The organism is Psychroserpens ponticola (assembly GCF_023556315.2).
Classification (GTDB): Bacteria; Bacteroidota; Bacteroidia; order Flavobacteriales; family Flavobacteriaceae; genus Psychroserpens; species Psychroserpens ponticola.
In genome coordinates this window covers 2,737,471-2,795,141 of record NZ_CP116221.1, presented here as the reverse complement: position 1 = coordinate 2,795,141, position 57,671 = coordinate 2,737,471, and the positions used below count along the sequence as shown (strand labels likewise).

General features: G+C 30.9%; 53 protein-coding genes and 1 other RNA gene (1 of these 54 running past the window's edge). 33 read left to right on the top strand and 21 right to left on the bottom strand.

Annotated elements, in window-relative coordinates; translation table 11 throughout:
• The first annotated feature begins 112 nt into the window (after positions 1 to 112).
• The 11 genes from MUN68_RS12440 (at position 113) to MUN68_RS12390 (ending at position 12,311) form a co-directional block, all read left to right on the top strand.
• Entirely contained in the window at positions 113 to 922 is an 810-nt protein-coding gene (locus MUN68_RS12440) for an SDR family NAD(P)-dependent oxidoreductase (protein WP_249995865.1), read from the top strand.
• Between the two features lie 236 nt (positions 923 to 1,158).
• Positions 1,159 to 1,659 carry a GbsR/MarR family transcriptional regulator gene (locus MUN68_RS12435; protein WP_249995864.1) on the top strand — a complete coding sequence of 167 codons (501 nt, stop codon included), beginning with the start codon at positions 1,159 to 1,161 and terminating at the stop codon, positions 1,657 to 1,659.
• 11 nt (positions 1,660 to 1,670) lie between these two features.
• A complete protein-coding gene (locus tag MUN68_RS12430; RefSeq protein ID WP_249995863.1) occupies positions 1,671 to 2,801 on the top strand; it encodes an efflux RND transporter periplasmic adaptor subunit in 1,131 nt (376 codons plus the stop codon).
• 22 nt (positions 2,802 to 2,823) lie between these two features.
• A complete protein-coding gene (locus MUN68_RS12425; RefSeq protein WP_249995862.1) occupies positions 2,824 to 5,961 on the top strand; it encodes an efflux RND transporter permease subunit in 3,138 nt (1,045 codons plus the stop codon).
• Positions 5,962 to 5,965: 4 nt separating this feature from the next.
• A complete protein-coding gene (locus tag MUN68_RS12420) occupies positions 5,966 to 7,384 on the top strand; it encodes an efflux transporter outer membrane subunit (RefSeq protein WP_249995861.1) in 1,419 nt (472 codons plus the stop codon).
• A gap of 11 nt (positions 7,385 to 7,395) precedes the next feature.
• On the top strand, positions 7,396 to 8,001 hold the full coding sequence (locus MUN68_RS12415; RefSeq protein ID WP_249995860.1) for a TetR/AcrR family transcriptional regulator: 606 nt from the start codon (positions 7,396 to 7,398) through the stop codon (positions 7,999 to 8,001).
• 14 nt (positions 8,002 to 8,015) lie between these two features.
• Positions 8,016 to 8,636, top strand: coding sequence for a MarC family protein (locus tag MUN68_RS12410; protein ID WP_249995859.1), 621 nt, complete (start codon positions 8,016 to 8,018; stop codon positions 8,634 to 8,636).
• A gap of 30 nt (positions 8,637 to 8,666) precedes the next feature.
• Entirely contained in the window at positions 8,667 to 9,263 is a 597-nt protein-coding gene (gene kefF, locus MUN68_RS12405; RefSeq protein ID WP_249995858.1) for a glutathione-regulated potassium-efflux system oxidoreductase KefF, read from the top strand.
• 3 nt (positions 9,264 to 9,266) lie between these two features.
• Positions 9,267 to 11,159: a monovalent cation:proton antiporter-2 (CPA2) family protein gene (locus tag MUN68_RS12400; RefSeq protein ID WP_249995857.1), complete on the top strand. Its 1,893-nt coding sequence runs from the start codon at positions 9,267 to 9,269 to the stop codon at positions 11,157 to 11,159.
• Positions 11,159 to 11,815 carry a hypothetical protein gene (locus MUN68_RS12395; RefSeq protein WP_249995856.1) on the top strand — a complete coding sequence of 219 codons (657 nt, stop codon included), beginning with the start codon at positions 11,159 to 11,161 and terminating at the stop codon, positions 11,813 to 11,815. The genes MUN68_RS12400 and MUN68_RS12395 overlap by 1 nt, the downstream gene beginning before the upstream one ends.
• A complete protein-coding gene (locus tag MUN68_RS12390; protein ID WP_249995855.1) occupies positions 11,808 to 12,311 on the top strand; it encodes a hypothetical protein in 504 nt (167 codons plus the stop codon). Before MUN68_RS12395 ends, MUN68_RS12390 begins: the two co-directional genes overlap by 8 nt.
• A 110-nt stretch (positions 12,312 to 12,421) precedes the next feature.
• Here the strand turns inward: MUN68_RS12390 and ssrA are convergent.
• Positions 12,422 to 12,817, bottom strand: a transfer-messenger RNA (tmRNA) gene (gene ssrA / locus MUN68_RS12385).
• Positions 12,818 to 13,067: 250 nt separating this feature from the next.
• On the opposite strand from ssrA, the gene MUN68_RS12380 reads away from it, so the two are divergent.
• Positions 13,068 to 14,273, top strand: coding sequence for an NAD(P)-dependent oxidoreductase (locus tag MUN68_RS12380; protein ID WP_249995854.1), 1,206 nt, complete (start codon positions 13,068 to 13,070; stop codon positions 14,271 to 14,273).
• 132 nt (positions 14,274 to 14,405) lie between these two features.
• Complete coding sequence (locus MUN68_RS12375) at positions 14,406 to 16,823, top strand: thrombospondin type 3 repeat-containing protein (protein WP_249995853.1); 2,418 nt, start codon at positions 14,406 to 14,408, stop codon at positions 16,821 to 16,823.
• Positions 16,824 to 16,889: 66 nt separating this feature from the next.
• Here MUN68_RS12375 and MUN68_RS12370 read toward each other — a convergent pair whose 3' ends face one another.
• The 9 genes from MUN68_RS12370 to MUN68_RS12330 form a co-directional block, all read right to left on the bottom strand.
• Positions 16,890 to 17,594 carry a hypothetical protein gene (locus MUN68_RS12370; protein WP_249995852.1) on the bottom strand — a complete coding sequence of 235 codons (705 nt, stop codon included), beginning with the start codon at positions 17,592 to 17,594 and terminating at the stop codon, positions 16,890 to 16,892.
• 6 nt (positions 17,595 to 17,600) lie between these two features.
• Entirely contained in the window at positions 17,601 to 18,257 is a 657-nt protein-coding gene (locus MUN68_RS12365; RefSeq protein ID WP_249995851.1) for a DUF1361 domain-containing protein, read from the bottom strand.
• The gene (locus MUN68_RS12360; RefSeq protein ID WP_249995850.1) at positions 18,245 to 18,583 is read right to left on the bottom strand and encodes a ribosomal maturation YjgA family protein; all 339 of its coding nucleotides are present in this window, start codon (positions 18,581 to 18,583) and stop codon (positions 18,245 to 18,247) included. Before MUN68_RS12360 ends, MUN68_RS12365 begins: the two co-directional genes overlap by 13 nt.
• 38 nt (positions 18,584 to 18,621) lie before the next feature.
• Positions 18,622 to 19,251 carry a SanA/YdcF family protein gene (locus tag MUN68_RS12355; protein WP_249995849.1) on the bottom strand — a complete coding sequence of 210 codons (630 nt, stop codon included), beginning with the start codon at positions 19,249 to 19,251 and terminating at the stop codon, positions 18,622 to 18,624.
• Positions 19,248 to 19,742 (bottom strand): ubiquinone biosynthesis protein COQ4, encoded by a 495-nt coding sequence (locus MUN68_RS12350; protein WP_249995848.1) that lies wholly within the window; start codon positions 19,740 to 19,742, stop codon positions 19,248 to 19,250. The genes MUN68_RS12355 and MUN68_RS12350 overlap by 4 nt, the downstream gene beginning before the upstream one ends.
• Positions 19,739 to 20,122: a hypothetical protein gene (locus MUN68_RS12345; RefSeq protein WP_249995847.1), complete on the bottom strand. Its 384-nt coding sequence runs from the start codon at positions 20,120 to 20,122 to the stop codon at positions 19,739 to 19,741. The genes MUN68_RS12350 and MUN68_RS12345 overlap by 4 nt, the downstream gene beginning before the upstream one ends.
• Before the next feature lie 4 nt (positions 20,123 to 20,126).
• Positions 20,127 to 21,524: a DUF4153 domain-containing protein gene (locus tag MUN68_RS12340; protein ID WP_249995846.1), complete on the bottom strand. Its 1,398-nt coding sequence runs from the start codon at positions 21,522 to 21,524 to the stop codon at positions 20,127 to 20,129.
• A 53-nt stretch (positions 21,525 to 21,577) separates the two neighbouring features.
• Positions 21,578 to 21,871 carry a winged helix-turn-helix domain-containing protein gene (locus tag MUN68_RS12335; protein ID WP_249995845.1) on the bottom strand — a complete coding sequence of 98 codons (294 nt, stop codon included), beginning with the start codon at positions 21,869 to 21,871 and terminating at the stop codon, positions 21,578 to 21,580.
• Between the two features lie 66 nt (positions 21,872 to 21,937).
• Positions 21,938 to 22,546, bottom strand: coding sequence for a hypothetical protein (locus MUN68_RS12330; RefSeq protein ID WP_249995844.1), 609 nt, complete (start codon positions 22,544 to 22,546; stop codon positions 21,938 to 21,940).
• A gap of 94 nt (positions 22,547 to 22,640) precedes the next feature.
• Here MUN68_RS12330 and MUN68_RS12325 point away from each other — a divergent pair, with 94 nt between their 5' ends.
• Positions 22,641 to 23,000: a DUF1801 domain-containing protein gene (locus MUN68_RS12325; protein WP_249995843.1), complete on the top strand. Its 360-nt coding sequence runs from the start codon at positions 22,641 to 22,643 to the stop codon at positions 22,998 to 23,000.
• A 2-nt stretch (positions 23,001 to 23,002) separates the two neighbouring features.
• Here MUN68_RS12325 and MUN68_RS12320 read toward each other — a convergent pair whose 3' ends face one another.
• The 4 genes from MUN68_RS12320 to MUN68_RS12305 form a co-directional block, all read right to left on the bottom strand.
• On the bottom strand, positions 23,003 to 23,476 hold the full coding sequence (locus tag MUN68_RS12320) for a GNAT family N-acetyltransferase (RefSeq protein WP_249995842.1): 474 nt from the start codon (positions 23,474 to 23,476) through the stop codon (positions 23,003 to 23,005).
• 3 nt (positions 23,477 to 23,479) lie between these two features.
• The gene (gene kdsA, locus MUN68_RS12315) at positions 23,480 to 24,298 is read right to left on the bottom strand and encodes a 3-deoxy-8-phosphooctulonate synthase (protein ID WP_249995841.1); all 819 of its coding nucleotides are present in this window, start codon (positions 24,296 to 24,298) and stop codon (positions 23,480 to 23,482) included.
• A gap of 89 nt (positions 24,299 to 24,387) precedes the next feature.
• Complete coding sequence (locus MUN68_RS12310; protein ID WP_249995840.1) at positions 24,388 to 24,747, bottom strand: hypothetical protein; 360 nt, start codon at positions 24,745 to 24,747, stop codon at positions 24,388 to 24,390.
• Between the two features lie 190 nt (positions 24,748 to 24,937).
• A complete protein-coding gene (locus MUN68_RS12305; protein WP_249995839.1) occupies positions 24,938 to 25,957 on the bottom strand; it encodes a hypothetical protein in 1,020 nt (339 codons plus the stop codon).
• Positions 25,958 to 26,131: 174 nt separating this feature from the next.
• Between MUN68_RS12305 and typA the strand changes: the two genes are divergently transcribed.
• The 7 genes from typA (at position 26,132) to MUN68_RS12270 (ending at position 34,717) form a co-directional block, all read left to right on the top strand.
• Positions 26,132 to 27,931 (top strand): translational GTPase TypA, encoded by a 1,800-nt coding sequence (typA, locus tag MUN68_RS12300; protein ID WP_249995838.1) that lies wholly within the window; start codon positions 26,132 to 26,134, stop codon positions 27,929 to 27,931.
• 118 nt (positions 27,932 to 28,049) lie between these two features.
• Positions 28,050 to 28,259, top strand: coding sequence for a hypothetical protein (locus tag MUN68_RS12295; RefSeq protein WP_249995837.1), 210 nt, complete (start codon positions 28,050 to 28,052; stop codon positions 28,257 to 28,259).
• A complete protein-coding gene (locus MUN68_RS12290; RefSeq protein WP_249995836.1) occupies positions 28,249 to 29,646 on the top strand; it encodes a spermine/spermidine synthase domain-containing protein in 1,398 nt (465 codons plus the stop codon). Before MUN68_RS12295 ends, MUN68_RS12290 begins: the two co-directional genes overlap by 11 nt.
• Positions 29,630 to 31,099: an alkaline phosphatase family protein gene (locus MUN68_RS12285; protein ID WP_249995835.1), complete on the top strand. Its 1,470-nt coding sequence runs from the start codon at positions 29,630 to 29,632 to the stop codon at positions 31,097 to 31,099. Before MUN68_RS12290 ends, MUN68_RS12285 begins: the two co-directional genes overlap by 17 nt.
• Positions 31,100 to 31,150: 51 nt before the next feature.
• On the top strand, positions 31,151 to 32,608 hold the full coding sequence (locus tag MUN68_RS12280; protein ID WP_249995834.1) for a hypothetical protein: 1,458 nt from the start codon (positions 31,151 to 31,153) through the stop codon (positions 32,606 to 32,608).
• 16 nt (positions 32,609 to 32,624) lie between these two features.
• On the top strand, positions 32,625 to 34,112 hold the full coding sequence (locus tag MUN68_RS12275; RefSeq protein ID WP_249995833.1) for a hypothetical protein: 1,488 nt from the start codon (positions 32,625 to 32,627) through the stop codon (positions 34,110 to 34,112).
• Positions 34,113 to 34,162: 50 nt separating this feature from the next.
• A complete protein-coding gene (locus MUN68_RS12270) occupies positions 34,163 to 34,717 on the top strand; it encodes a class I SAM-dependent methyltransferase (RefSeq protein ID WP_249995832.1) in 555 nt (184 codons plus the stop codon).
• Positions 34,718 to 34,719: 2 nt separating this feature from the next.
• Here the strand turns inward: MUN68_RS12270 and MUN68_RS12265 are convergent, their stop codons facing one another.
• Entirely contained in the window at positions 34,720 to 35,883 is a 1,164-nt protein-coding gene (locus tag MUN68_RS12265) for a glycosyltransferase family 2 protein (protein WP_249995831.1), read from the bottom strand.
• Complete coding sequence (locus MUN68_RS12260; protein WP_249995830.1) at positions 35,867 to 37,174, bottom strand: hypothetical protein; 1,308 nt, start codon at positions 37,172 to 37,174, stop codon at positions 35,867 to 35,869. Before MUN68_RS12260 ends, MUN68_RS12265 begins: the two co-directional genes overlap by 17 nt.
• A gap of 121 nt (positions 37,175 to 37,295) precedes the next feature.
• On the opposite strand from MUN68_RS12260, the gene MUN68_RS12255 reads away from it, so the two are divergent.
• The 5 genes from MUN68_RS12255 to MUN68_RS12235 are packed head-to-tail and all read left to right on the top strand — an operon-like array spanning position 37,296 to position 42,564.
• Positions 37,296 to 38,252 (top strand): FemAB family protein, encoded by a 957-nt coding sequence (locus tag MUN68_RS12255; protein WP_249995829.1) that lies wholly within the window; start codon positions 37,296 to 37,298, stop codon positions 38,250 to 38,252.
• On the top strand, positions 38,245 to 39,348 hold the full coding sequence (locus MUN68_RS12250; RefSeq protein WP_249995828.1) for a DegT/DnrJ/EryC1/StrS family aminotransferase: 1,104 nt from the start codon (positions 38,245 to 38,247) through the stop codon (positions 39,346 to 39,348). The genes MUN68_RS12255 and MUN68_RS12250 overlap by 8 nt, the downstream gene beginning before the upstream one ends.
• The gene (locus tag MUN68_RS12245; protein ID WP_249995827.1) at positions 39,349 to 40,650 is read left to right on the top strand and encodes an O-antigen translocase; all 1,302 of its coding nucleotides are present in this window, start codon (positions 39,349 to 39,351) and stop codon (positions 40,648 to 40,650) included.
• A 41-nt stretch (positions 40,651 to 40,691) separates the two neighbouring features.
• A complete protein-coding gene (locus MUN68_RS12240; RefSeq protein WP_249995826.1) occupies positions 40,692 to 42,005 on the top strand; it encodes an O-antigen translocase in 1,314 nt (437 codons plus the stop codon).
• Complete coding sequence (locus tag MUN68_RS12235) at positions 41,995 to 42,564, top strand: acyltransferase (protein ID WP_249995825.1); 570 nt, start codon at positions 41,995 to 41,997, stop codon at positions 42,562 to 42,564. Before MUN68_RS12240 ends, MUN68_RS12235 begins: the two co-directional genes overlap by 11 nt.
• Here the strand turns inward: MUN68_RS12235 and MUN68_RS12230 are convergent.
• Complete coding sequence (locus MUN68_RS12230; protein ID WP_249995824.1) at positions 42,561 to 43,697, bottom strand: glycosyltransferase; 1,137 nt, start codon at positions 43,695 to 43,697, stop codon at positions 42,561 to 42,563. The two genes, MUN68_RS12235 and MUN68_RS12230, sit on opposite strands and share 4 nt — an antisense overlap.
• 135 nt (positions 43,698 to 43,832) lie before the next feature.
• Between MUN68_RS12230 and MUN68_RS12225 the strand changes: the two genes are divergently transcribed.
• Both MUN68_RS12225 and MUN68_RS12220 read left to right on the top strand, forming a co-directional pair.
• The gene (locus tag MUN68_RS12225) at positions 43,833 to 44,912 is read left to right on the top strand and encodes a glycosyltransferase (RefSeq protein WP_249995823.1); all 1,080 of its coding nucleotides are present in this window, start codon (positions 43,833 to 43,835) and stop codon (positions 44,910 to 44,912) included.
• On the top strand, positions 44,912 to 45,307 hold the full coding sequence (locus MUN68_RS12220) for a sugar 3,4-ketoisomerase (protein ID WP_249995822.1): 396 nt from the start codon (positions 44,912 to 44,914) through the stop codon (positions 45,305 to 45,307). Before MUN68_RS12225 ends, MUN68_RS12220 begins: the two co-directional genes overlap by 1 nt.
• Here MUN68_RS12220 and MUN68_RS12215 read toward each other — a convergent pair.
• Both MUN68_RS12215 and MUN68_RS12210 read right to left on the bottom strand, forming a co-directional pair.
• Positions 45,290 to 46,231 carry a glycosyltransferase family 2 protein gene (locus tag MUN68_RS12215; protein ID WP_249995821.1) on the bottom strand — a complete coding sequence of 314 codons (942 nt, stop codon included), beginning with the start codon at positions 46,229 to 46,231 and terminating at the stop codon, positions 45,290 to 45,292. The genes MUN68_RS12220 and MUN68_RS12215 overlap by 18 nt on opposite strands.
• Positions 46,231 to 47,121 carry a glycosyltransferase family 2 protein gene (locus tag MUN68_RS12210; protein WP_272792372.1) on the bottom strand — a complete coding sequence of 297 codons (891 nt, stop codon included), beginning with the start codon at positions 47,119 to 47,121 and terminating at the stop codon, positions 46,231 to 46,233. Before MUN68_RS12210 ends, MUN68_RS12215 begins: the two co-directional genes overlap by 1 nt.
• A 55-nt stretch (positions 47,122 to 47,176) precedes the next feature.
• Here MUN68_RS12210 and MUN68_RS12205 point away from each other — a divergent pair, with 55 nt between their 5' ends.
• Positions 47,177 to 48,004 carry a 2OG-Fe(II) oxygenase gene (locus MUN68_RS12205; RefSeq protein WP_249995819.1) on the top strand — a complete coding sequence of 276 codons (828 nt, stop codon included), beginning with the start codon at positions 47,177 to 47,179 and terminating at the stop codon, positions 48,002 to 48,004.
• 57 nt (positions 48,005 to 48,061) lie between these two features.
• A complete protein-coding gene (locus MUN68_RS12200; RefSeq protein WP_249995818.1) occupies positions 48,062 to 49,684 on the top strand; it encodes a right-handed parallel beta-helix repeat-containing protein in 1,623 nt (540 codons plus the stop codon).
• Here MUN68_RS12200 and MUN68_RS12195 read toward each other — a convergent pair.
• Positions 49,681 to 50,364: a cell division ATP-binding protein FtsE gene (locus tag MUN68_RS12195; protein ID WP_249995817.1), complete on the bottom strand. Its 684-nt coding sequence runs from the start codon at positions 50,362 to 50,364 to the stop codon at positions 49,681 to 49,683. The genes MUN68_RS12200 and MUN68_RS12195 overlap by 4 nt on opposite strands.
• 243 nt (positions 50,365 to 50,607) lie before the next feature.
• Between MUN68_RS12195 and MUN68_RS12190 the strand changes: the two genes are divergently transcribed.
• From MUN68_RS12190 to MUN68_RS12180, 3 genes are all read left to right on the top strand, one after another.
• A complete protein-coding gene (locus MUN68_RS12190) occupies positions 50,608 to 53,634 on the top strand; it encodes a tetratricopeptide repeat protein (RefSeq protein ID WP_249995816.1) in 3,027 nt (1,008 codons plus the stop codon).
• 4 nt (positions 53,635 to 53,638) lie between these two features.
• Positions 53,639 to 55,357, top strand: coding sequence for a porin family protein (locus tag MUN68_RS12185; RefSeq protein ID WP_249995815.1), 1,719 nt, complete (start codon positions 53,639 to 53,641; stop codon positions 55,355 to 55,357).
• A gap of 157 nt (positions 55,358 to 55,514) precedes the next feature.
• Positions 55,515 to 57,137 carry an amidohydrolase gene (locus MUN68_RS12180; RefSeq protein ID WP_249995814.1) on the top strand — a complete coding sequence of 541 codons (1,623 nt, stop codon included), beginning with the start codon at positions 55,515 to 55,517 and terminating at the stop codon, positions 57,135 to 57,137.
• Between the two features lie 69 nt (positions 57,138 to 57,206).
• Here the strand turns inward: MUN68_RS12180 and MUN68_RS12175 are convergent, their stop codons facing one another.
• A protein-coding gene (locus MUN68_RS12175; RefSeq protein ID WP_249995813.1) for a class I SAM-dependent methyltransferase crosses the window boundary here: on the bottom strand, positions 57,207 to 57,671 show its 3' portion. Its footprint extends 234 nt past the window's final position; only the last 465 of its 699 coding nucleotides appear in the window; the start codon falls outside the window, past its right edge; its stop codon occupies positions 57,207 to 57,209.

Sequence of the window (57,671 nt, the reverse complement as noted above, 5' to 3'; positions counted from 1 at the left end):
TTTCATAAAGAAAATAGTATCGAGAACATGTTAAGAAATACTTTTCGATACAATCCCGAAAAAGTTGGGATCACTCGAAGTGACACTACTAATAATACTAAATACAACAAAAATGAAAACCATATTAATAACTGGAAGCACAGACGGCATAGGAAAATTAACCGCTTTAAAACTAGCCAAAGAAGGCAATACAGTCTTTATTCACGGTAGAAGTGAAGTAAAAGTAAACAATGTTATTGCTGAAATTAAACAGGCTTCAAGTAATGAGAATATAAAAGGGTTTGTAGCTGATTTTTCAGATTTAAACGCTGTAAAACGATTTGCTGAGCACATAAAAAATGAAGTACCTAGGTTAGATATTTTAATCAATAATGCAGGGATTTTCAAAACACCTTCAAATAAAACAAAAGATGGCTTAGATATTCGAATGACTGTAAATTATTTGGCACCTTTTGTTTTGACTGAAAACATTTTACCAGTTTTAGAAAAAGGTAGCAATCCAAGAGTTGTGAATTTAAGTTCGGCAGCACAATCTACGGTTAGAAAAGGTGTGTTAACTGGAGATGCTACGGTAAACGCAAGTGAAAGTTATGCGCAAAGTAAATTAGCATTAACGATGTGGAGTTTCAATTTTGCTAAACAACATCCAAATATTACAACTATTGCTGTAAATCCAGGGTCTTTATTAAACACAAAAATGGCTAAAGAAGCATATGGGCAACATTGGTCACCAGCTGAAAAAGGTGTAAATATTTTATGCGATTTAGCAACTTTTGATACGTATAAAGACGCTACAGGACAATATTTTGATAACGATAAAGGAGAAACAATAGGTCATTTTGCTTCAGCACATCCAGATGCTTATGATGGAATTAAAATATCGAATTTATTAGAATTAACTATAGAATTAGTAAATCAGTAATTTATTTTCATCATCATTTAAAAGTTAAATAAGTCTTCAATTTTTATTGAGGGCTTTTTTTATAGTCTTCATAAAGTTAATGCGGTTAAAATCATGTTGTTAAAATTGTGTTTATTTGTTTAACAACATTTTAACTTCGATTAGTTCGGTTTGTTCCGAACTAGAATGTATATTTGTGTAGGATTTTAGTTTAGCTGTGTTTAGACTTGTGAAATTGATAGTAAATAATAAACGTCATGGATAATATTTGTAAAGAAAAAATGCGATTAGTTGAAAAATTAGGTGTGCATTTAGAAAATAGAGAAAAGTTAGCGCCAGTTGCAGCTCGTATAATGGCTTATATAATTCTAACAGGAAAAAAAGGAACCACTTTTGAAGAAATGGTAACTATTCTTTGTGCTAGTAAAAGTACAATTTCAACGCATCTTAATCATTTACAAGATTTAAATAAAATTGAATATTTCACTAAAACAGGTGATCGTAAAAAGTATTTTATAATCAATAAAGATTCAGTGATTCTTCATATTGATAATATTATTCATGAATGGCAGGAAGTTAGAGAACTTCATATAGAAATTAAAAACTATAAAGACGCTATTAACAAAGAAAAAATTGAAAATAAGGATGAGAAATTTGATTTAAATTTTCACAACGATTACATAAAATTTATTGATGGAGCTACAGCTTCAATAGAAGAACTAAGAATAAAACTAACAGATAACCATTTCGATATTTAAAATTAATAAAGATGAAAATAAATAAATTATATTCCATTATAGCACTAAGTGTATTCTTAGTTATTGTAAGTTGTGGAAACAGCGAACAAAAACAAACCATTGCTGAAGCTCCACCAGCACCTTTCCCAATAACTAAAATTCAAAGCAAAACGGTTACTGGTTATACTGAATATCCAGTAACTATAGAAGGAATAGTCAATAGTGATGTCAGAGCTAAAACATCTGGATATGTTGAAAAAGTATATGTTGACGAAGGACAAAAAGTAAGTAAAGGTCAACTATTATTTAAATTAGAAACTCAATCTTTAAGTCAAGATGCAGATGCAGCAAAAGCACTTGTAAATGTTGCACAAGTAGAAGTTAATAAGTTGATACCATTAGTTGAAAAAAATATTATTAGTGCAGTTCAACTAGAAACAGCAAAAGCAAATTTAGAACAAGCTAAAGCGAATTATAGTGGTGTGACAGCAAATATCGGTTATGCAACAATTAAAAGTCCTATAGATGGTTACGTTGGCTCAATTAATTTTAGAGAAGGCGCTTTAATCAGTCCAAGTGATGTAACTCCACTTACGACAGTAAGCGAGATTAGTCAGGTGTATGCTTTTTTCAGTTTTAATGAAGCACAATATATTGATCACTTGCAAAGATCTGAAGGAAAAACTAAAGCAGAGCGTATCAAAAATTCGCCAGATTTAAGTTTAGTTTTGGCTAATGGTAAATTGTATTCTGAAAAAGGGCGAATTCAAACAAGTACTGGTCAAATAAACCAAAGTACTGGAACTATTAAAATTAGAGCTGCTTTTGATAATCCAAATGAAATATTAACTAATGGAAATAGTGGTAAAATAAGATTTCCTATAGAATATAAAGACGCAATAGTTGTACCTCAATCTGCAACCTTTGAGCAACAAGGTAATATCATGTTATTTAAACTTGGTGAGAACAACAAAGTTGAAACTTCAATAGTAAAAGTAAAAGGTACTGTAGATAATCTCTACGTTATTGAATCTGGATTAAATCCTAACGATAAAATTATAGTATCTGGAATTGGAAAACTTAGAAACGGAATGGCAATTTCACCTCAAGACACCTCTTTTGATGACGCTATAAAACCTGTAGCCACTTTATTCAGAAACTAGATAAACTAACAAAATTTTAATCATGTTAAAAACATTTATTGAAAGACCAGTGCTTTCGACAGTAATCTCTATTATCATAGTTTTGCTAGGTGTTATCAGTATAAGTAGCTTACCTATAGAGGAATATCCAGATATTGCACCACCAACAATTAAGGTGACAGCAAATTATACTGGAGCAAATGCAGAGACCGTTTTAGAAAGTGTAATCATTCCTATTGAGGAACAAATTAATGGTGTCGAAGGAATGACATACATCACTTCTACAGCATCAAACAATGGTACAGCAGAAATCACAGTATATTTTGATCAAGAAATTGATGCAGATATTGCTGCTGTAAATGTGCAAAACCGTGTCGCTAGAGCAAACCCATTATTACCTCAAGAGGTGATTCAAACTGGTGTAACAACACAAAAGCAAGAAACTAGTGCGCTAATGTTTATATCTATGTATTCTGATAGCGAAGATTACGATGCTACGTTTATTCAGAATTACTTAAAAATTAACGTTATTCCTGCAATGCAACGTATTAGTGGTGTTGGAGATGTTAGTGTATTCTCACAACAAGATTATGCGATGCGTATCTGGTTAAATCCTGAAAAATTAGCAGCTTATAATTTAATTCCTTCAGATATTTCGGCAGCTTTAGCGGAGCAAAATTTAGAAGCAGCAGCTGGATCTTTAGGTGAAAATAACGGAGAATCCTTTTCATATACCTTAACTTATAGTGGTCGTTTTAAAGACGAAGCACAATACAGTGACATTGTTATTAAAGCCTTAGGAAACGGAGAATTTTTACGTTTGAAAGATGTTTCTACGATTGAATTAGATGCACAATCCTATTCCTCTAATGCAATGAGTTTAGGTCATCCAGCTGTATTTATGGGAATCTTTCAAACCAAAGGTTCTAATGCTCAGGAAATTATTGAAAACATCAAAACCACATTAGCGTCTGTAGAAAAAGAACTTCCTGACGGATTAAACATTTTTGTACCTTATGATACGAGTTTGTTTTTAAATGCCTCTATCGACAAAGTAATTACAACTTTATTGGAAGCTTTTCTACTTGTATTCTTAGTGGTATTTCTATTCTTACAAGATTTTAGATCTACATTAATACCTGCAATTGCTGTGCCTGTATCCATTATTGGAACTTTCTTTTTTCTGAATGTTTTTGGTTATTCAATTAACCTCTTAACACTATTTGCATTAGTATTAGCTATTGGTATTGTAGTAGATGATGCTATTGTTGTTGTGGAAGCGGTTCATGCTAAAATGGATGATGGCGAAAAGAATCCTAAAAAAGCAACATTAACAGCCATGAATGAAATTTCTGGAGCTATTATTTCAATTACGTTGGTAATGGCTGCTGTGTTTATTCCTGTAACATTCGTAACTGGTCCAACTGGTGTATTTTATGAACAATTTGGTGTCACGTTAATTATTGCGATTCTTATTTCTGCAGTAAATGCCTTGACTTTAAGTCCAGCATTATGTGCTCTACTTTTAAAAGAGCATAAAGAGGATGAAGAGCTAAAAGGAAAGAGCCCATTGAAGCGTTTCTATATCGTATTCAATCGTGGATTTAATGCTACTGTAGAGCGTTACGGGAAATCACTTCAGTTTTTATACAAAAGAAAATTTGTATCGGTTGTTTTGTTATTGATTGCTATTGTCGGTATTTACTGGGCTTCAACAACAACACCAACAGGTTTTGTGCCTAATGAAGATCGAGGAATTATTTTCGCTAATATCGAATTACCACCTGGAGCATCTTTAGATAGAACAGATGCTGTAGCAAGAAAACTTTACGATAAAGTTGAAGGGATGGAAGGTATTGTTGGCGTTAACTTTATCAAAGGCCGAAGCTTAATTAGTGGTGCTGGTAGTAACTTTGGTTTTGGAATCATAAAGCTTGAAGATTGGAGTGAGCGTGAAGATCCTTCTGTTTCTGCACAAGCCATAACAGGAAAATTATTTGGTATCGCAGCGACTATTCCTGAGGCTAATATTATTTTCTTTTCACCTCCTAGTATTCGAGGATTTGGTAATTCATCTGGATTTGAGATTAACTTGTTAGATAAATTTGGAGGCGAGTTTACCGATTTAGATCAGGCAAATAAGGATTTCTCAATGGCTTTAATGAGTCACCCAGAAATTAAGTATGCAACCTCTGCTTTTAACACTAATTATCCGCAATATGAAATGGAAGTTAATGTGCCTTTAGCGAAAGAAAAAGGCGTTTCGATAAGCAGTATTTTTTCAACATTACAAGGGTATATAGGAGGTGTTTATGCTTCTGATTTTTCTAGATTCGGAAAACAGTTTAGAGTTTATATACAAGCTTTACCTGAAGATAGAGCTGATGAAAATGCACTAAATAGCATGTATGTAAGAACTGAAACAGGAGAAATGACTCCAATCACGCAGTTTGTGAATTTAAAACGTGTGTATGGTCCACAATCTGTAACGCGTTTCAACTTATTTAATTCAACATCAATAACTGGAGCAACAAATGACGGATTTAGTACTGGTGATGCAATTAGAGTTATTGAAGAGGAAGTTGCAAAATTACCTAGTAACTATACAGTAGCATATTCTGGTTTAACTCGTGAAGAGGTGAATGCAGGAAACCAAACGACATTTATATTTATATTAAGTATTCTGTTTGTATACTTCCTATTAAGTGCACAGTATGAGAGTTATTTATTACCATTTGCAGTCGTATTATCATTACCATTTGGTGTGTTTGGAGCGTATATAAGTACAAAATTCTTAGGCTTAGAAAATAACATTTATTTCCAAATTGCCTTAATAATGCTTATTGGTTTACTCGCTAAAAATGCCATTCTTATTGTAGAATTTGCATTGCAAAGACGGAAAAATGGTGAAAGTATTGTTGACGCAGCAATCCATGGAGCGAAAGCACGTTTACGTCCGATTTTAATGACATCATTCGCCTTTATTTTAGGATTAATGCCTTTAGTATTAGCAAAAGGCGTAGGATCTGAAGGTAACAATTCCATTGGAACAGGTGCAGCAGGAGGAATGCTTATTGGTACGCTTTTAGGAGTATTCGTAATACCAATCCTATTTATATTATTTCAGTGGTTACAAGAAAAAGTTTCTAGTAAACCAACAGTACAAACTATTGAAAAATAAGAAGATGAAATCAATTATAAAACATAGAAATTTTAGCAAAGGTGTATTGATGTTGGTTGTTGCATTAACACTTCAAAGTTGTTTTGTAGCAAAAGATTATGCTCGACCAGATTTAGAAACTGAAACAGAAGCACTTTACAGAACAGATAATTTACCAACAGATAGCGTTTCTATCGCAGATGTATCTTGGAAAAATTTATTTTCAGATCAGTATCTTCAACAGTATATAGAAGAAGGTCTGCAAAATAATATGGACGTTCGTATCGCAATTCAGCAAATGATAGCTGCTGAAGCTTATGCAAAACAAGGTAAAGCAGGTTTCATGCCAACATTAAGTGTAGGTCCTAATTATACGCGTCAAGAATTTTCAAAAAATAGTCAGTTCGGTGCTTTATTTAGTGGAGGTTTAGATACTTACGATGTTACTGCAAATTTATCTTGGGAAGCAGATATTTGGAGAAAAATAAGAAGTAATAAAAGAGCAACTCAAGCGGCTTATTTGCAAAGTGTGGCTGGGCATCAGGCTGTGAAAACACAGTTGATCTCTAGTATTGCAAATACCTATTACAATTTGTTAGCTTTAGATGCGCAGTTAGAAGTCACCAAACAAACTATCATTACTAGAGAAAATAGTGTGACGACAATTAAAGCACTAAAAGATGCAGGACAAGTAACACAGGTCGCTGTAGATCAAAATATTGCACAATATAATAGTGCGAAAGCTTTACAAGTAGATATTGAAACTGCCATTTTTAAAACTGAAAACACACTAAGTATCCTACTAGGTAAATCGCCTCAAAATTTTGAAAGAACTACGTTAGACGTTCAGAAAATAGATCAAGAAATAAAACTTGGTGTTCCTGCAACACTACTTAGTAATCGACCAGATGTTATGGCTGCTGAGTATGGTTTGATTCAATCTTTTGAATTGACAAATGTTGCTAACAGTAATTTTTATCCGTCGTTGACATTAACGGCTTCTGGAGGTTTACAAAGTTTACAACTAGACGACTTGTTTAATACCAATTCTCTATTTGCTAATTTAGTTGGAGGCTTAACACAACCACTTTTAAATCAGCGAAAGCTTAAAACTCAAAAAGAAGTCGCATTAGCAAATCAAGAAAGGTCTTTATTAAATTTCAAGAAAACGTTATTAGTTGCTGGAGGCGAGGTGTCTAATGCCTTATTTTCTTATGAAGCTGAAACTAGAAAATACGGGTTCAGAAAAAATGAAGTAGAAGCTTTAAGAACTGCTGAAGCAAATTCCGAAGAACTCCTAAAAAGTGGTTATGCTAACTATTTAGATTTATTAACAGCAAGAGAAAGTGTATTAAATGCAGAACTTAATATTATAAATAGCCAATTACAACAATTAGTGTCTATAGTAGATTTATATGAAGCACTTGGTGGTGGATGGAGATAAAATAGTTTGATATGATTACTAAAGCAGAATTGTTAAAGTGTTCTATTGCAAAGTTTACTCAATGTGGAAGTAAACATGTGACTTTAGATGATTTAGCAAGTACGCTTGGGATTTCAAAAAAGACAATTTATACGTTTTTTAATAACAAGGAAGATTTAGTTGCATCTAGTCTTGAAAGTTTATTAAATGAGTATAGAGAAGAAATAAATAGGTTGGTTAATAGCAATGGTAAAGACCCTATTTTGTGTGTCATATTAATTTACCAGAGAGGGTTTGAATATTTAAAATATTTTGAGCCCTCTTTTCTTTATAGTTTACAAAAATACTATCCTAAAGCGAGTCGATTATATGATGATTTTACAGAAGAATTAGCTAACACGATTGTTTATAGTTTATTGAAACAAGCTCAAAATGAAGGTAATATTAAACAAGACGTTAATTTAAACTTAGTTGTTAAAATATATTTTTTTAGAATTGATAACCTAGTTTTTAAGAAGAATAACCTATTCGAAATCTACTCGAAAGAAGAACTATTTAAACATTTAGTTATCTTTAACTTAAATGGAATAATTACAGTCAACTACACTAATTCTTATTTTGATGGAGTATTATCTTAAAAAATCAACAATAAATGGATAACCTAATTACATTTTCAATTACTGTGTTTACAGCCTTTTTTGCTATCACTAATCCTATATCAAATATGACTGTATTTTTATCATTAACGCAAGGTGCTGATGAAAAAACTAAAAAAGACATTAATAAAAGAGCAAATTTTATTGCTTTCATCATTGTAACCGTTTTTGTGCTTTTAGGTAAGTATATATTTGAATTGTTTAATATTAGCATTCCTGCATTTAAAATTACAGGAGGTATTTTAATCTTTTTTATTGGTTTTGATATGCTGCAATCAAAAACATCGAATGTTAAAAGCTTAAATGATGTTCATGTTGATGAGAATATTGCAGTTTCACCATTAGCGATTCCAATTTTAGCGGGTCCAGGAACCATTGTTACTGCAATGAATTTTGTGTCTAATGTTGAAACCATACATATCATTTTAGTAATTCTTATTTTTGGATCAATGAGTTTACTAACCTATTTAACTTTTAGAGCAAGTGATTTAATTGTTAAAGTCGTTGGTAATAATGTGATTTCAGTAATTGGAAAAATTATGGGATTAATTATAGCTATTATTGGTACAGGTATGATAATTCAAGGCATTAAAATTTCATTTAATCTTATTTCATAAGCATCAGATAAAAATTACAGTTAGCATAAAATGAAAAAAATTCTAATTCTATTTTCACATCCTAAATTTGAAAAGTCTAGAGTAAACTTGACTTTAATTAACCATATTAAAGACAAAGCAAATGTGACTATTCACGATTTATACGAGCAATATCCAGATTTTCATATTGATGTTACTGCTGAAAAAGAATTACTAAATCAACATGATATCATCATTTGGCATCATCCATTGTATTGGTATAGTTGTCCGCCTTTAATGAAGCAGTGGATTGATATGGTGTTAGAATTTAATTGGGCTTATGGTCCAGAAGGTACAGCTTTGCAGAATAAAACTTGTTTAAATGTAATAACAACAGGAGGTTCTAAAGAAGTCTATTGTTCAGAAGGTTATAACAGTTTTACAATAAGACAATTTTTAAGACCATTTGAACAAACAGCAATTTTATGTGGCATGGATTACTTTCCTCCTTTCGCAGTTATGGGAACACACAACCTAAATGATGAAGCATTAAATGATTATAAAATTAACTACGGAAAGCTAATCGATGTATTGCAAACAGGTTTGACCATTAATGATTTTGAAACTAAATCGTTTTTGAATGATATTCCGCAACTTGAAACCTCTTAAACTATGACTGGAAGCATACTTTTTGAAGCCATAGTGTTTTTAGCTGGAGCCATTATTTGTGTTTCTATTGCCAAGCGATTAGGATTGAGTTCTGTGATTGGCTATTTGCTGGCTGGAGTTTTGATTGGCCCTTATGTTTTAGGTTTTATAGGAGAAGAAGGTGAAGATATTTTACATTTTGCAGAATTTGGAGTTGTAATGATGTTGTTTTTAATCGGATTAGAAATTGAACCAAAAAACTTCTGGAACATGCGAAAAACCATAGTTGGCATGGGAGGAATTCAAGTAGGAGGAACGATATTACTTTCCTACATTTTGTTTGCTGCATTAGGTTTTGATTGGAAAGTTGCATTGGTGATTTCTATGGCTGTTGCATTATCATCTACAGCAATCGCAATGCAAACCATTAAAGAAAAAGGTTTGATGAACACCACCTTTGGAGCCTCTTCATTTTCCATTTTATTGTTTCAAGATATTATTGTGATTTTCATGTTGGGTTTTATTCCGCTGTTAGCTAATTCTGAAACTAATGCGTCTACTGAAAATCATGGTGAGCATACTAATTTATTAGAAAGTCTTCCAATGGGTTTTCAAACCTTAGCTATTATTTTATCAGTTGTTTTAATCATTGTGGCAGGACGTTACTTAATAGTGCCAATGCTTAGAAAGGTAGCAAAAACTGGTGTTAGAGAATTACTAATTGCAGCTGCTTTGTTAATTGTATTCGGAATTTCTTTTTTGATGGAATATGTAGGAATCAGTCCAGCCTTAGGTGCTTTTTTAGGAGGAGTAGTCCTCTCAAATAGTGAATTTAAACATGAACTGGAAAGTACTTTAGAACCATTTAAAAACCTGCTTTTAGGATTGTTTTTTATGGCAGTTGGCGCTTCTATTAACTTTATCGTTATATCTAAAAGTCCGTTAACGATTGGAGGATTATTGATTGCTATTATTGTTTTAAAAGCACTCGTCTTGTTTGTTACTGGATATGTTTTTAAATTAAAATTAGACCAGAAGTTACTACTTACGTTCAGTTTAGCACAAATTGGTGAATTTGCTTTTGTGTTGCTCTCATTTGCATTCGGACTTAATATTCTAAATCAAGAACAAATGGATATGATGCTTGTAATTACAGCTTTATCTATGTCGTTAACACCAATTATAGGAATGTTTAATGAGCGCGTAGTTCTTCCTAAAATTGGAACCAAAGAATCTATACAACGTCCAATGGATCATATCGCAAAATCTCAAAAAATAATACTTGTTGGTTTTGGTCACTTTGGAAGTACGATTGGTCGTTTTTTACGTTCACATGGTGTTGAAGCAACCATTTTAGATCATGATTCTAATCGTGTCGATTTCCTTAGGAAAATGGGTTTTGAAGTCTATTATGGTGATGCCACTCGTTTAGATTTATTAGAATCTGCAGGAATTTCAGAAGCTAAAATAATTATTTGTGCGACTAATAAAATTGGCGTTTCAAAAGCAATTAGTAAAATAGTAAAAGAAAAATATCCTCATGTAGAGCTTATGATTCGTACAAAAAACAGATACGACGCTTATGAGTTATTAAATCTTGGGCATGAAAACATCTATAGAGAATCATTAGATACATCATTGGTTTTAGCTAGAGATGTATTGAGTAAAATGGGCTTCAGAAAATATACGTTAAATAGACAAATTCAAAATTTTAAAAAGTATGATGAAGATAGTTTAAGACGTTTAGCTTCTGAGCCTAATCGCGATGATAATTATATATTTAAAGCAAAGCGTGAACTAGAACAACAAGAAAAATTCTTAGATGAAGATTTTAAACGTGGTATTGTAGACTTTGATAAGCATTGGGATAGTGATCACTTGAGAAAAGCTTTAGAAAACTCAAACAGCAAAAAGTAATGTCTAAAGATATTCCGCATATAGTATTTGATTCTAAGAAACCAGATAATAATGGAATAGAAATATTAACGATTGAAAGTCTCGCTGTACGTAAAAATGATGCAGATCATAATCCTGAAAAAGCGCATCAAGTTGCTTTCAATATGATTGTATTTTATACAGCAGGTGAGAGTAAACACTTGGTGGATTTTGTCTGGCATCCAGTGAAAAAAAATACTATAATCCATATTTCTAAAGGTCAAATTAATGGATTTCAATTTACACCAGAATTAAAGGGGTTTATCATATTATTCACTGAAGCATATTTGAAAAAACAATTGAATACATTGCCTAAAAATGAAATCGATAGGTTATTCAACGCACAATTATTTTCACCTATTATTCAAGTACCTGAAGATTCAAATGTAGAGAAATATATAAGGTTATTTTATGAAGAATATTCTAATTCAAAAGAAAATTACAATCAAGATAAAACTTATGATGCCTTACATACCATTATCTTTTCAAAGTTAGAACGATTAAAGCAATATCAAACGTTTCATTTGAAGCGTTCAGAAAAATTAAACACATTTATATGTTTCAAGTCGTTACTTGAAGCCAACTTTAGTAAAAGTAGAAATGCAGGTTTTTATGCTGAAAAATTAAACATTGATTAGTTATTTTTATAATATATATTTTGGAGAGTCTAATACTAACTTTACTAAGACGGCTTTTGAAAAATTACCATTGCCAACTTTAGGTGCTGAGGAAGAAAAGTTGATGATAGATTTTTGTTATGTAATTATAGATTTGATAAAAGGTTTTAACGAAATAAAGCACAAATTTCAAAAATTTATTTGCGAGAAATTTCAATTTACTAAACTATCTAATAAGCTGAAAAATTGGCATGAATTAGAGTTTGGAGATTTTATAAATGAGTTAAATAAAGGTATTAAGAATTTAAATAAGGAACGAGTAAAAGGTAGTTTAAAAGAGATAGAGCCATTAACAAAAAAAGATGAGTTTGAGTGGTTAGACCTCTTTGAAGAAAACAAGAAGAAAGCACAAGGCTTACAAAGCCAAATTAACCAAACAGATAAAGAAATTGATGCTATGGTGTATGAGTTATATGGTTTAACTGATGATGAAATAAAAATTGTAGAAAACAGTTAGGCTTAAATTAAAAATATATCCTAGTTTTAGTCAAGAAATTTAATAAGTTGACTAAATGTTGACTAATAAAAACCTCAACAAATTGATAAACAACAAGTTGAGGTCTTAGAAAGTGGAGTCGGAGAGAATCGAACTCTCGTCCAAACAAGCTATTAAAGAGCTTTCTACACGTGTAGTCTTTCATTAGATTTTAGATTATAAGCTGGCAAAAGACAGCCCACTTATAACTTAGCTTCTTAATCTCGAAAGTGCATCAAAGCGCTACACGATCTAAGTTAATATTTTCGATGCCTCTAATAAGAACGCCATTAACCAAGGCTTTCTGGAGACATTTAGCATTCCTACCTAGTAGGACGTGGCTTAATCTTACTATAATTCAGATTATGCAGCTAAAGCGTAGTTATTCTCGCCGATTAAAAAGTTGATCTAGCCTTTTACGTGTTTCAAAATCATTACACGACGTGCTTACCGTTTAATGAGTCTCGCTGTCAAAACCAGTCGACCCCTTTTTAGTAATTTTATTTTGGCGTTCCCTTTTAGGTCAGGCTCTCACTACTCGCTCTCTGCGAGGAGCTCAAACAAACCGTTCCATCCTTAACGCATGTTCAACTTCGCATTAAGCTTAGGAGAACAAAAAAGCAAAGTTATCAAAAAGTTTGTATAACCCTACTTTTACTACTATTTTAGTGCAAATTTTATACCAATATGTTTTCCTGGCAGATATGTCAGTCGTAATATTTAAAACTCAATAACCATATGAAATTCGGAATCATCAAAGAACGCAAAAGTCCACCAGACAGACGCGTGGTATTTTCACCAGAAAAATTAGCGGAAGCTAAAGCACAATTTCCTCAAGCCGAATTTGTAGTCGAGTCTTCAGATATTCGTGTGTTTTCCGATGATGCGTATCGAAAATATGGTTTTGAAATCACTAACGATGTTTCAGATTGTGACGTATTAATTGGTGTCAAAGAAGTGCCTCTGGAACATTTAATTCCGAATAAAAAATATTTCTATTTTTCGCACACTATAAAAAAACAACCATACAACAGGAAACTCTTAGTCGATATGCTTAATAAGAATATCGAAATGTATGACCACGAAACCATAGTTAAAAAAAGTAATTCACGACTCATAGGTTTTGGTCGTTATGCTGGATTGGTTGGTGCTTATAACGGATTTAGAGCTTTAGGTTTAAGAGACAAATTGTTTCAACTGCCAAAAGTAGAAACCCTTGCAGATTTGAATGAAGTTAAAGCTGAATTAGATAAAATTACACTTCCAAATATTAAAATTTTGCTCACAGGAACAGGTAAAGTCGCAATGGGAGCAAAAGAAATTCTTGACCATTTAAAAATTAAACAAGTTAGTGATGCTTTGTATTTAACATCGCAGTTTACTGAACCAGTTTATGTCATGGCTGATGTTATGGAGTATGCAAAACGATCAGATGGTAAAGTAGGAGATAAATGGGAGTTTTATAAAGACCCTTCAGGCTACCAAAGCAATTTTATGCCATATGCAAAAGAAACCGATTACTTTATTGCAGGACATTTTTATGGTAATAATGCACCTTTTCTATTTACAAGGGAAGATGCTAAACAACCAGATTTTAGAATCAATTTAGTGGCTGATATTTCTTGTGATATCGATGGTCCTGTAGCAAGCACAATTCGTCCTTCAACAATTGCTGATCCGTTTTATGGCTATGATCCGCATTCAGAAACTGAAGTCGCTTTTGATGCTGATGAAGCCATAACAATGATGGCTGTAGATAACTTACCATGTGAGTTGCCAAAAGATGCTAGCGAAGGTTTTGGAGACATGTTTTTAGAACATGTTATTCCTGCATTTTTTAATGATGATAAAAGTGGTATTTTAAAACGGGCTAGAATTACTACCGAAGATGGTAAATTGACAGAGCGTTTCAAATATCTACAGGATTATGTGGATGTAGGATAAAATCACATTAAACTGTTTTATATGTATAAGTCAATTTGAGCCAAGTTTTTGCTTGACTAATTTTTCTTACTTTTAACACGCAACCTTTTTCAAAAGGTTACATCTATGATATATAATCAACAATATAAGTCTATGAAATTATTTAAAAGTTTGTTTTTAGTTGTATTAGCTCTAATCGTTTGGACCTGCTCTGAAGATGATAACTGGAATACAGACAAACCACCAGTGCAGCAAATACCCGAATCAAATTTTTCTGAAAATTTTGGAAACCCTTACAGCGCACGTTTTATTGGTAAGGTCATTAACGAAGATAATGCTCCTGTTTCAGGTGTGACAATCTCAGTTGGTGGTGTTTTTACAATGACAGATTCTAATGGTATTTTCGCTATAGAAGAAGCTTCAGTGTTCGAAAAATTCGCCTACATAAAGGCTACAAAAAACGGGTTTATCGATGGTTCAAGAGCTTTAGTGCCTTCAAGTGGTATTAATCAAGTAACCATTATGTTGTTAAGTTTAAATACAACGGCTACAATTAATTCAGGAGAAACAAGTACTGTAAATTTACCTAATGGTGCTCAAGTAACATTTGATGGAGAGTTTACCAATCTACAAGGTGTTAGTTATAATGGAGCTGTAAAAGTGGTTTTAAAACATTTAAGTCCTGATAACAGCAATATGGAGTTTCAAATGCCTGGAATGTTGTTTGCCGAAAACGCAGATGGAAGTCCAAGAGTGCTAGAAACGTATGGCATGATAGCTGTAGAATTGCTTAGTGCTTCAAATGTTGAGTTACAGATAGCAGATGGAAGCACTGCGGAAATATCTGTTCCTGTACCTTTAAATGTAAATACAACACCTTCAACTATTCCGTTGTGGTCTTTTGATAATGAAAATGGCTATTGGAAAGAAGAAGGCCAAGCAACGCTTCAAGGAAATAAATATGTTGGAAATGTGTCTCATTTTTCATTTTGGAATTGGGATTTTCAATATCCAGCAGTGACACTTTGTATTACACTAACAGATACAAATGGTAATCCATTGCCTTATGCAGCACTTGATTTATATTCTCCTGCTTTAGCTTCTACAGGTTCTTATGGTTATACAAATATTGATGGTGTTGAATGTGGATTAGTTCCTGCAGATGATGAGTTAACATTGGTTGTTCCTGATTATGGATGTGTTTCAAGTAGTTATACAACAACTATTGGTCCTTTTAGTTCAGATCAGAGTATTACAATTCAAGTGCCAGATGGTGATGCATTGATTACTAATTTTACTGGTGTATTTAACGACTGTTTAGGTAACCCAATTACAAACGGTTATATGCAATTGTTTTATAACGATTCAACACAGACAATTCCGATAGATAATGGAATGTTAGATTTAAATATTGCTTATTGTAGTGATAATACAGCATATTCGGCTTTAGTCGTCGATTTATTAAATGGACAAACAACAGATGTTAATACAGGTGATTTTACAGTTCCAACTACAGATTTAGGAACGCAAATGTCTTGTGTAGATTTAACAGATACTGATAACGATGGTATTTTGGATATCGATGAAGATATTGATGGAGATGGTAATCTAGAAAACGATGATACAGATGGAGATGGTACTCCTGATTATTTAGATACAGATGATGATGGAGATGGTATTGATACAGCTGATGAAGATTATGATAATGATGGAAATCCAACAAATGAAGATACAGATGAAGATGGTGTTCCAGATTATTTAGATAATCAAGATGTTTACTTGCCACCAAGTTCGGTATATCCTAGTAATTGTGATTTTGCAAATTTAGAATATGATTTAGAATCTTACTTTACAAATGGATCTACTGGTTTTCAGTTTCCAAATATGACCTTTAATTTCTATGAGTCGCTAACTGATGCAGAAAGTGATGTTAATCCAATTTCAAATCCTACACTATATATTAACTCAGGTAGTTTAGAAATGCTATTCGTTAGAGGAACTAATACTATCTCTGGACAATTTAATATTGCTGAAGTGTATTTGTGGTTACATAATCTGACTGATTCTGATGATGATGGTTTAACCGATTGTCAAGAGCTTACAGGAATTAATGTAAATGATATTAATGTATCAAGTTGTGAACCTAATGGAAATATTACAGATCCAAATGATCCAGATACTGATGATGATGGTTATGACGATTGTGAAGAAGCAACTTATGGTTCAGATCCAAATGATCCAGCCAGTATTCCTTTAGATTCTGATGGAGATTCTGTTCAAGATAGCCAAGAAGCTATTGATGGTACAGATCCAAATAACGTGTGTGATTATAATCCTGATTTTTTCAATTATAACAATGTCACAAACGCCTGGTATAATGCTAATTGTGATGGTGATATTTCTGTTAATGAATGTGATCCAGCCCCTTTAGATCAATGTGATTTTAGTTTAGATTGTAATTTTTCAACACCTACAAACGAATGGAATGCATTAGATTGTGATGGTGATACCGTTTCTAATGGAGATGAAATGACTAACGGAACAGATCCTAGTGATCCTACTGATAATTAAAACTTATTGGAATATATGAAAAAAAAGGAAGGCACATGCTTTCCTTTTTTTTATAAGATAATAGCTTTAGATTGGATAGTATTCTGCGATTTTTGAATTTTCTTTACTAAGATCTAAATAAAAATAGTGTGTTTTATCTTTTTTGTCATATTCACCATTGTTATCTATATCTTCGATGCTTTTCAAATACAGTGTATTAGCTTCTAAAATAACTTTCCAAGTCTCTAATTCTTGTCGGTTAGGCGATAGTTTTCTGAAGTTTGTTCCATTTAAATTACTAATGTATAATGATCTTAAATCATTGTAATCCAATTCACCATCTGAATTTGTGTCCTTATCTATAACATGATAAATAAAATAACCTTTGCCGATTTTGTTATAAATATCACGCAAAAAAAGCATCGAACGAATCTTCATTGTTTTATCAGTTAACGATTTTAAACCCGTTGAATCTAGATGTTCAAATTTCACATTAGAAAGATTGCCACTAATTTTATTTTTAGAGACATTAGAAACAGCGTGTCCACTTAAACGATAGTTTTCTGATTTAAAATATTCTGATCTGCTATTTTCCATGTCGTAGTTGCCAATCGGATGAATTAAATAGGAAGTACTATCAATATGAATGGGTAAATCTGCAACTTCAAAAGTTTTGATGTCTTTTCTTTTTTCAGAGGTGTTTTCAGTGTTTTCAATAACTTTTCTGTGGTCACGTTTTGTACAAGCAAAAAATGAAATGATGATCATAAAGAGTGGGAAATAATATTTCATAATGAATTAAATTTTAGAGTTAGAAAATGCTTTCAGCATATAATATGTCATTGCTAAAAACGAGGCAAATGTTAAAGTGAATACCCATGCTTCAAAATGAGGTTCAAATATGAGTTGAAATATATCTGAAAAAAGACTTAACGGATTATTCAAAATTTCCCAAGAGTTATAACGTAAAAATCGTCCGAGATAAATTCCGAAGGCAGTCAAACCAAATATTAATAGCATCATTGGGAATACAAATTTAGGTTTTATATGCAATTTCAATAGTTTTTCCATATCTGAAAGTGAAAGCATAAATAATATCAATCCGTTAAAAGCAAAGGATATAATTACTAAAACATCTAACCACAATAAATGTTGTGGAGAATTATTTATATGTAATAAATCTGTGATGATATATGGTGCGTTTGGCAGGAAAAGTAACCAAACGCCAAAAGAAATAGTAAACTTGATTTTGTGTAGTTTAGATTTACTTATTAAAGTGGTTGTAATTGCAAATGGAATGATTGCTAGAAATAAATTCCATACTAAAAACAGCAAATAAAAAGAGTGATGAAATTTTATTCTAATCATCAAAATAATAATACTAAATGCCATTGAAATAGTTAATATAGATAGTATTTTAAATCGGTTGAGAATAAGTGTTTTTAAGAGTTCCATAATGTGGTTTTTAAATCAATAATTAAAATGCTAATTGTGCCTAATGTATAGGCAATAAGATCTGTGAAGTGAAAGGTGCTTCCGAGTATAATCGTCGCTAGTTTATGTTGCCTGAGATGTAAATAATCTAGGAGGTTATATAATTGTCCAAACTCAATTACAAAAGCAAAAAATAATACTCCAATTGCTAAGTAGAATGGATTGACTTTAATAAAGGTTCTAATGCCACAATACAATAAAATGACTGCCAAAAAATCTCCGAAAGTATGTCTTATAAAACCTTCAGTTAAAAATGTTGCGATACAAATTTCTATAGCAAGTAACATTAGACTTGTTGTAAAAAGGGGTTTGTTAAATTTGACGGTCATTTTATTTCTATTTTTTTGCCTAAAAATTTTGGTTCTACATTAAATAATATATCTATAGAGGCTTTTGCTCGAGCAAAATATTCTCTAAATCTTGTTTTCGAACGATGGTGATTGTAACTGTCTTTGGCATTAAAACCAACGGCATTAATATCAAAATTCTTGGCAATGTAAATCGCACGTTCATTATGAAATTGTTGTGATATAATTGTGATGGCATCTTGCCCGAAAATTTCTTTAGCACGTACAATTGAATCTAAAGTTCTAAAACCAGCATAATCTAAAAATATCTTGTTCTCTGGAATGCCTTTAGCAATTAAGTCGGTTTTAAATGTTGTAGGTTCGTCATAGGTTTTTCTTCCATTATCACCACTAATTAAAATGAATTCAATTTTACCTGCTTTATAAAGTTTTACGGCAGCATCAAGTCTGTGCTTATAATAAGAATTAATATGTCCATTTGCTGTATATTTTCCAGCCCCTAAAATAAGTCCGACTTTATTTTTTGGAATGCTTTCTGTAGTATTATAAATGAGGTTTCTTGCTTGAAAACTCACCATGAAATTGGTGAAACTGATTCCGATTAGAATACAAATAAAAAGAAGTATAAAGATTTTAAGCTTTTTCATGAGTTTAAGGTTAATACGTTAAGGTGTTCTTTAGTGAAAATAGCATGTCTTAAGTCGTTTATATTTACATTTAGTATTTGTTTGTAATCATAATGATGAAAAGGGTTTGCCTGTTTTCCTATGGCATATGATTTGTAATAGTAATTGTAATAATCAGGTAAAATAGCAATCCCTAAAAAGACAGCGCCATAGAGATACAAACTGCGTTTTCCATTGCCATAGCAAAGGCATTGAAGTGCTATTTCATCTTCTACCTTTGTACCATATCCAGTTAAAGTATGGTAAGCATCGTGACGTTCAACTTTAGGAATGAGTTCAAAACCATTTTCATCTAGAAATTCACCCAAATGCCTGCCAAAAGTGTGAGTTGGGAAAGAGAGTAGTTGTTCACGCGAAATTCCCCAGGCTTTGTGATGCTTAAATAGTTTGGTATACACATTTTGAGAATGTTCAAATAGCCATTCAATACATTGTTTTCTAATTCGTTTCATGTTTTTGATTGTTCTTCATTTGCGAACCAAACCCAAGATTGATTCGATGTTATAAAAGCGGATACAAAAAAGGCAACAAAATAGATGTCTAAATCGTTAATAATAATTCCGATTAAACAGCATATAAAAGCAATAATAGCATAGTAAGGATAGTAGGTTTTAAATATTTGTAGGTTATTATAATCTTCTTTTTTAGTGATCCAGTATATCGGACAAATACTACCCAGAATTACGATTGCTACAACTAAAAATATTGGAATGAAGGATAAGAGTATTAGTAAAACCAGATCAGTATCAAATCCTTCTTTTGAACAAATGATGGTCCAAAAAATAATCAAAGCTAGCATCGAAGATTTTGCAAGATTAAGTGGTACATTCATTATCCTATAAATTTTGTTCCACTTCAGTTATACTGTAATCTTTAAGTGATTTTTCTTGCCAATCTTTGCGTTTAATGTGTTTTAAATAGTTGTTGTATTTCCAGTCTATTTTCCTGTTGAATTTTGCGTCTAATTCTACCTCCAAACTGTGATGTTTGAGCAGAATAGCATTGGCATCGGACAAGTTTATTAAATATTGAAGGTCATATGAATTGGCATTATCTAAATTGTATTTTGTTATGGTTGTATCCCAATTTATTGCACTAAATAAAATCAAAATAGCAAATACAATTTGTGTGTTTAATCTAAAAAGAAATACCATATTTTTTATGGTCATCACCTTAATGAAGGTCGTAATGAGCCCAACAAGCGTTAGAAAAATGTAAATATGAACACCTATGCGTTTGTAAGTAAGTCCAAACGATGTAATATAAGTTTGGTTTTTAATCGCTATTAATGCAATTAAAACCACGTTTAGAAGAATCCATAAATAAGTTAGGTTTTTAAGCGTTTTGTTTTCAGAATAAAAATTGAGGTCACCTCTAAAAAAGTGAAGAATGATTACTATGGCTATGATAATTGAAGCAATGAGTGTATTAATGCCATTATGAACTTGAGTTGACATATCAGAAGCTTTAATCGTTTCAACAGACATTAATGAAGCAATGTCTGTAACAATAAACAGAATAATTAAAAGATTTAAAAGTCCTAGTAATGTCGTGCCCAATTGCTTCTCCTTTTTCAATTTTTCTATTGAAAATGTTTTACTTTTATAAAGGTTGTTTTTTGTGTTTAGGTCATTTGAAGTTGCAGGTTCAACTTGAATTGGATTGACAATATTACTTATCAAGTAGTAACCTAAGACTGTAAATAATAGCCATTGAAAGTTGATGAAGTTAAAATTGATTTGTTCAACCAAATCATTAAACATTGGATTACCATTTTTATAGAGTAAAACAAAAACGATAATAAATAGAGTAGGAATGCCGATAAGTTTTGCAATATGAAGAAAATCAACCTCTTTTTTCGGGCTTGTGTTTTCAATATTTTTTTTAGCATTTACTCTTCTGAAAAATAGTCCTGTAATAGACGTAAATACACCATTAAGCCAGTTGATGTATATTGATGTTTTGCTTTGTGAAATTTTACCAATAAGAGTAAAAAAGGCCACACAATTAGCAAAGATTGACAAACTTGAATCTTGAATGAATACAAAAACAGAAGTAGTGACGTAAACAAGGCAATATAAGAGAATCTTAGTATCCTTAAATTGTTTTAGATTATTAAAAGCCAATACTATAATAGTGATGATTGAGAATATCAAAAGATTAATACCTATGGATTGTTCAAAAAAGAGAAAACTAGATAAAATGGACGCGATAATGATTAAGGTTTGTTTCATGTTATGAGTTTAAAGTACTTTGTATTTCAAAGTAAACGTATAAAAAAAAGGATTTATTGTTTATTAATTAATTTTTCTAAGGCTTCAATATGTTTTTTAAATTCTGCTTTACCCAACTTTGTTGTTGAGTAGCGTGTGTTTGGTTTTCTTCCAATAAATTGTTTTTCAACAGCAATGTATTCCGCTTTTTCTAGCGCTTTTGTATGACTGGCTAAGTTACCATCTGTGGCGCCTAACAATTCTTTTAGTGTATTAAAATCGGCATATTCATTAACCATGAGCACAGACATAATTCCTAATCGGATTCTATGATCAAAGACTTTGTTTATGTTGTTAATGATGCTCAAATCTCTTATGTATAGTTTAAACGTTAAAAGTATAAAGTTTCTTCAAATTTTAATTTAAGATGACAACTATTTTAGATCATATTTATAATGCATCCATGCACCATAAATGATATGCATGATACCAAAACCGAATACCCAAAACCAAAATCCGAAACTTGGCATTATAGCACATATTAGCCCAAGGATAATTTCTGTGATTCCTAAATATCGTATGTCGCCTAAACTATATTTTGACGCATTAATCAGTGCTAAACCATAAAAAATAAGCATCAAGGCAGCTGTATGTCCATAACGTTCTTGATTTAAAATAATGAGGATGTAAATTCCACCAGCAACTAAAGGAATTAAAAAATTGAACAACAAGCGTTTTGATGAATTGTCCCATATTTTTTCATTATTCTTTTTTGCTTTTTTTGTGGTCAAATAAATGCCAGTAATAGCACTCAAAAATGCAACGCCTAATAAAATGGCAAAACATATTCTAAAAATGTCACCATCTAAAATGAGGTAACCTCTTGTGGAATTAGATACAAGATAAAAGGCTACAGCAGCACCAATAAGTGCGTATATTCCAGCTAAAATTCCAGATAATCCACTAAGCGAAATAAATCGTGATGATTTAGTCATCATGGTTTTAATCTCATTGAGATCTTCTAAATAATTTTTTGATTCCATGCTAAAGTACTTTGAACTACAAAGTAAATAAATTAAATTGAATATTGCATAATAAATAATTGTTAATTTTGGAAATAATCAAATCAGTGATACTGTGAAACCAGCTGAAGCCTACATATTAAAACAGCCAGAACCATTCAAGTCTATATTAATGCACTTGCAAATTCTTATTGAACACACCTTTCCCGATGCCGAATTAAAATACAAATGGCGAATTCCGTGTTATTATTTCGAGTCTCGACCAATATGTTATCTTAATCAAAGTAAAGATTATGTCGATGTTGGTTTTTGGCATTCAGCGCATCTAACAAAGTATACTGAGCATATGGTTTCAGAAAACAGAAAGGTTGTAAAATCGTTGCGTTATAAAAGCTTAGAAGATATCAATGACGAATTATTTATTCTCATACTGAAAGAAGTTGAGAAGCATAAAAACAAGTCGTTTTTGAAATAATTTTAGAGGTCTTTCGTCACGATTAAAATATCAAACACTTTTCCTTTGAAAGACTTTTTAAGCTTCTTTTCAACGTCATAAAAGTGAGAATCAAAAAAGTCTAGAGCTGAGATGCTGATATCAGATTTAATAGTATCATTACCATTTATAGATACTTGAGATTCCATAATACGTAACAGTTTAGATGCAATGGTTTGACGCTGAAAATCCTTATGCACAAATATATTTTCGAGATAGTAACCTTGTTTTAAGTAAGAAAATCCTACGATTTGATTATCAACTTCGGCAACTAAAAAATAGAATTTTTTAATACGATCTTGCCACTTTTTTGTGTCATCAGCACCAGAAGACCAAGCTTCAATTTGTTCTTCAGAATAATCTTTAGAATTAACCGCTCTAATTGTGTCTCTATAAATGGCTGTGATTTCTGGTAAATCTTCTTGAGTAGCTTCTCTAAAATCAATATCTTTTATCATGATTTATAAGCTGTTTACTGTTTTTCTAATGGCAACTAAATTGCTTAAGAGGTGTTCTAAATTATCTAAATGCAACATATTTGCACCATCACTTTTTGCATTTTCAGGATCAAAATGTGTTTCAATAAATAATCCGTCTACGTTGTTTACAATTCCAGCTCTTGCAATTGTTTCAATCATTTCTGGACGTCCTCCTGTAACACCAATACTTTGATTAGGTTGTTGTAGAGAATGTGTCACATCTAAAACAGTTGGTGCATATTGTCTCATGGTTGGAATTCCTCTAAAATCGACAATCATGTCTTGATAGCCAAACATCGTGCCTCGATCTGTAATCCAAGCCTTATCGTTACCAGAGTCTTTTACTTTTTGAACCGCATGTTTCATAGCTTCAGGGCTCATAAATTGACCTTTCTTCAAGTTGACAACTTTACCTGTTTTAGCTGCAGCTACCACTAAATCGGTTTGACGAACTAGAAATGCTGGTATTTGTAAAACATCAACATATTGTGCAGCTAATGCAGCATCAGAAACTTCATGAATATCTGTAACTGTTGGAACATCAAATGTTTCAGATACTTTTTTGAGAATCTTTAATGCTTTTTCATTTCCAATTCCTGTAAAACTATCAATACGACTACGATTTGCTTTTTTAAAACTTCCTTTAAAAACATAAGGAATTTTTAAATGATCTGTAATGCCTAAGACTTTTTCAGCAATTCTTAATGCCATATCTTCACTTTCAATAGCGCAAGGACCACAAAGTAAAAAGAAGTTATTTGAATCGGTATGTTTTAGTTTCGGAACGTCTTGAAGATTCATTGAATTTAAATTTCAAATTAAAGCGCAAAGTTACGAAAATATAACGCGTAATCTATCTAATTAAATTCTGGAATTTCAGACTTATACATTTAAAACGAACGTTTCATGCTATTGCGAATCATCCATAAAGCCATCACAAAATTTGCAGCGACAAATAGTCCTCCATAAATAATGAATTGCTTTATGCTAAAAGATAGGTTTACAATATTAAATACGTCTGATAAATATGCTAAAATTAGGTAAGACGATAGACAAACAAATGTAATTCCTAAAGAGAAATTAAGTTGTTTACTAGGCTTAATAAGTTGCCATATAAACGGAATGCCAAATAGAAGAATTGGATAGGCAGTTACACCAGAATTTTTGTTTAAATCGGTGAACAAGTATACGATTACCGCAATAAAATAAAGGTAAGGTATGAATTTTGAATATTTATTAATCAGTTTCATCTGCTAAATATGTTTTGTTATCAGATGTAAATTGCCTGAAAAATGGCTGGTGGAAGTGGCTATTTACTATTAATCATATATGTAACGAAAGATACAAACAGAAAGTATATTTTGATACAACTATAACATTTACTTAACATTGTTAGTTTTTGTAGGGCTTATGTATTTATGGCATTGAAATATAAATGGATTAATTTTTCATTATTGAAAATTCACTTAGTTCACAATCGTCGCAAGACCAAACCTGAATCAAGTATATGTAATTTGCATTATCAATAATATTAGCGTTTGTTTGGATTACACTTGATGTAGTAAATTGGCTAAATGTTCCAGAAGAAGTATCTGTACCATCAATTCTGTAGATTGGTAATAGAGTAGCTTCAGTGAATGTGTATTTGTTAACTCGATAGAGTCCAGCATAAATTGTATTACTTACAGAATTACTACCTGAAGTATTATTATCCTTCAATAGTGCTGTAATACCTGTCAAGACAGTGCCATCAGGGAATTGAACTCCTTTACGTAATCGAGTGTAACCTGTATTTACGTCGCTAATAGGAAATTCAAATCTATTGAATGTTATTGTTTGTGGAATAGTTTCTGAGATTACTTTGCCTGTAGCGTCAACTTTAAGAGAACCATTGTTGTTTCCGGCATATTGAGGTAGATAAAGGTCTCCATTATTTATTTCTAAAACACTACCAGATACTCCATTTTCAGTAATTCTTAGTTTATCATCTGTAGAATCATAACTTAAAGCAAATTCAGAAGTGTTTCCATGTTTTAGAATAAGATTGTTAGCTGTTTCAGATTCTTTTGAAAAATTAGCATTTTCTGTATGTAAAGCATAAGGTACAGCCATGAATTCTGTTGTTCCCATATCTGTGTATCCCGATCCAGTATTAATGACTACGTTTAAATAATGGTCATACTGTTCCCATTCGATATCAGTAAATACATCAGTTGTGATTCCTTGTCCTATATTTAAAATAACAAGTCCGTTATTATCTGTTGTAGAAGTGTGTGTTTCTTTATAAACTGCAATTTGATTTGCAGTTGCGAGTATGCTAAATTCAATATCAATACTTGTGTTTGTTAAGACATTTCCTGTAGCATCTTTTATTAATGCCTTATAGTTTATTTTATTTGTTTGGGCATGTAAATTGGTAAGGGAGAATAAAGTTATCAGTAATATTAATTTAAATTTCATGTATTTGAATTTTAGAGTGTATAACAAATTTAGTATAAAAAATTAATATTCAGCAGGATAAGGAATAGCTTGAGCTATTTTCAAGATGAGATCGAATAAGAATCAATTATCAATTTACATGCACAACTTGTTATAATAAAGCGTATCTTTGCACGCTTAAAATAAGGCATCATTATGGCTAATATCAAAAACATCGCAATTATTGCACACGTCGATCATGGGAAAACTACTTTGGTTGATAAAATCATGTATCACTGTCAACTATTTAGAGAAAACCAGAATACTGGTGATTTAATTCTTGATAATAACGATCTTGAACGTGAAAGAGGAATTACAATTACGTCTAAAAACGTTTCTGTAATATACAAAGACACAAAAATTAATATTATTGATACACCTGGTCACGCCGATTTTGGTGGAGAAGTAGAACGTGTATTAAACATGGCTGATGGTGTTTTACTATTAGTAGATGCATTTGAAGGTCCAATGCCACAAACACGTTTTGTATTACAAAAGGCGATTGATTTAGGTTTAAAACCTTGTGTAGTTATTAATAAGGTAGATAAAGAGAATTGTACACCTGACGAAGTACATGAAAAGGTATTTGACCTAATGTTTGAATTAGGAGCAGAAGAATGGCAATTAGATTTCCCTACAGTTTATGGTTCTGCAAAGAACAACTGGATGAGTGACGATTGGCAAAATGAAACTAAAAACATTGAGCCACTTTTAGATATGGTGATCGAGCATATTCCTGCTCCAACTATTGAAGAAGGAACAACTCAGATGTTAATTACATCACTTGATTTCTCATCATTTACAGGTCGTATTGCGATTGGACGTTTAACTCGTGGTGAGTTAAAAGCTGGTCAGAATATCTCATTGGTAAAACGAGATAAAAGTATTGTTAAATCAAAAATTAAAGAGCTTCATGTTTTTGAAGGCCTTGGACGTTTAAAAGTGGATAGTGTACAAACAGGAGATATCTGTGCAATTGTAGGATTAGAAGGATTTGAAATTGGTGATACTGTTGCCGATTGGGAAACTCCTGAAGGTTTAAAAACAATTAACATTGATGAGCCAACAATGAGTATGTTGTTTACAATCAACGATTCGCCTTTCTTCGGAAAAGATGGGAAATATGTAACATCTCGTCATATTAAAGATCGTTTAGCTAAAGAGCTAGAAAAAAACTTAGCACTTAAAGTTGAGGATACTGATAGTGCAGATAAATTTATGGTATTTGGTCGTGGTGTATTACACTTGTCAGTTTTAATAGAGACAATGCGTCGTGAAGGTTATGAATTACAAATCGGACAGCCACAAGTTATCATTAAAGAAATTGATGGTGTTAAATGTGAGCCTATTGAAGAAATGACTATTGATTTACCTGAAACGGTTTCTGGTAAAGCGATTGAAATGGTAACAATGCGTAAAGGGGAAATGTTAAGTATGGTTGCTAAAGGCGAACGTATGGTTTGTGAATTTTTGGTGCCTTCTAGAGGTATTATTGGTCTACGTAACCAATTATTAACAGCTACTGCTGGTGAAGCAATTATGGCTCACCGTTTTAAAGAATACCAACCGCTTAGAGGTGGAATTCCAGAACGTCAAAACGGTTCTTTAGTATCTATGGAAAAAGGTCAAGCTATTCCTTACTCTATTGATAAATTACAAGATAGAGGTAAATTTTTCGTAGATCCAGGAGAAGATATTTATGAAGGTCAGGTGATAGGAGAAAATTCTCGTGGTGATGATATGGCTGTTAATATAACAAAAACCAAAAAAATGAGTAATGTTCGTTCTTCTGGTGCTGATGATAAAGCTAAAATTGTTCCTGCAATAAAATTCTCTTTAGAAGAAGCTTTAGAATACATCCAAAAAGATGAATATGTTGAAGTAACTCCAAACTTCTTAAGATTGCGTAAAATTTACTTAACAGAAGTAGATCGTAAACGTAATAAGAATATATAAGATATAATACATCATGAAAAAGAGGAATTTAATATTTTAAATTCCTCTTTTTTTATGTAACATTTTATTTAGTCGTCGGTTCTTAAATCTGTTGTGTATATTTACAAAAAAATTAAAGATGTATTTTCTGTATTTTGATCCAGGTTTAGGAGCTATGATTATTCAGGCTATTGTTGCTGCAGTTGCTGGAGTAATTTTATTTTCTAAGAACCTAATGTATAAGATTAAACTTTTTTTAGGAATTTCTAAACCAGTGGACGATGAATTGTTTGACGATATTAATGTTGAAGACACAGATATAGAAAATAAAAAAACAAGTGACGACTAACACTAGACATTCTTCTTCATTTCGTGATCCTTCAGGATATATTTTTATTGATGAAGGCATTCTTAAACGTTCTATTTCTCCTATTTATTTTAAGCAATATGAAGCTTTAAAAAAGGCTAAAATATTTGAAAATTTAAGTAAAGCTGGTGTGCTAATTCCACATACTGAACTTTCGGTTTCGGATAAGGAAATTGTTATTCAACCAGAACAGATCCCATTTATTACATATCCTTATGAATGGAGTTTTAATCAATATAAAGAAGCAGCTTTACTTACTCTTAAGCTTCAGAAATACTGCTTAGAACACGGTTTTTCGCTTAAGGATGCTACAGCATTTAACATCACATTTCATAAAGGGAAAGCAGTTTTTGTAGATACATTGTCTTTTGATTTTTATGAAGAAAATACACCTTGGAGAGCCTATAAACAATTCATTACTCATTTTTTAGGACCTTTGGTTTTAGCACATTTTCATGGTGCCCAATCTTTAAAATTGATGAGTAATTTTATTGATGGTATTCCTGTCAATATGTTGTCGTCAATGCTTCCTTTTAAGACTAAATTGAATCCTTTTTTATATTCTAATATTCATTTGTTAGCAAAGTTTGAAGACAAGCATAATGAAGATTATAAAGGAGAAACAAAGCAATCTAAGTTGTCAAAAAAAGCACAACTTAATATTATAACCTCTCTTTACGATTACATTAAGAAGCTATCATTAAAAGAGCATAGTGAATGGGGAAATTATTACGATAAAACAAACTATTCAGATGCAGCTTTTATTGAAAAAGCGAATATAATTAATAATTGGGTTACTAATCTTAATGCAAAATCAATCATTGATGTTGGCGGAAATGATGGTACGTTTGTGAGACAAATTAACCATAATTTTGAATTGGCCTTAGTTTGTGATATCGATAATAATGCGGTTGATTTTAATCACAAAACGCTTAAGTCTAAGAAAGAAAGTAATATGCTTCCTTTTGTGTTAGATGCTCTCAATCCTTCACCAGCTGTTGGTTTTGAGAATAAAGAGCGTCAATCTTTTATTGAAAGAATTACAAAATATGCTCCTGATGTAACATTGGCATTAGCTGTAATTCATCACATGACCTTATCAGGTAATGTGCCTTTTGAAATGTCTGCTCATTTTTTTGCTTCATTTTCTGAACACTTAATTATTGAATTCCCAAAGCGAGAAGATTCATGGGTACAACGTTTATTGAATACAAAAGGTGAATTTAAAGCACATTTCGATTTTTATACTATTGCTAACTTTGAGAGTTGTTATTTAAATCACTTCGAACTTATAGAAAAGAAACCAATTGAAAATTCTCATCGTGTAATGTTTCTTTTAAGACGCAAATCTAATGAGAGAAAAGATTAACCGGTTCATAAATAGTACTAAAGATTTTCCAGTTATTTCTGCTTTAGCAGCAGGTTTTTTCCCTTTAATACATTACTATAGTTTTAACTTAACGCTTGCTGATTCTCAGATTCAACTTGTATTTCTAGTGTCATTTTTTTTGATACTTCCTGTTATTATGATGTTGTTTTTTAGAATAATTTTAAAGCAAACAAAAATCAACTTCTACATTATTCCAGTTTTAAATTATATGCTGTTCGGAATTTTTATAAGCATCGTTTTGTTAGGCCTAAAGTTTAAATACATAGTTGCAATTGCTGTTGTTACATTTCTATTAGGTGTTTTTGGCTATAAGTTTCTGAAGAAAATAATAGTATTTCAATATCTATTGGGTCTTTTATCTTTATGCTTTTTAGTGCCTAAGCTTGTCGGTTATTTTAATTATTCAAATACTTGGTTAGAGCAAGATGATAATATTATGTTAGCTGAATTTAAACAGAAGCCAAATATCTATTTTATTCAAGTTGATGGATATGCTAATTTTTCAGCCTTAAAAGAACAACCATATAGTTTTGATAACAGCGATTTTGAAACCTTTTTAGGAACGAATGGTTTTAAGTTTTATGATGATTTTAGAAGTAATTATTATTCTACATTAAGTTCTAATGCTTCCATGTTTGCGATGAAGCATCATTATTATTTTAAACCTAATGATGTGTTTGCTGAATTGCATAATGCACGTAAAGTTGTTGTTAGTGATAATCCAGTATTATCTATATTAAAACATAACAATTATAAAACGTTTCTCATTTGTGAAAGCTCTTACTTTCTGACAAATCGACCGAAGCTATCCTACGATTTTACTAATATTGAAAATAATCAATTGTCATTTTTTGGTCATAAAACGAATAAAGATAAAAAGGATATTAGAACCGATTTAAAAACCGCAATTTTAGAAAACAAGGATACGAATAACTTCTTTTTTATTCAAAAGATGTCACCACAGCATATTAGATATCATCAACTGCCTTCAGATAAAATGGAAGAGGAGCGTAATGATTATCTTGAACGTCTTAATGTTGCCAATAATTGGTTAACCGAAATGATAGATTTCATAACAAAAACAGATGATAATGCACTTATTGTTATTCATGCTGATCATGGTGGATATGTAGGTTTTAATTCAATGGCTGAATTAGTTATAAAGCAAACAGATAAAGCCTTGGTTAATTCTATTTATTCTTCAATTTTGGCTATAAAATGGCCTGAGAACAAAGCTCCTGTTTTTGATGAGAATATCAAATCTTCGGTAAATATTTTTAGAATTCTGGTGTCGTATTTATCTAAAAATACTGATTATTTAAACCATCTTCAACCTGATAAAAGCTATATTGTAATAGATAAAGGTGCTCCTTTTGGAGTGTATGAATATTTAAATGATAAAGGTGAATTGGTGTTTAATAAGTTTGAATAATTTATGAGTATAAGCCTCTTTAGTAAACTTCGATCAACTTTTTTTTCTATCATGAATAGTAAAAAAGAGTATCCTATAGTTACGCTAATTGCTGCTGGATTATATCCATTACTTTATTATTATGATCAGAATTATGCCTTAATAAATTCAAAAACGCAATTGCTTTTTTTTGTATGTGTCTATATCATATTACCAATAACATCATATTATGTTTTTAGTTTTTTGTTTGCAAATATTAAATTCTTAAAGAGCAGTAAGTCATATCTTTTACCTGTTTTAAATTTAGCATGTTTTTTTACTTTAATAGTGATCACTAGTTATGGATTTGATACAATTAAAATGATAATAGCACTAGTACTAGGATTTATTTTAGGTCTCTTTTTAGTGAAACATCTAAAAAAAGTAGTGGTGTTTCAACTCGTTTTAATTGGATTGGTTTTTCCTAAGTTGATTCCCGATGTATATAGAGATGTTATGTATTCTAAAGAATGGATGCAACAACCCGATGCGATTGAAGATGTTGTTTTTAAGAAGCGACCTAATGTATATATTATTCAACCTGATGGTTATACGAATTTTTCTGAGCTAACCAATGATATATATAGATTTGATAATAGTAAGTTCCAAAATTTTTTAACGCAAAAGGGATTCACGTTTTATGATGATTTTAGAAGTAATTACTCTTCTACATTAAGTTCTAACAGCTCAATGTTTGGAATGAAACATCATTTTTATGGGAATAGAACTTTAGGTATAAATCCGTCGCATAATTCTCGAAATGAAATTGTTGGTGGTAATCCGGCTTTAGATATTTTTAAAAGGAATAACTATAAATCCTTTTTAATGCTCCAGATTCCTTATATTTTAGCTAATAGACCTAAAATTGATTTCGATTATTGTAACTTGTCATTTGATGAAATGTCCTATATATCAAGAGGTTTTCAAATTAATAAACCACTAATAGAAGATACCAAAAGGGCTGTTTTAGAGCATAAAAAAAGTTCTAATTTTTTCTTTATTGAATCGATGTTGCCTAGCCATATAATTAATAATGATGGATATTCTAATAATAGCATAGAGCTAGAGAGAGAACATTACCTTGAAAGGTTAACAAGTGCTAATGTTTGGTTAACTCAATTGATTAACTTCATTACTAAACAGGATAAAAATGCGCTTATTATAATTGCAGCCGATCATGGTGGATATGTTGGTTTAAAGTCGATGAAAGAAAATCAGGTTAAACAAACTGATAAAGCTATTGTCAATTCTATGTTTTCATCTGCTCTAGCTATAAAATGGCCTGAAAATGAAGTTCCAGATTATACCAATGAGCTAAAATCTTCAGTAAATCTTTTTAGAGTTTTATTTTCGTATCTAGGAGAAAATGAATCTTTTTTAAATCATTTACAAGATGATAGTAGTTATTTGATTATAAGAGAAGGGGCTCCATTAGGTGTTTATCAGTCTTTAGATGAAAAAGGAGAACTAATTTTTAATAAATTAGACTGATTTTATGATTTTAAAGATGATTAATAAATTAAGAAAATCGTTTTATTTATTTATAAATAGTGATAAGGAATTTCTTATAATCACTATAATTTCTACTGGATTGTACCCTTTGCTTTACTATTTGAATACTCATTTTTATATCGTAAGCTCTATTGAATATTTACTTTTTTTTGTTGGATTTTTCATGATTGTACCAAGTGTTTGTTTGTTAATTGGTCATGTTGTAAAACGTCAGTCTTGGCTTCCAGATTCATTTAAACAATTTTTGTTTCCAATAATTAATTGCACTCTTTTTGCTTTGTTTATTTTGGTGAATGCAATTGGTTTCAAGAAAAAAATACTATTACTTGGTCTTATTGTTTCTGTTATCATTGCGATATTTATAAGAAAGCATTTTAAAAAGGTTATTGTAGTACAATTTATATTGGCATTTTTATCATTTGGTGCACTGTTGTCAAAGTCAATTGGCTTAATAACGATCTCTTATAAATGGTTAGAGCAACCCGATGACATTGCGTCTGCGGTCTTTAATAAAAACCCGAATATTTATATTATTCAACCTGATGGTTATGCAAGTTTTAACGAGATTAGCAAAGGGAACTATGATTATGATAATTCAGCTTTTAATTCATTTTTAATACATCAAGGTTTTAGTTTGTATGGCGATTTTAGGAGTAATTATGAATCAACATTGTACTCTAATGCTTCATTGTTTGCAATGAAACATCACTTTTACAATGCCAAAACGAGCCAAAAGAATGAAGTCTACGGTTTTGGGAAAGTGATTGTTGAAAAAAACCCTGTTTTATCAATTTTTAAAAATAATAATTATAAAACTCATTTGCTTCTTCAAGAGCCTTATTTTGTTTTGGGGAAATCAAATTTGGCTTATGATTATAGTAATATTCAACCTGAAGAAGTGTCCTATTTTTCAGATGGTTTTGATATGAATAAGAGTATTAAATCTGATCTAAAGTTACTCTTGAATAACAATACAAAAAATAATAATTTCTTTTTTATAGAGAAAATTATGCCTTGGCATGTGAATAATAATAAATCGAGTTCTAAGGGAAAGGACGAGGAACGTAATTTATACCTGCAACGTTTAGAAAATGCTAATGTGTGGTTGACAGATGTAGTAACTTTAATTAATGACAAAGATCCAAATGGCTTAATTGTGATTGTAGCAGATCATGGTGGTTATGTTGGTTTTGATTATCAATTGCAATCTAAAACTAAGACTCAAGATAGAGATTTGTTATATGCTATTTTCGGTTCTGCTTTAGCTATAAAATGGCCTGAAAATAAAGTGCCAGATTATACCAATGAGTTAGCATCTTCAGTAAATCTTTTTAGAGTTTTATTTTCCTATTTAAGCGATGATAAATCTTATTTAAGTCATTTGCAAGATGATAGTAGTTATTTAATTATTGAACAGGAAACACCTGGTGTATTCAAGTCTATAGATGATAAAGGAACTATTGTTTTTGAAAAAGTGGAATAACATTTCTAACTAATCAATTAAACTTTCAAAAAAGCAGAAACAAAACACTAATGAAATACCTTGACAAACTTTTACGAAATTGGAGAATTAAAGAAGCAAATCAGTTTGTTAGACCTAATGATAAAATATTAGATATAGGATGTTTTGATGGTTATCTATTTGAGGTGTTAAAGCAAAAAAACATACAGCCTAGTATTGGTTTAGATCCATTGTTAGAAGAGACGAAATCTAAAGGTGAGCACCTTCTGGTATCTGGCAGTTTCCCTAATGATGTTCCAACAAATACTTCTTTTGATTGCATTGTTATGCTTGCCGTTTTAGAACACATTCCTAGAGAACAACAACAATTGCTTAATTCAGAATTTTTCGAGTTTTTGAATCCTTTAGGTCGAATTATTATTACTGTGCCTTCACCATTTGTAGATCAGATATTATGGGTTTTGAAAAAATTAAATTTGGTTGATGGGATGTCGTTAGATGAACACTACGGATTTAAAACTAGCGAAGTATTTTCATTATTTGATAAGAAAAAGTATAGCTTGTTAAAACATAAACGGTTTCAACTGGGACTCAATAATTTATTCGTTTTTGAAAAAATTGCATGATATTATTCAGCTTGACGCTTTAAACTTAGAATACTAAAAAACAGGCTAAATAAAATAATTTGGATGCCAAGCAATATTGTAAATACTGCAGGAATTACGATTCTTAAAGTACTTGATGTGTTTTGCAACGATCCAAAACTTACAGATTCCCAAAAAAACAATCCTTTTATACTTAAAATTACACCAATTAAAAGTAAAGCTGCACCAGAAATTAATCCTTTTTCTAAATTCAAATATTTAAACAAATTGTTATATCTACTACTCTTCGGAAGTAATCCGTTTTCAACGGCATAAATCTTGGTTAATGCATAAAACACAAAAAATTGAAATCCGATTAATGTCAAACTCGAAGTATACAAAAGGGTGTGTACATCAAAGGTGATGTTTTCAAAAATAATTGGTTTTATAATAAGAAATATTGATGTTATTATCCCAACAATAAGCATAATTAGACTTGGATAAAGAAACAGCCACTTTGGACTATAAAGCAGCAAAAATCTTAAATGCCTCCAACCGTCATTCCAGGTGTTTAAATGCGGAGGTCTTGTTCTTCCGTCTTTAGATAATTTTGTTGGAACTTCAGTAATAGATAAATCATTCAATTTTGCCTTGACAATCATTTCTGATGCGAATTCCATTCCAGTCGTTTTCAAACCTAATTTTGAATACGCTGCTTTAGAAAACCCTCTTAATCCACAGTGAAAATCGCCAATTTTGATTTTAAAAAATAAGCGTCCAACAAAGGAAAGCACTGGATTGCCTAGATATTTATGTAAAAATGGCATCGCATTTTTTTCAATTCCACCTTTAAACCGATTACCCATTACCAATTCATTACCATTTCTAAGCTCTTTTAAAAAAGGCATAAGATGGCTAAAATCATAACTGTCATCGGCATCAGCCATAATGATGTAGGTGCCAAATGCAGCTTCAATACCTCCACGTAATGCGTGTCCATAACCCTTTGATGCTACATTCACAATTCTGGCATTTAGATTGTTAGCAATAAGTTGAGAGCCATCAGTACTGCCATTATCAGCAATTATGATTTCTCCTTTAACGTTATTTGAATCTAAAAACTGTTGTGCTTTAGTGATGCAAATAGCTAACGTTTCTGCTTCATTTAAACATGGCATTACAATAGAAAGCTCAATCTTTGATTCCATGTCTTATAATTTTGAATAGTAGAAGTAATGTTAAAAAGATAAAGGTATAATTATAAAATGTATATCTCATTATTGAATGACTAGCAATAGCTATTAAAACAGCATTAGATAAACTCAAAGCTGTGCAGATAAATAAAAGCGCATACCATTTATGAAATTTAGAGCACATTTTAATTAGGCTAAAAATGAAAGCTATAATTATTATGACTAGTAAAAAAATAGAGTAAAAGCTATGAGTTATATTGGCTAGATATAACTGAAACCACGACTTGAAATTATGCTTTATTAATGCTAAAGTAATACCTTTATTGGCTTTTTCTGCATTATAAAATGATCTTGCAATTGCTGGATTTGGCTTATTTATATCAATTGGATCCTTCTCTAAAAAATAATTTTGAGCTGTGATAAAGGTCGTGTGATTACAAATTTCTGGAATATGATCATGAAAAAAAGTATAGTAATCTTTGTATGATGAATTTGGTTGTGATGATAATAGTAACTTTTTTCTTTTCAATTCGTTGTAGCTTTCCACAAAAATAGCTCTATAATCTTCATTAGGAATATATTGCGCATCTTCAATATTAGATACGTAATATGCTGCAGATGACATATTAACAAAGCCAAATGGAGTTGTCATAAAAATACCGTCTTTCAACTTATGGTAGGTCATTTCACCTAAAACGACCAATATTGGCATCAGAACTAATATTAATAATTTTGATACTATATTTATTTTGAATAGATGATTTCTGTGTTTAGCGATGTAAACAGCAGAGAAAATTAATCCTGTAAAGATAAATTGACCTCTCGTAAATACAAGCGCCAAAAAACACAAAACGATGTATTTGAGTACTCTAGAATTGTTATTAAATAAAAATTCCAAGTTTAAAGTGACAAATATGAGATATAACGAATAACTAATGCCTTCAGGGCAAACATTATTAACGACATTTAAAGGTTCAAATAATGGAAAAAATAATAAACCCAAAACAATACATTTTATAAGAAGATTTGGCTTTAGTAATGCTACGAATGTCTTGAAAAAAAAGTGAATACTTACCAAACAAAAAATAGATTGAAAGATTTTTACAGCAATGTCAAAGTAATCTGCAAAAACAAATAAAAATGTCTTTACAAAAATTACATAGCCTAAGTGTCTATATGGAATTGCTTTTGCATAACCATATGTATCTGGAGAATATATTGCCTCTTGATATATTAGGTAAAAGAAAATAACGCTATATAGGACTAATAATAGTCTATTCTCTTTAAATAGTTGTTTTAGATTCAAAAGCTAATTTTTGAGTGACCCAAATATAAATAATTGAATCTAAAACAAACTTTAACATATAAAAATATTGTAATTTGTACGTTTTAAAAGTGGCCGTTTTTCTAAATATACAATTCTAGCTTTGTACAAATATTCAGTAAAAGTATATCATTCAGATTTTAAAAAACAATGGGATGAATTTGTAACACATTCTAAAAATGCTACATTTTTGTTTCAAAGAGATTTTATGGACTATCATAAGGATAGATTTAAAGATTACTCTTTAATGGTCTATGATGGTGAACAATTACTAGCAATATTTCCAGCTAATATTTCTAATGATATTGTTTATTCGCATCAAGGATTAACTTATGGTGGATTGTTTTTTGATGAACGTCTAACTTCGACGCAAATACAAGAGATTTTTGAATTGGTATTAGCCTTTTTTAAAACTAAAAATATTCAATCGGTAATTGTAAAATCATTGCCAGAATTTTATCAGTTTCATTCCTCGCGAGTCATTGATGATTTGTATAAACAGGATCATTCTTCAATTGTTAAAGAGAATATTATTTTAGCTATTGATTATAATCAAGATTTTAAAATTGCAAAAAGCAAAATCAAACGATTTAAGAAGTTGCAAAGAAACCAATTAACAATTAAAGAAGGTAAATTAGAAATTAACGCATTTTGGAATACAATTCTACTGAAACGATTAGCCGAAAAACACAATTCAAAGCCTGTCCATAATTTGCTTGAAATTCAATATTTACATAGTAAATTTGAAGACGAGATAACACAATATAATATCTATCGTGAGGAAGAGATTTTAGCAGGTATTACAATTTTTAAAAAAGGAAACATTGTAAAATCCCAATATGGAATGGCTTCTATTGAAGGGGAAAAATTAAATGCTCTAGATATGCTTTTTGTATCTTTAATTATTAAATTTAAAGAGGAAGGTATGCAATATTTTACGATGGGTTCGGTTAATGATAATTCTGAATTAGGTTATAGTAAAGGCATGCTGAAACAGAAAGAGGAGTTAGGTTGCCGTAAATACACTCAAAACATTTGGAAAATAGAGTTGAATGATTAAATTTCTTGATTTACATAAAATAAATGCCAGGTTTGAAAATGAATTTTCGTCTAAATTCAAGTCTTTTTTAGATTCGGGATATTACATTCTTGGAAATGAAGTCAACACTTTTGAAACGAACTTCTCTAAGTATTGTGGTACAAAACATTGTATTGGAGTTGCCAATGGATTAGATGCGCTGACTTTAATTTTTAAAGCCTACTTAGAGCTAGGAAAATTGCAGCCAAACGATGAGATTATTGTGCCTGCAAATACCTATATAGCGACTATTTTATCTGTATTAAATGCAGGATTAACACCTGTTTTAGTTGAACCTGATGCAGCAACTTTTAATATTTCACCTTCAGAAATTGAAAAGTATATGACTGCAAAAGTAAAAGGCATTCTTGCGGTTCATCTTTATGGTCAATTAGCAAATATGGATGCTATTAATTCTATTGCAAAAAAGCATAACCTTCTTGTTATTGAAGACGCTGCACAAGCTCATGGAGCAATTTTAGATTCTGAAAACAAAAAAGCAGGAAATTTATCTGATGCTGCTGGTTTTAGTTTTTATCCTTCAAAAAATCTTGGTGCTCTAGGTGATGCAGGAGCAGTCACTACTAATGATACAGCATTAGCAAATAAGATTAGAGTAATACGTAATTATGGGAGTTCAAAAAAATATGAAAATGAAACTTTGGGCATCAATAGTCGTTTGGATGAATTACAAGCTGGCTTTTTAAATTTAAAGCTTAAACATCTTGATGAAGATAATAGTAGGCGACGCGATATTGCGAAGCACTATTTAGGTCATATTCGAAACAATAACATTCAACTTCCTAACTATAATAACTCAGGAAATCATGTGTTTCATGTGTTTGTGGTTCGTGTGAAGAATCGCTCTAAATTTATTGCGCATCTGGAGAATAATAAAATTGGATATTTAATTCATTATCCAATTCCGCCTCATAAGCAAAAAGCGTTAATGTCTTTTAATGCATTATATTTGCCTGTAACAGAGTCTATTCATGATTCTGTTGTTAGCATGCCAATTAGTCCAGTAATGACTAATGAAGAGGTTCAAACTGTTGTTAATGCCCTAAACCATTATTAATTGAAGAAACTTATTAAGTACATTAATACCAATGTGCTGTTCAAAGTAGCACATCTTAATACGGTTACTATTGTCACTAAAATAATTGCTGGAATTTTAACTTCTAAAGCTATAGCTATATTCATAGGAGTAGAAGGAATGGCACTTATTGGTAATTTGAGAAATTTTTTAAGTGGCATACAATCCTTTGCAATTCTTGGTTTTTATAACGGTTTTGTTAAAACAGTAGGTAAATGTAAAGATGATGCCTTAGAACTTAGTAAAACAATTTCTACGACTTATTACTTAGGTTTCTTTTCAACTATTTTAATGTCTTTTCTGTGTTATTATAATGCAGAGTTTATAAACGATTTTCTGTTTTCTGAAAATTTTAATTACGCTTATGTGATACAAATACTTGCATTAGCGCTTCCATTTTATGCATTGAATATGTTCTGTTTTGGAATAATGAACGGGTTTTCGAATTATAAAATGTTATTGATAATTAATATTATTGGTCATATTCTCGGTTTGTCAGTCACTTTATATTTAATCTATATTGAGCATATCGATGGTGCTTTAATAGCAGCAGTAATTACACCTTCATTATTGTTTTTAATAACGCTAGTTGGTATTGTAAATCGTAGAAATTTAATGTCTCAAATTAAAATATCACATGTGAGTTTAAGTGTGTTAAAGACCTATGCTCCATATGCAACAATGGCTTTGGTGACAGCTATTGCATTGCCATTTACATCTATTATGATCCGAAATTTTATAATTGACGAACTGGGTATAAAACAAGCTGGATATTGGGAAGCTATGAATCGTATTTCAGATTATTATCTCATGTTTGTAACTTCTATAATGACACTTTATATCATTCCGAGATTTAGTGAAATTGATAATAAGATAGAATTTAGAAAAGAGGTTTTTGGGTTCTATAAATCTGTTATGCCTATATTCGGCTTAGGACTTTTAGTGATCTATTTATTAAGACCATTTGTTGTGAGTTTAGTATTCTCTGAAGAGTTTCAGCCTGTAGAGAACTTATTTTTGTGGCAGTTATTAGGCGATTTTGTAAAGGTGTTGTCAATTGTAATTGCATATCAGTTTTTAGCAAAAAAGATGTTTATGCAGTTTATAGTTATAGAAGTTTTCTTAGTTATTATACTGTATTTAACAAGCATTTATATGATTGACATTTATGGAGTTGAAGGTGCAGTAATGGGTCACTTTATTAGTTATTTATTGCATTTTCTAATTGTACTTTTAGTATTTAGTAATTCGCTTTTTGGAGTTGTAGATGATGAACACAAATGATATCAATAATTAGCTTATTTTTATAAGGTATTTCGTTTATAATGAGACAGAAAATAAAACACTTTCTTAGTAGTAATCAACTTTTAAAAATAGCATCTTTAAATTCTGTTTCTGTCTTTATAAGAGTTATATCTGGACTTATTACGTCTAAATTAATAGCGATATTTATTGGTCCAGATGGCTTAGCATTTATTGGTAATTTTAGGGATTTTATAAAATCTGGCCAAGCATTTACAACACTCGGAATTAATAATGGAGTTGTCAAATATGTAGCTGAATTAAAGAATAATAGTCGCGAACTAAGTCAGATGCTTTCAACTGCATTTTATCTCATTCTATTTTCAGTTACCTTTTTTTCTATTGGAGTATACTTCACTTCAGAATCTATTAATGATTTTATTTTTACAGCTCAAAAAGACTATGTTAATATTATAAAGTTGATAGCTATTAGTCTTCCCTTTTATGCCTTTAAAACTTTCATTTTTTCAATTTTGAATGGGCTTTCTAAATTTAAAAAAATACTCATCATAAATATTATTGCACAAATTTTAGGCACCATTGCTAATGTTTTTCTTATCTGGGAATTTAAATTAGAAGGTGCTTTAATTTCCATTTTATTAATAGAGATTATTTTATTCGTTATTCTGCTGTTAAGTGCGTTTGGAGTTTTTAATTACTTGAAGTTGATTTCATTTAAAAAAATCAGTTTTATTAGTTTTAAAAGTCTTGGCGCTTTTTCAATTATGGCATTGCTTTCTGCTACTTTGTTGCCTCTAGTAACTGTATATGTTAGAAACTATATTATTCTTGAAATTGGTGATATTTATGCTGGTTTTTGGGTTGCAATGCAAAGGATTTCTAATTATTACTTGATGTTTGTTACGACTTTAATCACACTTTATATTTTACCTAGATTTTCTCAGATTAATACGCAAAGAGCCTTCAGAGCTGAAGTTTTTAGTTTTTATAAAACAATCATTCCTATTTTTGGTTTGGGACTCATTATAATATTCTTTTTAAGAAGTTTTATTGTTAAATTAATTTTTTCTGATGAATTTGAACCTGTTACAGAGTTATTCTTTTGGCAGATTTTGGGTGATTTTATAAAAGTACTTTCTTTAGTGATTTCTTATCAGTTTTTGGCAAAAAAAATGTTATGGCACTATATTATTATTGAGTTATTAGCAATTATTGTAATGTATATATCAAGCATTTGTCTTATTGATTATTATGGATTAATTGGAGTTGTTAAAGCACATTTTCTGTCTTATTTAATTCATTTTATAATTTTGCTTTTTGTTTTTAGAAAGGCTTTATTTGGTATATTGCCCAATAATACTACAGATGATGATTAAACATTATGCGACTAAAATTATTTTAAAGGTTAGAAAACTAGGTTATAAATGTTTTAATACAAACAAAAATATTAGTGGTAAATACACAGCAATTCAACCTGTAGTTTTTAGAGGTAAAGGGAGTGTTGTTTTTGGAAAGCATGTTAAGTTTGGGATTGTTAACTCTCCTATGTTTTATAATACATATGCTTATATTGAAGCACGACAACCAGATTCTAAAATTGTATTTGGTAATAATGTTAGTGTTAATAATAACTTTTCGATTACTTCTGAAAAGTCAATTATCATTAAAGACGATGTTTTAATTGGGTATAATTGTCATATTTCTGATAGTAATTTCCATGATTTAAATCCTGGAAATAGATTAAATACAGATTTAAACCCTAAAGAAGTTAGCATTGGTAAAAATGTATTTATTGGTAACAATGTTACTATTTTAAAGGGTGTTGTATTAGGAGAAAATTTAGTCGTTGCAGCTGGTTCTGTTGTGACAAAGAGCTTTTCTAAGAATTTAATTATTGGAGGTGTGCCTGCGAAAATTATTAGTGAGCTGCCCTAAAGACTCCAAGTCTTTACATATAAATTTGCAATCTTTTTATAATCGTGTTCTTTCTCAATAAATGCTCTAGCATTTTTAGAAATTTCTATAATTTTATGTGGATTTAAAATCAACCATTCTAATTTTTTTACAATAGAGTCAACATCCGGAAGCGCATTTATAGCAACAGTGTCTTCTTTCAAATTATAATTGTCTAACCATTCTTGTTCAGCTCCTGTAAAAACAACTTTTCCTTTTGCCATCGCTTCTAAGGCATTATAACCTTGATCGTATGCATATACTTGGTCTAATAATATATGACAGTCATCGTAATATTTTATATACTCCTCATAAGGAATATTATAGGTGGTTGTGATTTCAACTTTATTTGCATATTTCTGTTCAATAATTTTTAAAGCTTCATCAAAGAACTTATTTCCTTTCTTTAACATTGAATGTTTATTTACACCATGAAAAATTTTTAATTTACTTGAAAACTTTAATGGTTTGTATTCAATTAACTCAATGTTTATTGGATTGGGTATCAAGCCTAAGTATTTTTTATGTCCTCTTAACGGAATGTGGTAATCAACATCTGTAGCAATAACTCCATTACAATGATTGTAAATGAAATGATGTAAATCTTTAAATCCTGAGTTTAAATATTTAAAATCAAATAAATAGTTTCTTTTTAGAGAAGGGTTTTCAAAATATGGAGTTAGAATGCTATATTTTAGTTTGTTTTTTATTAAATAATTAATGTTTAAATGATCAGAACCCGTAGATAGTACAAATAATGTGTCGCTTTGTTTTATTAATTTTTTAATAAAGCGTTTTTCGAAAGAAGCTTCAATTAAAAGTGGAGATTCATTGATAAGTTGTACAATGTCAAAATGCTCAAGTTTCTTTAATTGGAATTTCGCTTTAAAGTATATCTCAATAGACCCTAAATCTAAAGACGTAAATTTATAGATGCCAATTTTTATTTTTTTTAAAAAGCCTTTTTGAAACGAATGATTAATGTATATGTCAACAGGATAATTCTTAAAATCATCCTTGTTTCCCATGATAGTAACTTCATGGCCTAATTGGTGTAACCCTTCTTTTAAAGAATTGTGTAGTCGACTATATTCACCAACTAATAATATTTTCATTTGTTAAAAGTGTTTTTTGTATGATTTTTAATCATTGTAAATATTAATCCAATTAGCTAAATTTTTTATAAATGGATGTTATCTTTGAAGCAAAGATACTAATTGTTGAAATCAAAAAATATAAAGATATGCATTGTGGCTTCATCTCTAGGAAAAGGTGGAGCAGAACGTTCCTCTGCATTACTCTCTGAAATGCTTTTTGATCTAGGTTATGAAATTTTTATTGTAACAGTTTTAGATGATATTGAGTATTCTTACAAAGGTCAATTATTTAATCTCGGAGTGCTTAAGAAGCAAAATAATACTTTTTTAGGTAGACTTGGTAGACTCAAAAAAATAAAAAGTTTTTTAAAAACAAATAATATAGATATTATCATAGATAATAGGACCAGAGTTCAAACTTATCGAGAAATTATTTTAACCAAAATTATTTATTCGGTTACAACAATTTATGTAATTCACAATTTTAATACTTCGAAGACTTTTACTAGTTATAATTGGATTAACAAATGGCTTTATAAAAATGAGTATATGACAGCTGTATCAAAAGCTGCAGCAGAGAAATTTAAAAATAAGTATGCGCTCAAACAGATTAGTACGATTTATAATGGGTTTGATTTTGAGAACATTAAATTATTGGCAAATGAAGAAATTAAAACAGATTTACCAGAAAAATTTATTATCTTTTTTGGTAGAATTGATGATTATCATAAGAATTTGAAATTGTTAATCGAAGGATTTAAATTATCAAACCTTAGTAGTAAAAAGTTTAAACTCTTAATTTTAGGTGATGGTCCTGATTTAGAAATGATAAAGGCTTATACAGAAGCACTTAAAATTAAAAAACATGTTGTTTTTAAAGGTTTTATTTCAAATCCATATCCTTATGTAAAAAGAGCAAGGTTTATGGTTTTAACAAGTCGATTTGAAGGTTTTCCAATGGTTATACCTGAAAGCTTATCTTTAGGGATTCCTGTTGTTTCTGTAAATTGTGAATCTGGACCAAAAGAAGTGATAATTAATGGATATAATGGGCTTTTAGTAGAGAATTATAACCCTCAAGAACTTGCAAATGCATTTAGTAGCCTTGTTTTGAATGATGATTTATATAATAATTGTTCTAAAAATGCTGCAAAAAGTGTTGAGAAATTTTCAATTGAAGCCATTTCTAGATTCTGGGAAAAATTGCTAAATAAAATTATAAATAATATCTAATGAATATTGAAATAATAAACTTATCTAAAATACGAGATGAACGAGGTACACTTTCTGTAATAGAAAAAGACATTCTCCCTTATGAAATGAAACGTGTTTATTATTTGTATGATGTCCCAAGTGATGCGTATCGAGGAGGACATGCTCATATTGATCAATTGGAGTTTTTAGTTGCTTTAAGTGGAAGTTTTGAAGTGATTTTAGATGATGGAAAATCAAAATCTACGATCCTGCTTAATAAACCGAATAAAGGACTGTTAATACCAACTGGTATTTGGCGTGAATTAGAAAATTTTTCGTCTGGAGCTGTATGTTTAGTGATCGCTTCAGGAGAATTTGATGAAAATGATTATATAAGAGATTATGGTAAATTCAAATTATCGAAACAGTCTTAAATTAAGACCTAATTGTCTTAGGGAATTTCTAGATTTTAATATTGGTCTAATTGCAGAAGCTGGTAAACTAAATATAAATTTCTGTAAAGACGTTAAATTGTCTAAGTTAATCTGCTTGTAAATATTTTTTGCTTCTAATATATTATGTTCTAATTTATATTGAATTGCTAAGGAATAACGATTTAAATCTAAATATTTTTTTAAGCCATTATTTAGGCTTTCTTCTTTTTGAAACATATTAAAATCTAAATGATTTCTAGACGATAATTTTAAATCTGTTATTTTGTTTTCAGAGCTTAAATTATGAATAGCACTTACTTTATTGCTAAATGCTATAGAAAATTTTAATCCAATTCTAATCCATAAATCGGTATCTTCTCCAGAGTTGTAAATGATATTAAAGTTACCAATCTTTTCGAAAATATTTTTTGGTACCATAACTGCAGAAGTCCATGCAATGCTATTAATTAAACTTGAATCAAAATAATCGTTTACGATGCCTTTCCAGAGGCGATCATTTGGAATGTTTTTAAATTTCGAAGGGATAAGAATACTTCCGTCTTTCTTATCATAAGCCTTACAATACATGCCACAATTTGGAAATTCCTCGTGCAAATCTTTGAGGTCTTTCAAGTGATGTTCAAACCAAACATCATCAGCATCTAAAAAGACAATTAAATCGGCATTGGCTTTTGAAATGCCATAATTTCTAGCATTTGAAACTCCTTGATTTTTAATGCTAAATATGTGTAAACGTTCATCATTAACAGCGTTTACTTGATCTAAACTACCATCTGTTGAACCGTCATTAACGACAATCACTTCAAAACCTGAAACGCTTTGCGACCAGACACTATTTAATGTGTCAATAATGTGCTTTTCCTTATTGTATAAAGGAATAATTATGGAAAAATAGGGTTTCATTATGGGTTTAAATCTTTATAACATAAATAGCATATTCTATATAATTGTAAAGCTGTCATTGAAGGATGACTACTCAATAAATTGTTTTTCAATGGTGTTTTTAATAGTTTGTAAATCATTGAAAAGAACACATGCAACCTATAACGTTTTAACTTTATGAAAAAGTGGAGTAAATCATTTTGATGACTTCCAATTTTGTTTGATTGATATAATGTTAGCAACGTTTCAGCAGCTTTTTTCTTTTTATTTAAATAAGTTTCACTGGTTTCTATTCCTAAGTGATACACTTCATTGTCAAGATGAATGACTTTAATGTTTTTCATCTTTAATAACGCTCCAAAATAATTATCAAAGCCATATCCTTTTTGCTCAATTTGAGAATTTATAATTGAAAACACTGGTTTTTTAATCATAAAATTGGCAGAAATAATAACCTTATAAGGTTTTTTGTTTCGCTCTTGAGCACTAATTTGTTCATGTGTTTTTCCATAGGTCCAACGTAACATGTATTTTGAGTCGGGAACGTTTTTATGGTAAGCAAAACCACCATAAATGGCTTCATAATCAGATTCAATATAGTTTAGGTAATTCCTAATAAATAAATCAGATTTTGGCATTACATCTGCATCTAAAAACAAAAGCCAATCATAATTTGCTTGTTTTGATAAGTATTGTCTGGCATTAGTTCTGCCTAAATTATCTTTACTTTTTATATGACTTGTGCATTCTAATTTTGAAATCGTATCATTTTCATTAGTAACATCTGTTGTAGATGCATCATCTAAGCATATAATTTCAAAAGGCACATTACACAATTGTAACTGTGTATGAATATGAGTCACAAGTGCAACGATATTATAATTGTAAACGGGAATCAATACAGATATCATGACTGCTAAAATAAGAATTAAAAGCGTTAAATTGCAGTACTCAAAAAAGACAAACATGGATAGTTCTAAATCAAAAGACATTTCAGAACTTATATATAACAAGATAATCGAAAATAAAGACGAATTAAAAGTGACTTATGACGCTTCTAAAAATCAAATTGGTTTTTTTTATATCGATGATTTGCTTCCAGAAGATCTTGCTAAACAATGCTTTGATGTATTTCCTGATACTTCAGAAATGCGATGCTTAAAAAGCATACGAGAATATAAATACGTTTCTGCTCAAATGGACAAGCATAATGAACTTTTAGAGCAGGTACTTTATGCGTTTCAAGATCCAAAAATTGTAAGCCTAATAGGTGAAATTTGTAGTATTGATAGCTTATATGCAGATGATTCTTTATATGCTGGCGGATTATCACAAATGGCTCATCATAATTTTTTGAATCCGCATTTAGATAATTCACATGATGCCGAACGTGAACGTTGGAGAATATTAAATTTACTGTATTACGTTACTCCAGATTGGGATTCTAAAAATGGAGGTCATTTAGAGATTTGGCCAAATGGTCCAAAAAATGAACCTGTAGTTATTGAAAGTAAATTCAATAGGTTAGCAGTAATGGCAACACATGATACGTCTTGGCATTCTGTTAATCAAGTTTTAGTAGATAGAAGTAGATGCTGCATTTCAAATTACTATTTTAGTGATGCACCTTTAAAAGAAACGGATACGTTTCATGTGACAAAATTTAGAGGACGTCCTGAAGATACTTTTACTAATATTATTTTAGACTTAGATGCGAGCCTTAGAATGCTTGTTCGGAAAGTGTTTAAAAAAGGAATTCGTAAAAATCCGCATTTTTATAAAAAGAAGAATTAGTAAACGGTTTTAATGTATGACGTTTTTGAAATGGTATAGTAATTGTAATTCAAGGATATGAAGCAGTTTTTAATCCATATTGTTTGTCTATGTATGTATATCGTGTCTTATGGACAAGAAGAATTTCATGTGTTTCCAAAAGATCACAATGAAACTCCAGGAACACAAAACGGAACAGGGACGATTAATAATCCTTGGGACTTACAAACTGCACTTAGTCAAAAGCCTGATATAGTGAATTCTGGTGATACAATTTGGTTGCATCAAGGTATTTATAACGGCAGATTTATTAGTACGCTTCAAAGTCTTAAAAGCAATACATTTATCACTGTTTCTGGTTTTAAAAAGGAAAAAATTATTTTAAATGGAAATGTAAATTCTTCAAACAAAAATGTACTTGAAGTCAAAGGAAAACAAGTCATTTTTAAAAATTTTGAAATCACATGTTTAGGATATTTCTCCAGAAATGCTAAAGATGAAGATTTTGAAGTCATTACAGGATTAGAGCATTCTTCTGGTGAAGATTGTCAATTTATTAATCTTAAAATACATAATAATCCTGGCCTTGGAGTTGGCTCATGGAAGCAAACTGGAGGAAGTTTATTTGATGGCTGTGTCATTTCTAATAATGGATACATTGCAAGAGACGGCAGAGGTATAAGCGAAGGCATGTATACTCAAAATATTAGTAGTAAAACTCGTATTATACAGAATTGCATCATTTTTAATAACTATTATAAAGGTGTTGAAGTTTGGTCTGCAAATAAAAAAGCTAAATATGAATATGTTAAAAACTATGAGATAAAAAACAATGTTATATTCAATAATGGCAATCCTGCGCAACAGTTTAAAGATAATCTTATCATTGCTTCAGGTGATTTGAATGGAATAAATATTGCCAAAAATGTAAAGGTAGAATCAAATTTTTTCTACCATAATTCAGATATTAAAAATGGTCAGATTGGAGGAGATGCAGCTTCGCTAACGATTGGTTTTAATAAAAACGCTCCTGTTGAAAATGTAACAATAACAGGCAATGTTATTATAGGTAGAAATAACGCTTTGCGAATACTTCATGCTAAATCATTAACATTTGAAAACAATAGAATATATTCAGGATATGTGACTCTTAATGCTTCAGTGTTAGAACATATTAATCATTGGAATTTCAAAAACAACATCTATTTTACCAAAAAAAGCGCCAGTTTCAGAGTTGCAGGAGATAAAGATTATAATTTAGAAAGATGGCAATCAAACTTTGGTATTGATCAAAGTAGTATATGGCAGCACATCAAGGAATTTGATATGCCATCGGTTGTTAATGTTACTAAATACCAGCATAGAGATTTAACTTATAAAGTGGTTTTATTTCAGAAAGATGGTCTGGATGTTCTCGTTGATTTTTCAAAACCCGCTTTAAAAGAAGGCTTGAGTTATCGTATTTATGATGTTGAAAATTCAAACGTGATACTGCAAACAGGAACATTGTCTGAAGATCGAAAAATCACATTTCCAATGCAATTATCGGCATTTGAAAAACCGTTGCATAATACTACAGCACAAAAAACGCCTTCCAACTTTGGTGTTTTTGTAATCGAATTTAATGCGCAAAGAAGCACTCCAGTTTCAGATGAAAAAGATAACATCTTTAAGCGCTTTTTTAAATGGTTGGGTTTTTAGTTTTTACGCTGTACAACTTCAAATACCTTGTTTTCATCACACTTTAATGTTTTACTTGGATACTTTAAAAGTAAAGCATAATCATGTGTTGCCATTAAAATCGTATTCCCATTATTATTGATGTCTCTTAAGACTTCCATCACTTCAATGCTGGTTTGAGGATCTAGATTTCCAGTAGGTTCATCAGCTAATATAAGTTCTGGTTCGTTCAATAAGGCTCTCGCTATGGCGATACGTTGCTGTTCTCCTCCAGATAATTCATGAGGAAACTTAAACCCTTTGGTTTTCATAGCTACTTTATCTAAAACAGCATCAATGCGTTCAGAAATTTTGGTTTTATCTTTCCAACCAGTTGCTTTAAGTACAAATTCTAAGTTGCTATTAATCGTACGATCTGGTAATAGTTTGAAATCCTGAAATACAATACCCAATTTTCGTCTTAAAAACGGAATGTCATTTTCTTTTAAGGTTCTTAAATCATAATCTACAATATGACCTTCACCTTCAGTTAGTTGTAAGTCGCCATAAAGTGTTTTCATAAAACTACTTTTACCACTGCCAGTTTTCCCAATGAGATACACAAAATCACCTTTGTTCATTTCAATATTAACATCAGACAATACCATGTTATCACCTTGATAAATTGAAGCATTTTTGAGTTGTAAAATAGTTTCAGACATATAGAAAGATTAAGACGTGTGTTCTAAAATGTAAATGTATTATAAAAATAAACCAAATTCCAATTTTAAAAAATCAATTCTTTAAATCAAACACAAGTTTATTTGTATCCCATATGAAACGTTGAATGTAACATATTCTTGTTTTTATAGTCCTTTTAATAAGTCTGTGTATAATTATAGCACGATTATTGCGTTATAGATTTTAGATAAATTATTTTTGGCATCAATTAAAAATCGAACCTAATGACTTTCAGAAAATTAAGTGTTTTACTTACTTTTTTGTGGTGTAGTTTATACCTACAAGCACAACAATCTGCTACCTATACTAGTGATTTGGTAGATTATCAAAAAGCACTCACACTTTATAATAATAAGCAATATCAAGCTGCTCAATCTTTGTTTGAAGCAATAAAGAATGAAGCTCCAAATGAAACTTTAGAGTCAGATTGTGCTTATTATATAGCGAATTGTGCTGTACGTTTAAATCAGAAAAATGCAGATGATTTAATTCAAGATTTTGTTGATACTTATCCAACGAGTACGAAACGGAATACAGCATTTTTAGATGTTGGTGATTATTATTTTTCAAATGGGAAATATTCCTACGCGAGAAAGTGGTATGATAAAGTTGATGAAAATAGTATAGCGCGTTCAGATCGTAATAAATTCAATTTTAATTATGGTTATGCTTTATATTCTACTGGAAATGAAACTGGAGCTAATAAGTATCTAAACCGTGTTATTAATTCTGAAGAATATGGTTCACAAGCTAAATATTATATTGGGTTTATGGCTTATGAAGGTGATGATTATGATACGGCTAACGCGTATTTTGATCAGGTAAGTGATGAAGAGAAATACAAAGAGAAATTGTCATATTATCAAGCCGATTTAAACTTTAAACTTGGTAAGTTCGAAATAGCAATTGAATTAGCGACTGATCAGTTAGACACTAGTAGTCCACAAGAAAAATCACAATTGTCAAAAATTATTGGCGAAAGTCATTTTAACTTACAACAATATCCTGAAGCCATTCCATATTTAAAAGGCTATAAAGGAAAACGAGGACGATGGAATAATACCGATTATTACCAATTGGGTTATGCGTATTACCAACAAAATGATTTTGAAAATGCCATTTCAGAATTCAATAAAATTATTGATGGTAACAATACTGTTGCTCAAAATGCCTATTATCATTTAGGTGAAAGTTATATCAACTTAAATAAAAAGCAAGAAGCATTAAATGCCTTTAGAAATGCATCTCAAATGGATTTTGATATACAAATTCAGGAAGATGCTTGGTTGAACTATGCTAAAATTAGTTACGAAATCGGAAATCCATACCAATCCGTTCCACAGGTTTTATCGGGTTATTTAGAAACCTATCCTGACACGAGTTATAAAGAAGAAATTGAAACACTATTAATAGACTCTTATATTACCTCAAAAAATTATAAGGAAGCGATTAAACTTTTAAAAAACAAAAAGAGTTTTGAAAATAGAGTTGCTTATCAAAAAGTGGCCTTTTACAGAGGAATAGAAGTCTATAATGAAGGCGATTATAACGAAGCTAAAGCCTTATTTGACATATCAATAAATGAAGCTAAAACGCCTGTTTTTACCACAAGAGCTACATTTTGGAAAGCAGAAACCGATTACCACCTTAGTAATTTTGATGAGGCATTAATAGGGTTTAAACAATTCATGCAAGAAAGCGAAGTTTCTCAAGTTGGTGAATTTAATAACATCGACTATAATATCGCCTACACGTATTTTAAACTTAAAAACTACGATCAGGCAACAGTAAGCTTTCAGAAATTTATTGATAATCATAAAGATGATACATTAAGACTCAACGATGCGTATTTAAGACTTGGTGATGGTCATTTTGTGTCAAGTAATTATAGCAAAGCGATTGTAGCCTATGATAAAGCCATACAGTTGAATGAAATTGAATCAGATTATGCAATGTTTCAAAAGACCATGAGTTATGGATATATAGGCGAAAGTTCAAAAAAGATTAATGGTTTAGATGCCTTTATAAAAGAATACTCAAAATCGTCTTTGCGTGATGATGCCATGTATGAACTCGCAAATTCCTATGTGAAATCAAATGAGATTGATAAAGCGATGTCTATGTATGATCGACTAAAGGCAGAATATTCTAATAGTGTTTTTATTCCTAAAGCTTTATTGCGTCAAGGTTTGTCATTTTACAATACTAACGATAATGAACGCGCATTAACCAAGTTTAAAAAAGTTGCTAACCAATTTCCAACTACAGATGAAGCCAATCAAGCTGTCGAAACAGCTCGTTTGATTTATATCGATCTTGGTCGTGTTGATGAATATGCAGCTTGGGTAAGAACTTTAGATTTTGTTGATGTTTCTGATGCCGAATTAGATAATACAGCTTATTTAGCAGCCGAAAAACAATATTTAGAGAATAATACAGATGCAGCTATTCGTCAGTTTAATAAGTATTTGAATGAATTTCCAAATGGAATTCATGCATTGAAATCACATTTTTATATCGCAGAATTATATTCAAAAAAGGAATTGCCTGAAAATGCACGTTCACATTATGAGTATGTGATTGAAAAGCAAAAAGGCGAATTTACAGAGCAAGCTATTGTGAAATTATCAGAAATTCATCTAAATGATTCCAATTGGAATACAGCAATTCCTCTATTAAAACGTTTAGAAACTGAAGCAGATTATCCTCAGAATATAACCTATGCGCAATCTAATTTGATGAATGCCTATTATCAAATAAAAGATTATAGTGAAGCTGTGAATTATGCAGAAAAAACACTTCAGAATTCTAAATTAGATAATAAAGTGAAAAGTGATGCTCAAATAATTATAGCGCGTTCTGCAATGAAAACTGGAGATGAAGACAAAGCGAAAATAGCTTATGCTAAAGTTGAAACGATAGCAAATGGAGTTCTTGCTGCTGAAGCATTATACTACAATGCTTACTTTAAAAGTAAAGAACAAAAGCATGAAGCGTCTAATACTGTCGTTCAGAAATTAGCTAAAGATTACAGCAGTTATAAATATTATAGCGCAAAAGGATTAGTGCTTATGGCTAAAAACTTTTATGCTTTGGAAGATGCATTTCAAGCGACTTATATTTTGGAAAGTGTCATCACCAACTTTGCCGAGTTTGATGATGTGGTTTCAGAAGCGCAAACCGAATTGAATACAATTAAAACAGAAGAAGCAAAAACAAATGCTTCAGTAGTAGAAACTGAACAAAACTAAACGTATGACTTTCAGATTTAAACATATAATTTTAATTATTCTAAGCTTTAATGTTGTCGTGTCTTTTGCACAAGATCAGAAAAATGATTCTATCGATGCTGGAACTGTAAACGTAGTTAAGCCCTATACACCAAAAATTTCAGACGCCTTTAAAATCAAAGAAACGCCCAGTTTAAACGATTCTACAACAGCTAAGAAAAAAGACATTAAATACAATATTTTTTCTATTCCTGTGGCTTCAACATTTACACCTGCAAAAGGAAAAGCCGCAACAGTAGACAAAGAAAAAGCAGTAAAGCTATACGATAACTATGCATCTTTAGGTGTTGGCACATACACGACTATTTTAGGTGAAGTGTATTTAAATCACGCTTTAAGTAATACCGAACGTGTTGGTGGTTATTTTAGTCATCATTCTTCAGCTGGTGATATTGAAGGTGTTAATTTTGATAACAACTTTTCTGAAACTGGACTCAATGCTCATTACAGTCAGAAGCTTAGCGATTATTCTTGGAAAGTTAATGGTGGATTTCAATTACAAAGTTATAATTGGTATGGATTGCCAGATCAAGATATTAATACGTTTGATGTTGATCATTCATTTTATACCGCAAATTTTGGTGGTCAAATCAGTTTTGAAGATGAAATCATCAAAAATGGGAGCGTTTTGTATAGACGCTTTGGAGATAATCAAGATTCAGGTGAAAATCGGTTTATCCTAAAGTCTGAATTTGATGTTCCAATAAGTGACGAATTGATTACTTCAGAGGTAACAATAGATTATATTGGAGGTTCCTTTAAGAGAAATTATTATGCAGATGAAGACTTAAATTATGGTAATTTTAATTTGGGAATAGCGCCAAGTTACCAATTGAAACAAGATGATTTAACTGTAAATTTGGGTGTTAATTTAGTATATCTTAACGATCGCGAAGCTAGTGAAAGCAAATTGTTTGTCTACCCAAATATTACAGCAAGTTATCGATTAGTCGATGAATTAATGATTGCTTATGGTGGAATAGAAGGCGGTTTAATTCAAAATTCATATTACGATTTTGCACAAGAAAATCCGTTTGTGTCACCTACTTTAATTGTAGCGCCTACAGATCAAATTTATAATGTATCTATAGGATTGAGAGGAAAGCTATCTAATAGTTTAAGTTATAATATTAACGGACATTATTTAGCGGATAATAATCGCGCTTTATTTAAAACAAATCCTGTAATAGGAACTGCTAGTGAGAACTATCAATTGGGAAATTCGATGGGTGTTGTTTATGATGATGTCGATACATTCTCGTTGGCTGGAGAGTTGAATGTGGATGTCAATCGAAACTTTAATTTAACCATGAAGGCTGAATATTTTGCTTATAATACAGATGATCAAGCCGAAGCATGGAATTTACCAGACATTGAAGCGTCCTTGTTTCTAGATTATCAAATTGATGCGCATTGGTTTGCTGGAGCTAATCTGTTTTTTGTAGGTGAACGTAAAGACCTATTTGCAATCGAGCAGAGTTTCTTGCCTGTTGATGCACCACAAACGATCACATTAGATAGTTTCTTTGATGTAAATGCACATGTTGGTTATAAAATTAATGACCAATTATCTGCCTTTGCAAAAGCAAATAATATTGGAAATCAAGAGTATCAACGTTGGTTAAATTATCCTGTTCAAGGGATTCAATTTTTAGTTGGAGCGACGTATCAGTTTGATTTTTGATACTAGTGTCATCCTGAACTTGATTCAGGATCTCATCAAAAAGCTAAATATTAAAAAAGCATTCGTTCTTATGGAATTGAATGCTTTTTGTATTTTTACTACGCTGTCTGGTCGAGCGCAGTCGAGACCTGATTTTTGTGCTTAAAACTAATATCCAATGAAAAAACTAACCATCCTTCTCCTTTTAATCATTTGTGCTTCTTGTTCCAAAGAAAAAATACAAGTAGATTCAATCATCAGTAATGCGAATGTATATACTGTAAATAATGATTTCGGCAAAGCTGAAGCCTTTGCTGTTAAAGATGGGAAGTTTTTAGAAATAGGAACATCAAGTGACATTCAATCTAAATACACTTCAGAAAATCTAATTGACGTTCAAGGTAAAACCATTGTGCCTGGATTTATTGATGCACATTGCCACTTTTTAGGACTAGGTCTAGACCAACTAGATGTCGATTTGGTTGGAACCAAAAGTTTTGAAGAGGTAATGAAACGCGTATTAGATTTTCAAAATGGAAAAGAACTGGACTATATTGTAGGTAGAGGTTGGGATCAAAATGATTGGGAAGATAAATTTTTTCCAAATAAAAAGTTGCTGGACAAACTATTTCCTGAAACTCCTGTTGCATTAATACGTATTGATGGTCACGCTACTTTATGTAATCAAGCTGCTTTAGATCTTGGAGGCATCACTATTAATACTAAAGTTGATGGAGGAGAAGTCGTCATGGAGAATGGAGAACTAACAGGTGTTTTAGTGGATAATGCCGTAGATTTGGTTTGGAATCATTGGCCAGGTTCAGGATATACAAGAAAAGATATCGTAGAAGCTTTATTAGTTGCTCAAGACATGTGTTTTGATTTAGGTTTAACAACTGTTGATGATGCAGGACTAGACCAAAATACTATAGAACTCATTGATAGTTTACAAAACACGGGTGATTTAAAAATGCGAGTGTATGCAATGGTGTCTGGAACGGAAGACAATGTCGATTATTACTTAAATAAAGGCATTATTAAAACCGATAGATTAAACGTGCGTTCATTTAAGTTTTATGCCGATGGTGCTTTAGGTTCTAGAGGTGCAATGCTTAGAGAACCATACAGCGATAAGCCAAATCATTTAGGATTATTAGTAACTGATTTAGAAACTTTTAATAAAAACGCAGAGCGAATTGCGAATTCAGAGTACCAAATGAATACACATGCCATTGGTGATTCTGCTAATCATGCAGTGTTGCAAATCTATAATAAAGTGTTAGTTGGAAAAGAAAATAGACGATGGAGAGTTGAACATGCTCAAGTGGTTTCGCAAGAAGATTTCGACTTATACAAAAATGTAATGCCATCCATTCAACCAACACATGCCACAAGTGATATGTATTGGGCTGAAGATCGTTTAGGAAGCGAACGCGTTAAAGGTGCTTATGCTTACAAACAATTATTAAATGCCTACGGAAAAGTCGCTTTAGGAACCGATTTTCCAGTAGAACGAGTGAGTCCGTTTTTAACGTTTTATGCTGCAGTAGCTCGTCAAGATTTAGAGCAATATCCTGAAAGTGGATTTCAAAAAGAAAATGGTTTAACCAGAGAAGAAACCTTAAAAGGAATGACCATTTGGGCAGCCTATTCTAATTTTGAGGAAGATGAAAAGGGAAGTATTGAAGTTGGTAAATTTGCCGATTTTATCATTTTAGATCAAGATATTATGACAGTTGACCAAAAAGAAATTCCGAATATTAAAGTAAAACAGACGTTTGTTGGAGGAGAAGCTCAATAGAAGTTAGTTGTCATTACGCACTTGATTCAGAATTTAGTGAGGATCCTAAATCAAGTTCAGGATGACTATCTATATCGAAATCTTCGCCAAATAATCAAAATGCTCACCATCCATAACTTTCTCACATTTTAATTCCACGCTTTCACAAGCGAGTTGCAAACGTTCAAAATCTAGGTATAACCATTTCATTGGTATTTCTTCTTCATCTTTATAACTTAAGAAATAATCTAATTCGCCGTAATAACCTGCGTTTGTGTCAATCCAAAGTCCACCATCCTCATCTTCATACATGTACTGAATATCTGAAGAATCAATTAAAATTTGTCCATTAGGATTCAATATTGACTTCAAATGTTTTAAATAAGTAGAAATTTGAGATAACTCTTGAAATATTCCGGTACCATTCATTAATAATAGAATCGTATCGAAAGATTCAGTTTCATCTAAAAGTGCTTTCAGTTCAATATGTTTAACACCTCTACTTTTGGCGACTTCAACTGCACCTTCAGAAATATCTATAGCTTTTACATTAAA

What these genes read in the sequence shown, in the direction of transcription:
- MUN68_RS12420 (WP_249995861.1), top strand. Translation starts at nt 5,966, where the DNA reads ATGAAATCAATTATAAAACATAGAAATTTTAGCAAAGGTGTATTGATG.
- MUN68_RS12185 (WP_249995815.1), top strand. Translation starts at nt 53,639, where the DNA reads ATGACTTTCAGATTTAAACATATAATTTTAATTATTCTAAGCTTTAAT.
- MUN68_RS12355 (WP_249995849.1), bottom strand. Translation starts at nt 19,251, where the DNA reads ATGAAAAAGCTTAAAATCTTTATACTTCTTTTTATTTGTATTCTAATC.
- MUN68_RS12410 (WP_249995859.1), top strand. Translation starts at nt 8,016, where the DNA reads ATGGATAACCTAATTACATTTTCAATTACTGTGTTTACAGCCTTTTTT.
- MUN68_RS12230 (WP_249995824.1), bottom strand. Translation starts at nt 43,697, where the DNA reads ATGAAAATATTATTAGTTGGTGAATATAGTCGACTACACAATTCTTTA.
- MUN68_RS12340 (WP_249995846.1), bottom strand. Translation starts at nt 21,524, where the DNA reads ATGAAACAAACCTTAATCATTATCGCGTCCATTTTATCTAGTTTTCTC.
- MUN68_RS12400 (WP_249995857.1), top strand. Translation starts at nt 9,267, where the DNA reads ATGACTGGAAGCATACTTTTTGAAGCCATAGTGTTTTTAGCTGGAGCC.
- MUN68_RS12270 (WP_249995832.1), top strand. Translation starts at nt 34,163, where the DNA reads ATGAAATACCTTGACAAACTTTTACGAAATTGGAGAATTAAAGAAGCA.
- MUN68_RS12310 (WP_249995840.1), bottom strand. Translation starts at nt 24,747, where the DNA reads ATGAAACTGATTAATAAATATTCAAAATTCATACCTTACCTTTATTTT.
- MUN68_RS12425 (WP_249995862.1), top strand. Translation starts at nt 2,824, where the DNA reads ATGTTAAAAACATTTATTGAAAGACCAGTGCTTTCGACAGTAATCTCT.
- MUN68_RS12205 (WP_249995819.1), top strand. Translation starts at nt 47,177, where the DNA reads ATGGATAGTTCTAAATCAAAAGACATTTCAGAACTTATATATAACAAG.
- MUN68_RS12345 (WP_249995847.1), bottom strand. Translation starts at nt 20,122, where the DNA reads ATGAATGTACCACTTAATCTTGCAAAATCTTCGATGCTAGCTTTGATT.
- MUN68_RS12215 (WP_249995821.1), bottom strand. Translation starts at nt 46,231, where the DNA reads ATGAAACCCTATTTTTCCATAATTATTCCTTTATACAATAAGGAAAAG.
- MUN68_RS12285 (WP_249995835.1), top strand. Translation starts at nt 29,630, where the DNA reads ATGAGAGAAAAGATTAACCGGTTCATAAATAGTACTAAAGATTTTCCA.
- MUN68_RS12395 (WP_249995856.1), top strand. Translation starts at nt 11,159, where the DNA reads ATGTCTAAAGATATTCCGCATATAGTATTTGATTCTAAGAAACCAGAT.
- MUN68_RS12195 (WP_249995817.1), bottom strand. Translation starts at nt 50,364, where the DNA reads ATGTCTGAAACTATTTTACAACTCAAAAATGCTTCAATTTATCAAGGT.
- MUN68_RS12240 (WP_249995826.1), top strand. Translation starts at nt 40,692, where the DNA reads ATGAGACAGAAAATAAAACACTTTCTTAGTAGTAATCAACTTTTAAAA.
- MUN68_RS12430 (WP_249995863.1), top strand. Translation starts at nt 1,671, where the DNA reads ATGAAAATAAATAAATTATATTCCATTATAGCACTAAGTGTATTCTTA.
- MUN68_RS12275 (WP_249995833.1), top strand. Translation starts at nt 32,625, where the DNA reads ATGATTAATAAATTAAGAAAATCGTTTTATTTATTTATAAATAGTGAT.
- MUN68_RS12375 (WP_249995853.1), top strand. Translation starts at nt 14,406, where the DNA reads ATGAAATTATTTAAAAGTTTGTTTTTAGTTGTATTAGCTCTAATCGTT.
- MUN68_RS12295 (WP_249995837.1), top strand. Translation starts at nt 28,050, where the DNA reads ATGTATTTTCTGTATTTTGATCCAGGTTTAGGAGCTATGATTATTCAG.
- MUN68_RS12320 (WP_249995842.1), bottom strand. Translation starts at nt 23,476, where the DNA reads ATGATAAAAGATATTGATTTTAGAGAAGCTACTCAAGAAGATTTACCA.
- MUN68_RS12360 (WP_249995850.1), bottom strand. Translation starts at nt 18,583, where the DNA reads ATGTTACTTGCTATAGAAATTTGTATCGCAACATTTTTAACTGAAGGT.
- MUN68_RS12180 (WP_249995814.1), top strand. Translation starts at nt 55,515, where the DNA reads ATGAAAAAACTAACCATCCTTCTCCTTTTAATCATTTGTGCTTCTTGT.
- MUN68_RS12380 (WP_249995854.1), top strand. Translation starts at nt 13,068, where the DNA reads ATGAAATTCGGAATCATCAAAGAACGCAAAAGTCCACCAGACAGACGC.
- MUN68_RS12280 (WP_249995834.1), top strand. Translation starts at nt 31,151, where the DNA reads ATGAATAGTAAAAAAGAGTATCCTATAGTTACGCTAATTGCTGCTGGA.
- MUN68_RS12235 (WP_249995825.1), top strand. Translation starts at nt 41,995, where the DNA reads ATGATGATTAAACATTATGCGACTAAAATTATTTTAAAGGTTAGAAAA.
- MUN68_RS12305 (WP_249995839.1), bottom strand. Translation starts at nt 25,957, where the DNA reads ATGAAATTTAAATTAATATTACTGATAACTTTATTCTCCCTTACCAAT.
- kdsA (WP_249995841.1), bottom strand. Translation starts at nt 24,298, where the DNA reads ATGAATCTTCAAGACGTTCCGAAACTAAAACATACCGATTCAAATAAC.
- MUN68_RS12210 (WP_272792372.1), bottom strand. Translation starts at nt 47,121, where the DNA reads ATGATATCTGTATTGATTCCCGTTTACAATTATAATATCGTTGCACTT.
- typA (WP_249995838.1), top strand. Translation starts at nt 26,132, where the DNA reads ATGGCTAATATCAAAAACATCGCAATTATTGCACACGTCGATCATGGG.
- MUN68_RS12220 (WP_249995822.1), top strand. Translation starts at nt 44,912, where the DNA reads ATGAATATTGAAATAATAAACTTATCTAAAATACGAGATGAACGAGGT.
- MUN68_RS12190 (WP_249995816.1), top strand. Translation starts at nt 50,608, where the DNA reads ATGACTTTCAGAAAATTAAGTGTTTTACTTACTTTTTTGTGGTGTAGT.
- MUN68_RS12200 (WP_249995818.1), top strand. Translation starts at nt 48,062, where the DNA reads ATGAAGCAGTTTTTAATCCATATTGTTTGTCTATGTATGTATATCGTG.
- MUN68_RS12435 (WP_249995864.1), top strand. Translation starts at nt 1,159, where the DNA reads ATGGATAATATTTGTAAAGAAAAAATGCGATTAGTTGAAAAATTAGGT.
- MUN68_RS12250 (WP_249995828.1), top strand. Translation starts at nt 38,245, where the DNA reads ATGATTAAATTTCTTGATTTACATAAAATAAATGCCAGGTTTGAAAAT.
- MUN68_RS12440 (WP_249995865.1), top strand. Translation starts at nt 113, where the DNA reads ATGAAAACCATATTAATAACTGGAAGCACAGACGGCATAGGAAAATTA.
- MUN68_RS12365 (WP_249995851.1), bottom strand. Translation starts at nt 18,257, where the DNA reads ATGGAACTCTTAAAAACACTTATTCTCAACCGATTTAAAATACTATCT.
- MUN68_RS12265 (WP_249995831.1), bottom strand. Translation starts at nt 35,883, where the DNA reads ATGGAATCAAAGATTGAGCTTTCTATTGTAATGCCATGTTTAAATGAA.
- kefF (WP_249995858.1), top strand. Translation starts at nt 8,667, where the DNA reads ATGAAAAAAATTCTAATTCTATTTTCACATCCTAAATTTGAAAAGTCT.
- MUN68_RS12330 (WP_249995844.1), bottom strand. Translation starts at nt 22,546, where the DNA reads ATGGAATCAAAAAATTATTTAGAAGATCTCAATGAGATTAAAACCATG.
- MUN68_RS12370 (WP_249995852.1), bottom strand. Translation starts at nt 17,594, where the DNA reads ATGAAATATTATTTCCCACTCTTTATGATCATCATTTCATTTTTTGCT.
- MUN68_RS12415 (WP_249995860.1), top strand. Translation starts at nt 7,396, where the DNA reads ATGATTACTAAAGCAGAATTGTTAAAGTGTTCTATTGCAAAGTTTACT.
- MUN68_RS12350 (WP_249995848.1), bottom strand. Translation starts at nt 19,742, where the DNA reads ATGAAACGAATTAGAAAACAATGTATTGAATGGCTATTTGAACATTCT.